37 protein-coding genes and 3 tRNA genes (1 of these 40 cut by a window edge) are annotated in these 40859 nt (G+C 57.5%); 22 read left to right on the top strand and 18 right to left on the bottom strand.

The window, feature by feature from the left end; translation table 11 throughout:
• On the bottom strand, positions 1–1046 hold a 1046-nt coding region (locus tag AC2FND_RS00760; RefSeq protein WP_496767330.1), incomplete at its 3' end, for a divergent polysaccharide deacetylase family protein.
• Between the two features lie 199 nt (positions 1047–1245).
• Between AC2FND_RS00760 and AC2FND_RS00755 the strand changes: the two genes are divergently transcribed.
• From AC2FND_RS00755 to lexA, 6 genes are all read left to right on the top strand, one after another.
• Positions 1246–1827: an anthranilate synthase component II gene (locus tag AC2FND_RS00755; RefSeq protein WP_480472961.1), complete on the top strand. Its 582-nt coding sequence runs from the start codon at positions 1246–1248 to the stop codon at positions 1825–1827.
• Positions 1824–2843, top strand: a complete 1020-nt coding sequence (trpD, locus tag AC2FND_RS00750; RefSeq protein WP_496767327.1) for an anthranilate phosphoribosyltransferase — start codon at positions 1824–1826, stop codon at positions 2841–2843. Before AC2FND_RS00755 ends, trpD begins: the two co-directional genes overlap by 4 nt.
• Positions 2840–3652 (top strand): indole-3-glycerol phosphate synthase TrpC, encoded by an 813-nt coding sequence (gene trpC, locus AC2FND_RS00745; protein WP_209503816.1) that lies wholly within the window; start codon positions 2840–2842, stop codon positions 3650–3652. Before trpD ends, trpC begins: the two co-directional genes overlap by 4 nt.
• Entirely contained in the window at positions 3652–4125 is a 474-nt protein-coding gene (moaC, locus tag AC2FND_RS00740; protein WP_209503815.1) for a cyclic pyranopterin monophosphate synthase MoaC, read from the top strand. The genes trpC and moaC overlap by 1 nt, the downstream gene beginning before the upstream one ends.
• Positions 4122–5294: a molybdopterin molybdotransferase MoeA gene (locus tag AC2FND_RS00735; protein ID WP_496767325.1), complete on the top strand. Its 1173-nt coding sequence runs from the start codon at positions 4122–4124 to the stop codon at positions 5292–5294. The genes moaC and AC2FND_RS00735 overlap by 4 nt, the downstream gene beginning before the upstream one ends.
• Before the next feature lie 78 nt (positions 5295–5372).
• Entirely contained in the window at positions 5373–6071 is a 699-nt protein-coding gene (gene lexA / locus AC2FND_RS00730; RefSeq protein WP_496767323.1) for a transcriptional repressor LexA, read from the top strand.
• On the opposite strand, the gene AC2FND_RS00725 is transcribed toward lexA, so the two are convergent.
• Complete coding sequence (locus AC2FND_RS00725; RefSeq protein ID WP_496767321.1) at positions 6065–8113, bottom strand: ComEC/Rec2 family competence protein; 2049 nt, start codon at positions 8111–8113, stop codon at positions 6065–6067. The two genes, lexA and AC2FND_RS00725, sit on opposite strands and share 7 nt — an antisense overlap.
• Before the next feature lie 78 nt (positions 8114–8191).
• Between AC2FND_RS00725 and gltX the strand changes: the two genes are divergently transcribed.
• Positions 8192–9592 (top strand): glutamate--tRNA ligase, encoded by a 1401-nt coding sequence (gene gltX, locus AC2FND_RS00720; protein WP_496767336.1) that lies wholly within the window; start codon positions 8192–8194, stop codon positions 9590–9592.
• Positions 9593–9713: 121 nt separating this feature from the next.
• The gene (gltA, locus tag AC2FND_RS00715) at positions 9714–11009 is read left to right on the top strand and encodes a citrate synthase (protein WP_209503811.1); all 1296 of its coding nucleotides are present in this window, start codon (positions 9714–9716) and stop codon (positions 11007–11009) included.
• Positions 11010–11102: 93 nt separating this feature from the next.
• Here the strand turns inward: gltA and AC2FND_RS00710 are convergent, their stop codons facing one another.
• Positions 11103–12170: a PA0069 family radical SAM protein gene (locus AC2FND_RS00710; RefSeq protein ID WP_496767319.1), complete on the bottom strand. Its 1068-nt coding sequence runs from the start codon at positions 12168–12170 to the stop codon at positions 11103–11105.
• A 270-nt stretch (positions 12171–12440) separates the two neighbouring features.
• Between AC2FND_RS00710 and AC2FND_RS00705 the strand changes: the two genes are divergently transcribed.
• From AC2FND_RS00705 to AC2FND_RS00695, 3 genes are all read left to right on the top strand, one after another.
• Positions 12441–13139: a corrinoid protein gene (locus AC2FND_RS00705; RefSeq protein ID WP_209503809.1), complete on the top strand. Its 699-nt coding sequence runs from the start codon at positions 12441–12443 to the stop codon at positions 13137–13139.
• A gap of 145 nt (positions 13140–13284) precedes the next feature.
• The gene (locus AC2FND_RS00700) at positions 13285–14322 is read left to right on the top strand and encodes a Hint domain-containing protein (RefSeq protein WP_496767318.1); all 1038 of its coding nucleotides are present in this window, start codon (positions 13285–13287) and stop codon (positions 14320–14322) included.
• Between the two features lie 77 nt (positions 14323–14399).
• Entirely contained in the window at positions 14400–15059 is a 660-nt protein-coding gene (locus AC2FND_RS00695) for a DUF1638 domain-containing protein (RefSeq protein ID WP_209503807.1), read from the top strand.
• Positions 15060–15061: 2 nt separating this feature from the next.
• Here the strand turns inward: AC2FND_RS00695 and AC2FND_RS00690 are convergent, their stop codons facing one another.
• The gene (locus tag AC2FND_RS00690; protein WP_209503806.1) at positions 15062–15472 is read right to left on the bottom strand and encodes a SufE family protein; all 411 of its coding nucleotides are present in this window, start codon (positions 15470–15472) and stop codon (positions 15062–15064) included.
• Positions 15473–15610: 138 nt separating this feature from the next.
• Here AC2FND_RS00690 and AC2FND_RS00685 point away from each other — a divergent pair, with 138 nt between their 5' ends.
• Positions 15611–16141, top strand: coding sequence for a hypothetical protein (locus AC2FND_RS00685; protein ID WP_496767317.1), 531 nt, complete (start codon positions 15611–15613; stop codon positions 16139–16141).
• Positions 16142–16147: 6 nt separating this feature from the next.
• Here AC2FND_RS00685 and rnd read toward each other — a convergent pair whose 3' ends face one another.
• The 3 genes from rnd to purM form a co-directional block, all read right to left on the bottom strand.
• Positions 16148–17305 (bottom strand): ribonuclease D, encoded by a 1158-nt coding sequence (rnd, locus tag AC2FND_RS00680; protein ID WP_496767316.1) that lies wholly within the window; start codon positions 17303–17305, stop codon positions 16148–16150.
• Between the two features lie 114 nt (positions 17306–17419).
• The gene (purN, locus tag AC2FND_RS00675; protein WP_496767315.1) at positions 17420–18016 is read right to left on the bottom strand and encodes a phosphoribosylglycinamide formyltransferase; all 597 of its coding nucleotides are present in this window, start codon (positions 18014–18016) and stop codon (positions 17420–17422) included.
• Positions 18013–19059 (bottom strand): phosphoribosylformylglycinamidine cyclo-ligase, encoded by a 1047-nt coding sequence (gene purM / locus AC2FND_RS00670; RefSeq protein WP_496767313.1) that lies wholly within the window; start codon positions 19057–19059, stop codon positions 18013–18015. Before purM ends, purN begins: the two co-directional genes overlap by 4 nt.
• 107 nt (positions 19060–19166) lie before the next feature.
• Between purM and AC2FND_RS00665 the strand changes: the two genes are divergently transcribed.
• Positions 19167–19243, top strand: a tRNA-Ile gene (locus AC2FND_RS00665).
• A gap of 273 nt (positions 19244–19516) precedes the next feature.
• Here AC2FND_RS00665 and AC2FND_RS00660 read toward each other — a convergent pair.
• Positions 19517–20836, bottom strand: a complete 1320-nt coding sequence (locus AC2FND_RS00660; protein WP_496767311.1) for an ATP-binding protein — start codon at positions 20834–20836, stop codon at positions 19517–19519.
• A gap of 44 nt (positions 20837–20880) precedes the next feature.
• Between AC2FND_RS00660 and AC2FND_RS00655 the strand changes: the two genes are divergently transcribed.
• The 3 genes from AC2FND_RS00655 (at position 20881) to AC2FND_RS00645 (ending at position 22149) form a co-directional block, all read left to right on the top strand.
• Entirely contained in the window at positions 20881–21795 is a 915-nt protein-coding gene (locus tag AC2FND_RS00655) for an MBL fold metallo-hydrolase (protein ID WP_496767309.1), read from the top strand.
• A 76-nt stretch (positions 21796–21871) separates the two neighbouring features.
• A tRNA-Asn gene (locus AC2FND_RS00650) sits at positions 21872–21946 on the top strand.
• Positions 21947–22074: 128 nt separating this feature from the next.
• A tRNA-Asn gene (locus tag AC2FND_RS00645) sits at positions 22075–22149 on the top strand.
• Between the two features lie 22 nt (positions 22150–22171).
• Here AC2FND_RS00645 and AC2FND_RS00640 read toward each other — a convergent pair.
• The 4 genes from AC2FND_RS00640 to zwf all read right to left on the bottom strand — a co-directional run bounded on the left by AC2FND_RS00640 (position 22172) and on the right by zwf (position 27714).
• Entirely contained in the window at positions 22172–23791 is a 1620-nt protein-coding gene (locus AC2FND_RS00640; RefSeq protein WP_496767307.1) for a long-chain-fatty-acid--CoA ligase, read from the bottom strand.
• Positions 23792–23976: 185 nt separating this feature from the next.
• Positions 23977–25587, bottom strand: coding sequence for a glucose-6-phosphate isomerase (gene pgi, locus AC2FND_RS00635; RefSeq protein ID WP_496767305.1), 1611 nt, complete (start codon positions 25585–25587; stop codon positions 23977–23979).
• A gap of 4 nt (positions 25588–25591) precedes the next feature.
• Positions 25592–26263, bottom strand: a complete 672-nt coding sequence (gene pgl, locus AC2FND_RS00630; RefSeq protein WP_496767303.1) for a 6-phosphogluconolactonase — start codon at positions 26261–26263, stop codon at positions 25592–25594.
• Positions 26260–27714: a glucose-6-phosphate dehydrogenase gene (gene zwf / locus AC2FND_RS00625; RefSeq protein WP_496767301.1), complete on the bottom strand. Its 1455-nt coding sequence runs from the start codon at positions 27712–27714 to the stop codon at positions 26260–26262. Before zwf ends, pgl begins: the two co-directional genes overlap by 4 nt.
• Positions 27715–27877: 163 nt before the next feature.
• Here zwf and AC2FND_RS00620 point away from each other — a divergent pair, with 163 nt between their 5' ends.
• Positions 27878–28831: a radical SAM protein gene (locus AC2FND_RS00620; protein ID WP_496767299.1), complete on the top strand. Its 954-nt coding sequence runs from the start codon at positions 27878–27880 to the stop codon at positions 28829–28831.
• A 112-nt stretch (positions 28832–28943) separates the two neighbouring features.
• Here the strand turns inward: AC2FND_RS00620 and AC2FND_RS00615 are convergent, their stop codons facing one another.
• Positions 28944–29213: an usg protein gene (locus AC2FND_RS00615; protein ID WP_209503794.1), complete on the bottom strand. Its 270-nt coding sequence runs from the start codon at positions 29211–29213 to the stop codon at positions 28944–28946.
• A gap of 192 nt (positions 29214–29405) precedes the next feature.
• Between AC2FND_RS00615 and gyrA the strand changes: the two genes are divergently transcribed.
• Complete coding sequence (gyrA, locus tag AC2FND_RS00610) at positions 29406–32126, top strand: DNA gyrase subunit A (protein ID WP_496767297.1); 2721 nt, start codon at positions 29406–29408, stop codon at positions 32124–32126.
• A gap of 42 nt (positions 32127–32168) precedes the next feature.
• Here gyrA and yghX read toward each other — a convergent pair whose 3' ends face one another.
• The 4 genes from yghX to AC2FND_RS00590 all read right to left on the bottom strand — a co-directional run bounded on the left by yghX (position 32169) and on the right by AC2FND_RS00590 (position 36552).
• On the bottom strand, positions 32169–33065 hold the full coding sequence (yghX, locus tag AC2FND_RS00605; protein ID WP_496767295.1) for a YghX family hydrolase: 897 nt from the start codon (positions 33063–33065) through the stop codon (positions 32169–32171).
• Positions 33066–33128: 63 nt separating this feature from the next.
• Positions 33129–34598 (bottom strand): carboxypeptidase M32, encoded by a 1470-nt coding sequence (locus tag AC2FND_RS00600; RefSeq protein WP_496767293.1) that lies wholly within the window; start codon positions 34596–34598, stop codon positions 33129–33131.
• A 5-nt stretch (positions 34599–34603) separates the two neighbouring features.
• Positions 34604–35749, bottom strand: coding sequence for a heme A synthase (ctaA, locus tag AC2FND_RS00595; protein ID WP_209503790.1), 1146 nt, complete (start codon positions 35747–35749; stop codon positions 34604–34606).
• Between the two features lie 59 nt (positions 35750–35808).
• Positions 35809–36552 carry an RNA methyltransferase gene (locus AC2FND_RS00590; protein ID WP_496767291.1) on the bottom strand — a complete coding sequence of 248 codons (744 nt, stop codon included), beginning with the start codon at positions 36550–36552 and terminating at the stop codon, positions 35809–35811.
• A gap of 154 nt (positions 36553–36706) precedes the next feature.
• Between AC2FND_RS00590 and AC2FND_RS00585 the strand changes: the two genes are divergently transcribed.
• Entirely contained in the window at positions 36707–37327 is a 621-nt protein-coding gene (locus AC2FND_RS00585) for a thiamine phosphate synthase (RefSeq protein WP_496767289.1), read from the top strand.
• Here AC2FND_RS00585 and AC2FND_RS00580 read toward each other — a convergent pair.
• A complete protein-coding gene (locus tag AC2FND_RS00580; protein ID WP_496767288.1) occupies positions 37324–38466 on the bottom strand; it encodes a HupE/UreJ family protein in 1143 nt (380 codons plus the stop codon). The genes AC2FND_RS00585 and AC2FND_RS00580 overlap by 4 nt on opposite strands.
• Before the next feature lie 170 nt (positions 38467–38636).
• Between AC2FND_RS00580 and AC2FND_RS00575 the strand changes: the two genes are divergently transcribed.
• The 3 genes from AC2FND_RS00575 to AC2FND_RS00565 form a co-directional block, all read left to right on the top strand.
• Positions 38637–39530, top strand: a complete 894-nt coding sequence (locus AC2FND_RS00575; protein ID WP_496767286.1) for a PfkB family carbohydrate kinase — start codon at positions 38637–38639, stop codon at positions 39528–39530.
• Positions 39527–40438, top strand: a complete 912-nt coding sequence (locus AC2FND_RS00570) for a pseudouridine-5'-phosphate glycosidase (protein ID WP_496767284.1) — start codon at positions 39527–39529, stop codon at positions 40436–40438. The genes AC2FND_RS00575 and AC2FND_RS00570 overlap by 4 nt, the downstream gene beginning before the upstream one ends.
• Positions 40439–40503: 65 nt before the next feature.
• On the top strand, positions 40504–40859 hold the 5' portion of the coding sequence (locus tag AC2FND_RS00565) for a DUF502 domain-containing protein (protein WP_480919630.1). Its footprint extends 325 nt past the window's final position; only the first 356 of its 681 coding nucleotides appear in the window; its start codon is at positions 40504–40506; its stop codon lies off the right edge, out of view.

Here is a 40859-nt window from a genome sequence, read left to right as displayed (position 1 = left end):
ACTGTTTCAGGCAATGTATCCAGCCACACAGACAGCGAAACTTCGGCATCCTGCGCGCTTGCTGCCTCGGGCAAGTCCGCAAGGGCCAGAACTTCGAACCCGGCCGCGCGGTGCCGTGCCATCTTTTCCGCCGCATCCGGATCAGACGGGTTCACGGCAAAGCTGATCGGGTAAGGGAAATCCTGCAACGCTTCAGCGCCGAATGCGCCTTCGTCATCAATCAGAATGATCGACATCAGCGGCTTAGATTCCGGGTTCTCGAACTTGGCGGCAAAACGTTCAATCGGTTTTTCCGCAGATGGCTGTTCGGAAATCGCCTGTTCTGCAACAGGCTCATCATCGCGTTCCGTCAACGGCAGGATACGTTTTCCGACAATCGAACTGGCACTTTCTTCCTGTTCTCCCCCGATCTGAGGCAGCGCAGCAATACGCGGTAGCTCACGGGGCAAGGTATCTTCATCCCCTTCCACCGCAATCGGACTGCTTTCAAATGAATTATCAGTCGTAGTGTCTTTTGTTTGTGGTTCAGCCTCGACCTGTGGCAACGGATTTGGTTCGGGCTCAAGAACTGCGACATCGGTTGTGTCAGACTCGGTCGGCGGCGTGGGGGTTTCATCAATTACAACCGGCACGGACTGTTCCTGCTGAACTGCGGGTACCTGGCTAGGCTCGGGCGGCGCAGCGGGGGCTTCGGTCATGACGGACACTTCGGTCGCCACCGTTGCAGCGGGCTCGTTCGGAGCCTCAGCCGCTTTGCCTACCTCGGGCTGCGGCTCGGATGACGCTTCCAACCCGGACAAATCGGCCAGATCTTCGCTGGCATTATCGGCGGCTTCTGGCGCACGCGGGGCCAGTTCCACCAGATCGGCATCAGAAACATCCTCGGCAAGTTCAGTAGGCGCCTCTGGTGTTTCTGAAATCGTCGGCGCTGGTGCTTCGGTCGCGACAACCGGTGTGTTGACCATCGGCGTGTTGAGCGACACGACCGCACCCAAGATCAAAACAACGATCGCCCCTGCGACCATTCCTCCGAAAAATCCGCCCATATTTCCTGCCTTTCGCCTCTTTTCCCTGCCTCGCCCTGCTCTGCGCCATCTGGTGTGGCGCTCGGTCAATTGGAGGCGTCAGAAACCGTATGTCCTCTTGACGCTGCCGCCCAAGCCTGAGCATGTATGTGCGGACATTATACCGTGGCCCGGGGTTGCATCGCCAGCCCGAAATGCCCAAGCGAAGATAAGTGCCCATATGCTGCTGCTGATCGACAACTACGACTCGTTTACCTACAATTTGGTACATTATTTGGGCGAACTTGGTGCCGAAATGGTCATTCGCCGCAATGATGCGCTGGATGTACAGGAAGCAATGGCCATGAACCCGGCTGGCATCTTGCTAAGCCCCGGCCCCTGCGACCCGGATCAGGCGGGCATCTGTCTAGCTCTGACCGAAGCCGCGGCCGAGACTAAAACGCCCCTTTTGGGGGTTTGTCTTGGGCATCAGACCATCGGACAGGCGTTCGGTGGCAAGGTTGTTAGATGCCACGAAATTGTGCATGGCAAGATGGGCATCATGCACCACACGGGAAAAGGCGTCTTTGCTGGCCTTCCATCGCCCTTTGAAGCCACACGCTACCATTCGCTGGTGGTCGAGCGCGAGACGCTGCCCGACTGTCTTGAGATCACAGCCGAGCTGGAAGACGGTACGATCATGGGGCTGCAACACAAGGAACTGCCTATTCACGGTGTTCAGTTCCACCCTGAATCGATTGCGTCCGAGCATGGTCACGCCCTTCTCAAGAATTTCCTTCAAGAACTGAAAGTCCCGGCATGAGCGACGCGCTGAAACCGCTGATTGGAGCAGCCGCCGATCGTCCGCTGACCCGTAAAGAGGCCGAGACTGCCTTTGGCATCCTGTTCAACGGCGAAGCCACGCCAAGCCAGATTGGCGGGCTGTTGATGGCCATGCGTACAAGGGGGGAAACGGTTGATGAATATGCCGCGGCCGCGGCTGTGATGCGCGCCAAGTGCAATGCCGTGCGGGCGCCCGAAGGAGCGATCGACATCGTTGGCACGGGCGGAGACGGGAAAGGCACCCTGAACATCTCGACCGCGACTGCATTTGTCGTCGCAGGCGCTGGCGTGACAGTCGCTAAACACGGCAACCGCAACCTAAGCTCCAAATCCGGTGCAGCGGACGCATTGGGGCAAATGGGTATCAACGTTATGGTTGGCCCGCAAGTTGTTGAAAGTGCTCTGAAAGATGTCGGCATCGGTTTCATGATGGCACCGATGCATCACCCGGCCATTGCGCATGTTATGCCTTCGCGGCAGGAACTGGGAACGCGCACGATTTTCAATATCCTGGGCCCGCTGACCAACCCTGCTGGCGTCAAACGGCAATTGACCGGCGCCTTTAGCCGCGAGCTGATCCGCCCCATGGCTGAAACACTAGGCCTGCTGGGGTCAGACCGCGCGTGGTTGGTACACGGATCGGACGGGACTGACGAGTTGACGATCACCGGTATCAGCTGGGTCGCCGCTTTGGAGGATGACGTGATCAAAGAGGTCGAGTTGCACCCCGAGGATGCTGGCCTGCCTGTGCACCCTTTCGAAGACATCCTCGGCGGAACCCCTGAAGAGAACGCCATCGCATTTCGTGCTCTGCTGGACGGTGCTCGGTCAGCGTATCGTGATGCCGTGTTGCTGAACTCTGCCGCCGCATTGGTTGTCGCTGATGCGGCAGGTGATCTGCGCGAAGGTGTGGCCATGGCCGCTGCGAGCATCGACAGCGGTGAAGCCAAAAACAAAATCACGGCCTTGGCCGCCAAGACTCAGGAGGCCGCATGACCGAAACCGTTCTGGACAAGATCAAAGCCTACAAACTGGAAGAAATCGCAGCAGACAAGGCTCAGAAGTCCTTGGAAACGCTGGAAAGTGAAGCACGTGCCGCTTCGGAAACCCGCGGGTTTGCCGCAGCGCTTCAAGCTGCGTCCCGGCAAGGTTACGGCCTGATCGCTGAGATCAAAAAAGCCAGCCCTTCCAAGGGTTTGATCAGGCCTGATTTTGATCCGCCTGCCTTGGCCAAGGCTTATGAAGAAGGCGGTGCTGCGTGTTTGTCCGTGCTCACCGACACGCCCAGCTTTCAGGGTGCAAAGGAATATCTGACACAAGCGCGTAACGCGACATCTCTGCCCGCTTTGCGCAAGGATTTCATGTATGACCCTTATCAGGTGGTCGAGGCACGTGCTTTGGAAGCCGACTGTATTCTGATCATCATGGCATCCGTCAGCGATGATCAGGCAGCCGAGTTGGAACAAACCGCTTTCGATTGGGAGATGGATGTTCTGATTGAGGTTCACGACCAAGCCGAGCTTGAACGCGCAGCCCAATTGAAAAGTCCATTGATCGGTATAAATAATCGCAATCTCAAGACCTTCGAGACCACTCTTGACACAACACGCCGCCTGTCCAAACTGGTGCCAGCGGACCGTACTATCGTGTGTGAAAGTGGGTTGGGCACGCCAGAAGACTTGCGGGATATTGCGCGCTATGGCGCCCGGTGTTTTTTGATCGGCGAAAGCCTGATGCGCCAGGACGATGTCGAAGCGGCCACGCGCCACATCCTGTCCAATCCGCTTATCCCCGGAGTGATGTGATGCCGCTGACCCATTTCGATGCTCAAGGTCAGGCGCATATGGTCGACGTCTCGGGCAAAGAGGTCACAGATCGCATAGCCGTGGCTGTGGGTTACGTGAAGATGGCACCGGAAACCTATGAAATCATTTCAGAACAACGCGCGGCAAAGGGCGATGTTTTGGGCGTTGCCCGCTTGGCCGGCATCATGGGTGCAAAGAAGACGCCGGATCTGATCCCGCTCTGCCATCCTTTGCCGGTGACCAAGGTTGCCGTTGAACTGACCCTCGACCCGGATCTGCCGGGTGTTCAGATCGAAGCGACAGTCAAGACGTCAGGTCAAACCGGAGTTGAGATGGAGGCCCTGACCGCCGTTTCCACCGCAGCCTTGACTGTGTACGATATGACCAAAGCCGTCGACAAAGCGATGGAAATTGGCGGCATTCATGTAAGCCTCAAAGACGGCGGAAAATCAGGACGTTACGAGGCGAAATGATTACCGTCGAAGAAGCGCGCGCCCTGCTGTTCGATCTTGTCGGCCCTCTACCTTCGGAACAGGTTCCACTGGCCCAGTCCGCGGGACGTGTTCTGTCGAACGCGGTTGTGGCAACGCGCGACCAACCTCCTTTCGCCGCATCTTCGATGGATGGCTATGCCGTCAAAGCCGACGAAGTCGAGCTTCATGCCATGTTCAAAGTGGTGGGCGAATCCGCTGCGGGTCGTCGTTTCGACGGCTCGGTGGGCCCCGGTCAGGCCGTGCGTATATTTACCGGCGCTCCGGTTCCCGATGGCGCGGATTTCGTTGTGATTCAGGAAGATACCGACCGGCGTGGCGATCTGATCACGATCACAGACCACCCCGGCCCCAAAACGAACATCCGCCCTGCCGGTGTGGATTTTATGGCAGGCACGCCCATCACGGCACCGCGTTTGATCCGCGCCGAAGACGTTGCCCTGATGGCTGCGATGAATATCGCGTGGGTCCCGGTCTCTCGAAAACCCGACATTGCTCTGATCTCGACCGGCGACGAACTTGTCATGCCCGGCGAAGAACCGGGACCGGACCAGATTATCGCGTCTAACACGTTTGGATTGCGGGCATTACTCGAAGGGCTCGGTGCTGTGGTTCGTGTCCTTCCGATTGCACGGGACACGGTTTCATCGCTTGAGACTGCGTTTGATCTGGCGCGAGGGGCCGATCTCATCGTGACGATTGGCGGCGCGTCGGTTGGTGACTACGACCTCGTGTCTGACGTTTCGCAGGGCTTGGGGATGGATCGGTCGTTCTACAAGATCCGAATGCGCCCCGGAAAACCCCTGATGGCTGGTCGCATGGGTGACACCGCGATGGTCGGACTTCCGGGAAACCCGGTCAGCGCGATGGTCTGTGGCTATCTGTTCCTTGCCCCGATGGTGCGCCGGATGCTGGGGCTGGAAATGGTTCTGCCGCCGTTTCGCTCTGCCCGGTTGACCGAACCATTGACAGAAAACGGTCCGCGCGAGCATTACATGCGCGCGGTTCTGGGCGAAACAGGCATCCAGGCCTGTGCAGATCAGGACAGCTCTCTCCTTAGCGTTCTGGCGCAGGCAAACGCCCTTTTGGTCCGTCCCCCAAACGATCCCGCCCGCAAGACCGGGGAAACGGTTCAGTACCTGCCTATCTGAACTTCGCCCAAATTCATTGACACAAAACGTGAACATGCGTAGAACAAAAGAAAACGCATGAGCGACGAGGTGTGAGCAATGCTGACCAAGAAGCAATTGGATTTGTTGAAATTCATCCAAAAACGCGTGCAGGCGGACGGTGTTCCGCCCAGTTTCGATGAAATGAAGGCCGCGCTTGATCTTCGGTCGAAATCCGGCATCCACAGGCTGATCACTGCGCTGGAAGAACGCGGCTTTATCCGTCGCCTCGCGCATCGTGCCCGCGCGATTGAAATCGTAAAGCTTCCCGAAAGCCTAGGCGGTGAACCAACTGCTGGATTTTCACCCCGCGTGATCGAAGGCGACCGACCCAAAGGCCCCCGCCCGGCCAATATTGAGCCGGTTGCTGTGGATGCGCAGGAATTGCCGGTGATGGGTCGGATCGCGGCGGGTGTCCCCATTGAGGCGATCAGCCACGTGTCGCATCACGTGGCAGTCCCCGGCCCCATGGTGTCCGGGAAGGGCCAGCACTATGCGCTTGAGGTTCGCGGCGACTCGATGATTGACGCGGGCATCAATGACGGGGATGTGGTTGTCATCCGCGAAACCGCGACTGCTGATAACGGTGATATCGTGGTTGCACTGGTAGAAGATCAGGAAGCAACGCTGAAACGTTTTTTCCGCCGCGGCAAAGCTATCGCGCTCGAAGCGGCCAACCCGGCTTATGAGACGCGCGTTCTACCCGAAGAAAAGGTCAAAGTTCAAGGTCGCCTAGTCGGTCTGATCCGCACCTATTGACCCAGCTTCAAACGACGGTCCCCGACGGGATTCGGGGACCAGAGACGGTGACCTGTCAGTTCTGCGCTTGACGTCAGCTTTCCATCCGACAATGACAGGCTGCCGGTTTTGGACAGGTGATCCGCATCGAAGATGGCGCACGCGCCCTCAAGTGGCAGCGCAACTGTCGAAATAATGATCTGGTTGCCTTCGCATTCGTCGAACTTGCGCGCAGCCCTTTTGCCCGGGATATGGATGATTTCCTTGTCCTGATAAGGGTACCGCTGAACGGTGCTGCTATCAGGCCATCTGCCTGCTGCCGCGATCTGATCGGCACCGTCGCCGTCATTCTCAAGCCAGACGCTGGCAACAAACCCACTGCCTTTGCTTTTACTCAGGGCCCGGCCCTGAGAGGTCATCACGCCAACTAACCCCCCGTTTTCCGCGATCAAAACATCTGGCCTGTGGCCCGAGGTCCAAAGCATAAATGACAGAATGACAGGCCCGACGCCGTACCAACGCACGCGCCCTTGCCACAGGGCCAGCCACAAAGCTCCAACAGCAACAAGTGGCAATACATACCAGGGCGGACTGACGACGAAGCCCTGAGCACCGTCCAGGTGCGACACCCAGTTTGACACCCCAAGGATCCAATGCAGCGCCCAGCCCATAACGGTCAGCGGGACAGCCTCAAATCCAAATGGGGCGGCCAGTGCTGCGACAACCGCCGCAGGTACAACAACAAGGCCCATCACGGGCACGGACAGCAGATTCGCCAGCAATCCATAGTGAGACATAGTATTGAAATGCGCAGCGCCAATTGGGGCCGTGGCAAGCCCGGCAATCGCCGAGGACATCACCACGCCAGCAATCGGTTTCAACCAATTCGGGCCGGGTAACGGGCCCACCTTTTGCAATGCACCGAAGACGGCGACCAAGGCTGTCGTTGCGGCAAAGGACATCTGAAACCCCGGGCTCAGCAGCGACTCGGGCCAAAGAATCAGAACGATCAGCGCAGCGACAGAAACCGCGCGCAATGAAATCGCACGCCTGTCGATCAACACGGCCCCCAGCATCACACTGACCATGACATAGGCGCGTTCGGTTGCGATATTCCCACCGGACAACAGTAAATAAAGCGTTGCCGCGACCAGCGCGAACACAGCCGCAACTTTTCGAACAGGTAGCCGCAAAGCCACGAAGGGGATCAGTGACAAACCGATGCGACAGGCCACAAAAACAAAACCCGTCAATAGCCCCATGTGAAGCCCGGAAATTGCAAGCAAATGCGCCAGGTTCGACGCGCGCAGGGACAAGAGCGTCTCTTGCCCCATACCGCTGCGATCGCCTGTGGTGACGGCAGCGGCAAACCCACCGATTTCTCCGGGCAGGATTTGTTTCACTCGCTGTGATATCGCCATTCGGATTGCCGTAATCCGAACACCGCCAATACCGGCTTTGGCTGGCGCAATCGTCAGAACAGGAACGCGGGTATACCCGACCGCGCCCAACCCCTGAAACCAGGCATGGCGGCGAAAATCGAACCCGCCGGGTTCAACAGGGCCCTGCGGCGGCGAAAGATGCGCTGTGGTCATGATCCGTTGCCCAGGCGCAAAAGGTCCTGTTGGGCCATGAACAGAAAGACGGATGCGTTGCGGCCTGCGCTCCTGCGGCACGTCCCCTACGCGCACCTGATCGAGCGTCAACCGCAACGCATCCGAGGCAGACCGATCCATGGCGACGACCCTCCCCTCGACAGGGCCATAGTACCGCCAGGACAGAACCGGTTCTGCCACCATATGGGCGCGAGTGCCTGCCAGTATGAAACCGACCGCAATCAGCGCCCCACCGGTCGCTAACGTTCCCACCCCCGGTGGCAGTCGGCGGCTCAGGACGACAAGAGCCAGGAACAAGCAAGACAGACCTGCGTATACCGGCCAGCCGGGCTCGCTCCGGGCACCGAAATAGAGACCGATCCCCGTTGCCAGCATCACTGGTGTCCACGGAAACAGATACCCTGTCTGGTGCAGCAGCGCGGCCTCGACCCGTGCAAGAACACGCATGGTTGCCCCCGTCCTTCGGGCTCGTTAGACAGGCGTCAAACTATGCCAGATACGGTTACCAAAAGGTTAATCCTCAACATGTCCGAACAGGTCGTCACACGTTTTGCCCCCTCGCCCACAGGTTTTCTGCACATCGGCGGCGCGCGCACCGCATTGTTCAACTGGCTTTATGCCCGCGGACGTGGCGGAAAGTTCCTGCTGCGGATCGAAGACACCGACCGGGAACGATCGACCCCCGAGGCAACCGACGCGATCCTCCAGGGCATGGAATGGTTGGGACTGGATCACGATGGTGATGTAGTCAGCCAGTTCGAAGGAGCTGCTAGGCATGCCGAAGTCGCGTACCAGCTTCTGGCCGAGGGAAAGGCATATAAATGCTTCTCGACGCAGGACGAGATTGCCGCCTTTCGGGAACAGGCGCGGGCCGAGGGCAAGTCGACCCTGTTCCGCAGCCCTTGGCGTGACGCTGATCCTTCCGCACATCCCGACCTGCCATTTGTCATTCGCATCAAGGCTCCGCAGGACGGCACAACCGTAATCCGCGATCAGGTTCAGGGTAACGTGACCATTCGCAACGACCAACTGGATGACATGGTTTTGCTGCGTTCCGACGAGACACCGGTCTACATGCTGGCCGTGGTGGTCGACGATCATGATATGGGTGTTACCCATGTCATTCGCGGCGATGACCACCTCAATAACGCGGCGCGCCAAATGATGATCTATGAGGCAATGGGATGGGATGTTCCGGTCTGGGCCCATATTCCGCTGATCCACGGGCCAGACGGTAAGAAACTGTCCAAACGCCATGGTGCGCTTGGCGCGCAGGAATATCAGGCCATGGGCTATCCTGCCGCCGGGATGCGCAACTATCTGGCCCGTCTGGGCTGGAGTCATGGTGACGATGAGTTCTTTACCGATGCGCAGGCAAAGGAATGGTTTGATCTGAACGGAATCGGCAAAAGTCCGGCCCGTTTTGATCTGAAAAAACTTGAAAACCTTTGTGGTCAACACATCGCCATCTCCGATGATGCTGCGCTGCGGCATGAAATCGAAGCGTACTTGGCCGCAGCCGCTTTACCCCCCCTGACAGATACACAATCGAGTGATTTGGAACGTGCGATGTATTGCCTCAAGGATCGGGCGCGAACCTTTCCTGAACTCCTTGAAAAGGCTCACTTTGTCATAACGGAACGCCCAATTTCTCCCGACGAGAAAGCTGCAAAGGTGCTGGCATCTGTATCCGACGGTATACTGGAAGAATTGACGCCGCAGCTGCAAAATGCTAGCTGGTCCCGGAACGAACTGGAGGAGACCCTGAATTCCTTTGCTGAGTCAAAGGAGCTCACGTTCGGCAAGCTGGCTGGCCCGCTCAGGGCTGCCTTGGCTGGTCGCGCCGTCACACCTTCAGTTTTTGACATGATGCTTGTGCTGGGACGGGATGAAACCCTGGCGCGGCTTTCAGAAGCAGCGAAATAACCCGAGCTTCATAAACGGGTAACGCTGCTCCGCTAACACCCGGACTGCGCGAGAGCGCGCAGTCGTTGCCCGCACTGCCTGAGGTTCCTTTGGCATGCGCATGAATGAAGAAGGGATAACCATGACTGACAGCAACAAAACAGCCACTCTGACCGTTCACGGCAAAGAGTATGAGTTGCCGGTTCATTCCCCGACCGCCGGTCCGGATGTCATTGATATTCGAAAACTTTACGGTCAGGCCGGCGTCTTCACCTACGATCCTGGATTCACTTCGACCGCCAGTTGCGACAGCACGATCACCTATATCGACGGCGAAAAAGGCGAACTGCTGCACCGGGGCTATCCGATCGACCAACTGGCCGAGAAATCGCATTTCCTTGAAGTCTGTTATCTTCTGCTGTACGGAGAACTACCGGCGGCAAAGGATCTTGAGAAGTTCGAGACCACGATCACACGCCACACCATGCTGCACGAGCAGATGCAGTATTTCTATCGTGGTTTCCGCCGTGACGCGCACCCGATGGCCATCATGGTCGGCGTTGTTGGCGCGATGTCGGCCTTCTATCACGATTCAACGGATATCTCGGACCCGCAGCAGCGTGAAATCGCATCGCATCGTCTGATCGCCAAGATGCCGACAATTGCTGCGTGGGCCTATAAGTACCACACCGGTCAGCCTTTCGTTTATCCACGCAACGATCTGGACTATGCGTCGAACTTTCTGCGCATGTGTTTCAGCGTTCCTGCCGAGGAATATGAGGTCAACCCGATCCTCAGCCGGGCCATGGACCGCATCTTTACACTGCATGCAGACCACGAACAGAATGCCTCGACATCGACCGTGCGTCTGGCGTCGTCCTCGGGCGCAAACCCGTTTGCCTGTATCGCCGCTGGCATCGCTTGCCTTTGGGGTCCGGCACATGGCGGCGCAAATCAGGCCTGCTTGGAAATGCTGGAAGAGATCGGCACCGTTGATCGCATTCCCGAATTCATCGCCCGCGCCAAGGATAAGAATGACCCGTTCCGCCTGATGGGCTTTGGCCACCGTGTGTACAAGAACTTCGATCCGCGCGCCAAAGTAATGAAGCAATCGGCAGACGAAGTTCTTGACCTGCTGGGCGTTGAAGACAACCCGAAATTGCAGGTTGCCAAGGAACTGGAACGCGAAGCGCTGGAAGACCCGTATTTCGCCGAGAAAAAGCTGTTCCCAAATGTCGACTTCTATTCGGGTATCATCCTCGAGGCGATGGGTTTCCCAACCTCGATGTTCACGCCGATCTTCGCCCTGTCACGTACTGTTGGCTGGGTCAGCCAGTGGAAAGAGATGATCGCCGATCCACAAAACAAAATCGGCCGCCCGCGTCAGCTGTATCTGGGTGAGACGCTGCGCGACTACGTGGACATCGAAAACCGCTAATCCATTAGGGTTCGCAACCAATCCAGAAGGCCCCGGTAAAACCGGGGTCTTTTGCTTTCGATACAGAAACAACGAAAGGTTCGGCATTTGGTTTCAGAACAAGCTCATTTGATCCCCGGGCTGCGGCGGAACTGCAAACCGATCGCATCGTAATGGGGCGGATTTGATCGAAAGCCCCAGTCTTTTGCAGGTTTTAGCAAACCTCAGGGCGATGAGCTCGGCATAGTCCCCCTCACCCCGCATCCTGTGCCCCCAGCGCGGGTCATAATCCCGCCCGCCATGCATTTCGCGCAGCTTGGACATGACCTTCTCTGCACGGGCGGGTTCGTACTCTGCCAGCCAGTCCTGCCAAAGCTGAGAGACTTCGCGCGGCAATCGCAACATGATCCAGCTTGCCGCATCTGCGCCCGCCTCTTTTCCGGCACCCAACAGGTTCTCCAACTCATGATCTGTCAGCCCGGGCACAATAGGCGAAGTCATTACGCGAACCGGAACACCCGCATCGGTCAACGCTCTGATCGTCTGCAACCGACGCACCGGAGACGGTGCGCGGGGCTCCATCCGCCGGGACAGACCTGCATCCAGCGTGGTGAGCGATATACCGACCCGCACCAATCCCCGGCTGGCCATGTCAGCCAGAATATCCAGATCCCGCTCGATCAGTGTTCCTTTGGTCACGATTGCGACGGGGTGGTTGAACTCTTGCAAGACCTCAAGGCACGACCTTGTAATCAGGCGGTTTTTTTCAATGGGCTGGTATGGGTCAGTGTTTGTCCCGAACGCGAGCGTGGCGACCTTGTAGGACTTTGCCGACAGTTCCTTGCGCAGAACAATGCTCATGTTGGGGCGCGCAATAAGGCGGGTTTCGAAATCCAGCCCTGCGGACAAGCCCAGATAGGCGTGGCTTGGTCTGGCAAAACAATAGACACAGCCATGCTCGCACCCCCGATACGGGTTGATCGAACGGTCAAAAGGCAAATCGGGTGAGCGGTTATAGGTGATGGCACTGCGCGCCACCTCATCCTGCGTCTCGGTTCGCAGGGGCGGCAAGTCTTCATCGATGTCCCACCCATCGTCAACGGCCTGCGTTGCAAACCGTTCAAACCGCCCGGCTGTATTGGACGCCACCCCCCTTGCCTTGACGACATACCCGATGCTCACGGCACATTTGTTCCCTATTTGTTCTTTTTGCACGATAGGCCTGAACCAAAACCAGTGCAAGCCAACCCAACGAAGAAAAAGGAACGCATAGATGAAAAATAAACAGGATTATATTGCAGACTTTTCAATCGAGCCGGTGCCATTTTTGGCATATAGGTCGGTCCCGAAACGACCAACGTCGCAATCGTCACAGTCAGAATGCGACGTTTTGGCCAAAACGGAAAAAATGCCACCACGGGCCGATGGCCCGCCCAGCACAGGGAATACCCCATGTCCGACGAAGAAGATATCGTCCTGTCCGAACTGAATGATGACGAACTGGTCGATCAGATGTTCGACGATCTCTATGACGGATTGAAAGAAGAGATCGAAGAAGGCACCAATATCCTGCTGGAACGCGGATGGACGCCGTATGACATCCTGACCAAAGCCCTGGTTGGCGGCATGACCATTGTGGGCCATGACTTCCGCGACGGCATTCTGTTTGTTCCCGAGGTTCTGCTGGCGGCCAACGCAATGAAAGGCGGCATGTCGATCCTCAAGCCGCTGCTGGCCGAAACCGGTGCTCCGCGTGTTGGCAAGATGGTCATCGGCACCGTGAAGGGTGACATCCACGATATCGGCAAGAACCTTGTGTCGATGATGATGGAAGGTGCAGGATTCGAAGTTGTCGATCTGGGAATCAACAACCCGGTCGAGAATTACCTGGAAGCACTGGAGACGGAACAGCCCGACATTCTGGGTATGTCCGCACTGCTGACCACCACGATGCCCTACATGAAAGTCGTTATCGACACTCTGGTCGAACAGGGCGTGCGCGACGATTACATTGTTCTGGTCGGTGGCGCGCCGCTGAACGAAGAGTTCGGCAAAGCCATCGGTGCAGACGCCTACTGCCGTGACGCTGCGGTTGCAGTGGAAACCGCCAAGGATTTCGTGGGCCGCAAGCACAACCAACTGGCTGGCTAAGACCTTTAAGGTTTTTCTTAAAAGGCCGCCCGTTTCGGGCGGTCTTTTTCGTTTTAGCGCTCCGCCCCTTCATGAGGTGTATCGTTTATCCGTTTGTAAACGAAAGTGCGGTTAAAAACCGAAACGTCCAAGTTTCGGGGGTTCCGTGCCGCAGTCTTTCACAGCCATTTCGTTGGGCAAACTTGCCGATATCGATATCGCCGAGGGCAATAATATCGCCGAAAACGCCTCTGCCCTGGTTGGGCAAACCTTCGGTCACGCGGACGCGCCGTTGGCGCATAACAGCGTGACATGGAACGTGGTTGGAAACTCCGGCTCTGCCTATGACATGAACAACATGTCTGCCAATGATCGGTTTTCGATCGACGGCGGCGCGCCGCAAACCTTTGATGGCACATCAGTGTACCACGCCACCGTCACTTATTTCGACGGCACAAGTGCAAACATTACTGCCGTTGTCGCGCAGGATGTGGATGGCAACACATATTTGGTGCCTGAGTTCTCAGCCAATGCAGATCAGGCCGCTCTGGAAGCGGGGCCTATACATTCGATCACCTTCAACAGCCTTGCTGGCAATCGATATTCAGGCATGGTGTCCAGCCGAGAGGACTGGACTCTGGTCCCCTGTTTCACGCCCGGAACACTGATCAGAACCCGCAAGGGTGAACGCCCGGTGGAAACGCTGCGCCCCGGCGACTGGGTGGAAACCCTTGATCACGGGTTTCAAAAGGTACGCTGGGCCGGGCAGCGGCGGGTTCAGGCGATTGGCGCGTTCGCGCCGGTCCTGTTCAAGGCAGGTGCGCTTGGGAACACCCGCGATCTGCTAGTGTCGCAGCAACACCGGATACTGATCCAGAACTGGCGCCTGGAACTGCATACCGGCCAAATCGAAGCACTGGCCCCGGCCAAGCATCTGATTAACGGACATGACATCATCCTCAATCCCGGCGGGGTCGTAACCTACATTCATCTGCTGTTTGATCAGCATGAGCTGCTCTGGGCTGAAGGCTGCCTGAGCGAGAGCTTTCATCCCGGCGCCCAAATCTGGAACGCCCTTGAACAGTCAGCCAGACAGGAGATTCTGTCCTTATTTCCCGAGTTATCGAAGCAAGGTATCGCCGCCTACGGCCCGCCCGTTCGGCCTCTGTTATCGGCATTCGAAACACGAACGTCGGCAGCCTGACACGAGATGTCGGAAGAAGGCTTGCCTGCAAGCTGTTTTCATTCTCTTGTGCCATGAGCCCATAAGGATGCCGATCCATGCCAAGCGATACGCTACCAGATGATGCAAGCCTGACGACCAAAGGCTATGACGGCGTGGAAAACGCAAGCATCCTGCTGATCGCCTGTGGGGCACTTGCGCGCGAAATTTTGGATATCAAAACGCGCAACGGCTGGGATCACATGGCGCTGACCTGCCTGCCTGCAATCCTGCATGTTCATCCGGAACGGATCACACAGGCAGTTGAAGACACCGTGGCCAAACACCGCGACAGGTTCGAAAAAATCTATGTGGTTTATGCCGATTGCGGAACCGGAGGCCTGCTGCAATCCGCCTGCAAAAAACTGGGTGTCGAGATGGTAGAAGGCCCTCACTGCTATTCGTTCTTCGAAGGCAATCAGGCCTTTCAAGAACGCGGCGAGGACGAAACAACTGCCTTCTACCTGACTGACTTTCTTGCCCGCCAATTCGACGCGTTTGTCTGGAAACCACTGGGCCTGGATCGCCACCCGGAACTGCGGGACATGTATTTCGGCAATTACACCAAATTGATTTATCAGGCCCAGATCGACGATCCGAAACTGACTGAACGCGCACGGGAATGCGCGGTCCGCATGGGATTGGCGTTCGAACGGCGTTTCACCGGCTACGGTGATCTGGAAACCACTTTGTCAGACTGGGCAAACCGCCCCGAGTGACCTTAGGCGTTTTCCTGCGCGACCTGGCGGATACGTTCGATCATGGCTCGCAATCCATTGGACCGCTGCGCTGACAGATGATCGTTTAGGCCCAATCGGGCCAGTTCCGCCGCCGCATCGACCTGCGGCACCTCGGACACCGGCAGCCCGTTGTAAAGGGACCGAAGCACGGCGATCAGCCCGCGAACGATCAGCGCGTCACTGTCGCCATCAAATTTGAACACGCCAGCTTCGATTATCGGGTGCAGCCAGACCTGACTGGCGCAACCATGAACCTTTGTCGCCGGAACTTTCAACGCGTCATCCAAAGGCTCCATCGCCTTGCCCTGTTCGATGACATGGCGATACCGGTCTTCCCAGTCTTCGAGAAACTCGAAATCCTCGACAATGTCTTCAAAGGCAGGCGTGGCCATGGCGCAGTGATCCTTTCGTTGAAATCACAATGTGACCTAAGCCGACGAACACCTGCTGTCCAGCCCCAGCTGTGGCTTTTCAACGCGAAGAAATTGCGCTAACCCATTGTCTGAATTCGTGTGAAAAGCAGTGGGTCCATGCCAAAGTCTCTGTCCGTTCTTATCATCGCCATGCTGACCCTGACTGCCTGCGGCAGCTGGCGCGACTCGCGGGTGAATCCGTCAAACTGGTTTGGCTCCAGCCGGTCTGTGAAGTCTGAAACGCCGCCGGACCCAAATGCCGCCGATGCGTTAGTTCCCAAGACAAGTGAGGGAAGCGGCCTGTTTTCGCGCCCAGATGCCGAAGACACCAGTGTTCCAATCGCCAAGATCGACGAACTGCGGATCGAACCAATACCATCAGGCGCGATCATCTACTCCTCTGGCACCGCGCTTCGGCAGGGTGCCTATAACGCACGCTTGGTTTCGGTTAATTCAGAAGAAAACAAAGAAAAGGGAGTTCTGGAGTTTGTTTTCCGAGTGAATTACCCCAGCTCACAGACCCCGCAAGGATCTGAACGCACACGAATGGTGTCGGATGCAATAAATGTCTCGACCCAGGATCTTGAAGGCATTCGCCTGATCCGTGTCGTCGGGCAACAGAACACTTTGGAATCGCGGCGGCGGTAATCGCCGTTAAAGCGAGACGACCTTGACCGCCTGCCCTTTGGCCGCCAGCGCGATTTTCCCCTCGCACAGTTTCAGCGCGTCTTCACCAAAGACCTCGTAACGCCACCCCGACATTGCGGGCAATTCTCGCTCGCCAGCGGCAATCTGGTCCAGTTCGGAACTAGTTGCGATCAGTTTGGCCGCAACGCCCGAACTTTCGGTTTTGGATTTCAGCAGAACCCGAAGCAAGTCAGCCAAAGCCGGGTTGACCTTCAGGTTGTCACGGGAGTTGTCGATCTTCGGCAGATTTTCCTGCGGACAATTCACGCCCTTCGTCACCGCAGCAAGAATACCTTCGGCAATCGGACCTTTGCGCGCCTCTCGCAGCAAAAGCCTAGACGCACCGAGATCGGCGATTGTTTTAGGCTTGGTCGACGCCAGTTCGACTAGGGCGTCATCCTTAAAGACCCGGTTGCGCGGCACGTTATGCTCCTGCGCATACCCTTCGCGAAACTGCGCCAACTCGCGTACGACGGCTAGGAACTTGACCGAGTTCGTTCGCGTTTTGACCCGCTTCCACGCCTCTTCGGGACGGATATCATACGTGGCAGGCTGCGTCAGCGTACGCAACTCTTCAGCCACCCAGTGGTTACGCATCGTTTTATTGAGTTCCGCAGCGAGGTGTTCATAGATTCTGCGCAGATGCGTCACATCTGCCAATGCATACGTTTTCTGGGCTTCCGTCAAAGGACGACGGGACCAATCGGTGAACCGCGACGTCTTGTCCACGCCCTGCTTGCAGATTTTCCGTACCAGCGTCTCATAGCCGACCTGCTCACCAAACCCGCAGACCATTGCGGCGACCTGTGTGTCGAACAACGGGTTGGGGAACACACCCGCCTCGACCCAGAATATCTCAAGATCCTGACGCGCGGCGTGGAACACCTTGACCACGTTCTCGTTTCGGAAAAGCTCATACAGAGGTTCGAGGGACAGGCCATCCACTAACGGATCGACCAGAACCGCGCTGTCTTCATCATCAGAGGGAACCGCCAGTTGCACGAGGCACAGTTTCGAATAATAGGTCCGCTCGCGCAGAAACTCGGTATCGACTGTGATATATGGATAGCTTGCGGCCGCCTTGCAGAAATCGGCCAGTTCTTGCGTCGTCGTCAGAGTTTTCATGCGCCGTACTAGTTTTGCTCTTGCTCTTGTGAGTGCCCGTAATATCCCTCGCCCCCAAGCGATACCGACGACCATAGGACGATTTTCAGGCGAGTGTAAATCACCCTCGGAACCTCAGGGCATGAGAACAGGTGACCTGTTGCCTTCAGCAAAGCGGCGCAGCACCGCCGGATAAAGTTCATGTTCCCAGATCAGAACTTTTGCGGCCAAAGTGTCCGGGGTATCTGCTGGTTCGATATCCACCCGTGCCTGACCCAGAATTGGGCCATCATCCAGGGCCGCCGTCACCTCATGAACCGAACATCCATGTTCCGCATCTCCCGCTTCAATTGCGCGCGCGTGGGTATGTAACCCCTTGTATTTGGGCAGCAATGACGGATGGATGTTCAACATTCGCCCCTGAAAGCGGGTAACGAAATCCGCGGTCAGGACCCGCATGAACCCGGACAGGCAGACAATATCCGGCCGCGCTTCTTCCAAAGGCTTCAGCAACTCAGCCTCAAAGGCTGCGCGATTGCCCTTGAATGGCCGGTGATCAACCACTGCGGTCGGAATGCCACGGTCCGCAGCTTTTTTCAGCCCGCCCGCCTGCGCATTGTTGGACAGAACCAAACAGGGCCGCGCCGGATGATCACCGGTCATGCTGTCGACAAGCGACACCATGTTGGACCCGCCCCCCGAAATCAGGATCGCGACGCGCTTGGGGCTCACAACAGTTTGCCCGAATAGGCAACTCCGGGCGTTTCGGTGACAGCGCCGATCCGCGCCACCGTCTCGCCGGCCTCGGCCAGCAATGTCGAAAGCTGATCGGCCCTATCCGGGTCGCACACAATGATCAGACCGATGCCACAGTTGAAGGTCTTGAGCATCTCGGCTTCCGCAATACCGCCAATCTGCGCCATCCAGCTGAATACAGACGGCAATTGCCAGCTGTCCAGATCAATCTGGGCCCCCAGCCCTTCCGGCAATACGCGCGGCAGGTTCTCGGTCAGACCGCCACCGGTGATATGGGCCAGTGCGTGAACGCCACCTTCGCGGATCGCGGACAGGGCCGGTTTGACATAAAGGCGCGTCGGCGTAAGCAGTGACTCGCCCAACGAACCTTCACCAAAGGGGCACGGTGCATCCCAGCCCAGCCCAGACAGTTCGACGAGTTTACGTACCAGTGAGTACCCGTTGGAATGCACTCCGTTCGAGGCCAGACCAAGCAGCACATCCCCCGCCTGCACCCCCGAAGGCAGATCGGCACCGCGTTCCATTGCCCCGACCGAGAATCCGGCCAGATCGAAATCGCCATCAGGGTACATACCGGGCATCTCGGCAGTTTCGCCACCAATCAGAGCACAACCGGATTGTGCACAGCCTTCGGCAATTCCTTCAATGATCCGCGCGGCTGTATCTGTGTCCAACTTGCCTGTCGCGAAATAGTCGAGAAAAAACAGGGGCTCGGCCCCCTGACAGATCAGGTCATTGACACACATGGCCACCAGATCGATGCCAACCCCATCCACGACGCCGGTATCGATCGCAATTCGCAGTTTTGTACCAACCCCGTCCGTGGCACCAACCAGAATGGGATCCTGATACCCAGCAGCTTTCAGGTCGAACAGTGCGCCGAAACCGCCCAGACCGCTCATCACGCCGGGGCGGTTGGTTCGCTTTGCTGCGGGCTTGATCCGGTCAACCAGAGCATTGCCCGCGTCAATATCTACGCCTGCATCGGCATAGGTGATTCCGTTCTTGCCCGCTGTCATGGCCAGTTCCTTTTGAATGCTTTGCGGGCGGGTTATTCGATTGTGGCGTTTGTTGCAACGGTCAGGCTTGACGCGGCTGTTCACCGTGATACGCAATGCGCCTAGGCGGGCCTGTAGCTCAATTGGTTAGAGCAGAGCGCTCATAACGCTTTGGTTGGGGGTTCGAGTCCCTCCGGGCCTACCAAATCACCGCCACTTGCCTTGAACACACCGCCCATCCTGCTGGTTTTGTTTGTATTTATGACCTCAGGCGTTCGTCACGTCTTGCGTACCCTGTCTACATACGCTTGGAAATCAGACGCATTTATTCTGTTCACTGATTTTCGGTTTCGGTTTAATCGCCGTGGGATGACAGGTCTTGCTAAAAACTCCGAAATCATTTCGCGAGAAATCCAGCGCCTCGGCTCAGAATATCGTCATATTGGCGCAGGTTTGGAGCGGCAAAGGTGCCAGGCGTTTACCGGCCAATAATTATATCCGCGCACAAACCGCCCAGGCGTTCACTTTTGGCCAGTCTCAGAGTTCCACCATGGGCGCGCGCAACGTCCGCCACGATCGCCAACCCCAAACCCACGCCACTGCCCTGATTCTGGTTGCGCGCTGGGTCGAGCCGCGTAAAGGGTTTGACCGCCTCTGTGCGCTGCTCTGCGGGAATTCCAGGGCCATCATCTTCGACACGGATGCGCATTGACTTGGCGTTCAGCGACAGGCTGACCTCAGCACGGCTGCCGTAGCGCACGGCGTTGCCGATCAGGTTTTCAACGGCCCGACGAACAGCCATAGGGCGCAGCATTGCCGTTCCCTCACCCTCGACAGTGACCAACTCGGCCCGATGCCCTGCCCGATTGGCGTCATCCACAATCTGTCGAACAAATTCCGCCGGGCTGATTTCCTCGGGCGATCCTTCGGACGCCCCGCGCGAAAATTCGAGGAATGCATCAACCAAGGATTGCATTTCCTTTACATCCTGTAGCAAAGGTCGTGCCTCATCCTCGGGCAGCATGGCCAGTCCTAGCTTCAGGCGCGTCAAAGGCGTGCGCAGATCATGGCTTACGCCTGATAACATCAGCGTCCGTTGTTCGATCTGACGTTCGATCCGTGACCGCATATCCAAAAACGCATTCCCCGCCGCGCGTACTTCGATGGCACCGCCCGGTGAATATGGTACGCTCCGCCCTCGTCCAAACGCCTGCGCCGCATTGGCCAGCCGTGTGATAGGGCGCAACTGGTTTCGCATGTACAGAAATGAAATCGAGGTCATTATGATCGCGAAAAACAGCATCGTCACGATCAACTGATGCGGCGCCGCTGGCGACAATCTGCGCCGGTCAAAGGTCAGTTCCAGCACCCCCAGATGTGTATCCAGGTACAGACGCGCTTCGCGGCTGCTTGGCAACGCTACAGCACTCAGCTCTGGCAACCTTGCACGAAGTTCGGCCTCGACCTGCGGTGCTATGAAGTCGTACCACCGTGGACGGTCAATTTTGGGAGTTTCGTTGGCGGGCAGAAATCTGGCCTGCATTTCCAGCGCCAGAAGATCCGGGCGCACTTCGGCCAATGCCTGGTGCTGCGTCTCGGCCCCCTCCATCATGGTGGTGATCAGCATCACTTCCCTTGAGGCTGCGCGCGTCATCTGGTCAGTGACATCTTCCAGATGCTTTTGAAGAAAAGCAACTCCAACGACCAGAAGCAGCACGATCACAGGAAGAACCAGAATCAATGCTGCCCGGGCGTAAAGGCTGCGTGGCATATAGGGTTTGAGCCAGTGCGTGGACATGCGCTAAACCTAGCGGGCTGCCCGTACAAGAGGAAGAGCACAGAATGCAGGCACCTGACGAATTCAATCCGCCTTCGGGTGTTGCGACAGAATTGCAACCGGGTCTTCGGCGCATTCTGGCCCCCAACCCGTCACCGATGACCTATCGCGGAACCAACACCTATCTGCTGGGCGATCGCGACATTGCCGTCATTGATCCCGGCCCCGCAAGCGTAGAGCATTTGAACGCGATCCTGAATGAACTGCGACCTGGTCAGAGAATCAGCCACATAGTCGTCACGCACACACATCTGGATCACTCACCCTTGGCAGCACCCCTTGCCGCGCGAACGGGAGCTGCGATCTATGCGTTTGGTGGCCCCGAAGCCGGTCGCAGCGCTGTTATGACAACCCTTGCAGCGCGTGGGTTGGCCGGAGGTGGCGAAGGCATCGACACCGCGTTTCGACCGGATGTCGAGGTTGCGGATGGTGAGGTCATCTTGGGCGATGACTGGCAGCTTGAGGTTATTCACACCCCGGGGCATCTGGGAAACCACATTGCGCTGGCATGGAAGGATACCTGTTTCACCGCTGACCATGTGATGGGATGGGCCAGTTCGCTGGTGTCACCACCGGACGGAGACCTGACTGATTTCATGACGGCCTGCCACCGCCTGCGCGCGCGCGACTGGTCAGTTTTTCACGCGGGCCACGGTGCACCGATCACAGACCCCGCAGCGCGATTGGACTGGCTGATACGACACAGGCAAAACCGAGAAGCCCAGATTCTGACTGCATTGGGGGATGCAGACGGAACGGCGCGGCAATTGGCCGAGCGTATCTACACCGACACACCCGCGACCCTGCTGCCAGCCGCAGAGCGAAACGTTTTTGCCCACCTCGTTGATCTGACAGGAAAAAAGCAGGTGTCACCGCACAGCGAATTATCTGCCACTGCGGTTTTTCGCAGAGTTTTTTGACGCCACACAAATTTTTTTAAGTTCGCGTGCTTAACCTCTGGACGTCGGAAATCCGGATTGTTATACGCCCCTCAGTTCCGGCGTAGCTCAGCGGTAGAGCAGTTGACTGTTAATCAATTGGTCGTAGGTTCGATCCCTACCGCCGGAGCCAAAATTTCCCAATATTCAATCTTTTGTCAGAGTCAGAAACCACATCGGTTTTCTGGGGCTTTTTCGTTGAAAAAATGATGACCGCCCTCTGGACGCCGGATACTCCGGTTGCTATACGGCGCGGACCGTTCCGGCGTAGCTCAGCGGTAGAGCAGTTGACTGTTAATCAATTGGTCGTAGGTTCGATCCCTACCGCCGGAGCCAATTCACCCCGCAAGATCACATCTCACCCCGCAAGGGCATCCTTGAAATCCGCACGAAGGTTGCGTTTCAGCACCTTTCCGGTTGCGTTCAGCGGCAGCGCGTCAACAAAGACGACTTTATCAGGAATCTGCCATTTGGCGATTTTCCCTTCGAAGAAGGCCAGAACCTCTTCTTCGCTTGGATCCTCACCCTCGGCCCTTACAGCGACCAGCAAGGGCCGTTCGTCCCATTTCGGATGCGGAACACCGACAACGGCGGCAGTTGCCAGTTTCGGGTGCGCAACAGCGATGTTTTCAAGTTCGACCGAGCTGATCCACTCCCCTCCGGACTTGATGATGTCCTTGGATCGATCCCGGATGGTCATGTAACCATCGGCGTCCAGCGTTGCGACGTCGCCTGTGGCGAACCACCCGTCTTGCAACAAATCCTGATCCTGCAGCAGGAAATAGCTGTCCAGCACCCAATGCCCCCGCACCATCAGATCGCCCTGCGTTTCACCGTCATGCGGCAGATCGTTGCCGTCATCATCTACGATTTTCAGTTCAACCCCAAACGGTGGCCGGCCCTGACTCAGACGGATAAGGTGTTGTTCGTCCAGAGGCAGCACCAGATGTTTGGCCAATGGGTGGTTGGCCGTGCCTAGCGGGCTCATCTCGCTCATGCCCCACGCATGGACCGTATCGACGCCATATTTATTCCGGAAGATATCCATCATCGAGGGTGGGCAAGCGGCACCCCCAATCACGGTCCGTTCGAGGCTTTTCAAACTCGTCCCGCATTTGGTGGCATGTGCCAACAGTCCCTGCCAGATTGTTGGCACCCCCATGGCCAGCGTCACACCATAGGTGTCGATCAGGTTGACCAGCGCCTCGCCATGCAAATCCGGGCCGGGCAGCACAAGACGCGAGCCTGACATGGCGCAGGCATAAGGCGACCCCCATGCATTAACGTGGAACATAGGAACGACGGGCATCACGACATCCATCGCCGAAAAGCCGATCACATCGCGCGTATTCGACGCGAAGCTGTGCAGGACCGTCGATCTGTGGGAATAAAGAACCCCCTTGGGATGGCCGGTTGTACCCGACGTGTAACACAGCCCTGACGCGGTGTTTTCATCCAGTTCAGGCCAATCAAAGGCCGCATCACCGTTTTCGATCAGCTCATCATAAAATTTCAGGTCGGGTATCTTTGCTGCAGCGTCATCATTGCGGGGGCCCATCAGAACAAAATGGCGAACATCCGTCAGCGCACCGTGCAAGGTGGCAACCAGCGGGACGAAGGTTGCATCAAAGAACAACACCCGATCCTGAGCATGGTTGATGATATACGTCAGTTGTTCAGGAAAAAGCCTCGGATTGACAGTGTGACAGACATATCCCGCACCCGAGGCGGCATAATAGATCTCCAGATGGCGACGATTGTTCCAGGCCAGCGTACCGACCCTGTCCTGCGGCTCCAGACCCAGCCGCGTCAGGGCCGACGCCAAACGCCGGGCGTTCACAGCTATCTCGGACCAATTGGTTTCGGTCACCGTTCCATCCGTTTCGACCGAGATGATCTCGGTCTGACCGTGGTAACGCTGTGCGTGATCAATCAGCGACGAAATCAGCAAAGGCTGCGTCATCATCTGTCCCAGCATGGACATCCTCCCGTCATGGGCGGGGCCTTGCCTGGCCCCTGCCTGTTCTGTCTGGCACTGACAAGCAGGGGTGTCTCCCGTACCGTCAGTCCAGCCGTTTCCTAAGACGGAACCCTGCCAATCATTTAATTGTCTGACAATAAAAGAATGCAGCCCACACCGATAGCGGACTACATTTCCACCGCTTAATCCCGGTGTTTCAGCGCGTAGGCGACCAATGCTGCGGTCGACCCATCCTTGCCCTCGGCGCTTTCTTCACCGTCCACGATGGGACCAAGCGAGTTGGCCAGTTCCTTGCCCAGCTCAACCCCCCATTGGTCGAATGAGTTGATGCCCAGCAACACGCCTTCGACAAACACCCGGTGTTCGTAAAGCGCAATAATCTGACCCAACACAAACGGTGTGAGTTTGGGGTAAATCAATGTTGTCGAGGGACGATTGCCGGGGAAAACCCGGTGCCGGGCCTGTCGATCCAGTTCATCCCCCAGATACCCCTGCTGCGCCATACGCTGACGCGCTTCTTCGAACGAGCGGCCACGCATCAGGGCCTCGGACTGCGCCAGACAATTGGCCAAAAGCAGACGGTGGTGATGGGTCAATTCGGGTTCATGCCCCTCGGCCGCAACCATGAATTCGCAGGGAATGACACCCGTACCCTGATGGATCAGCTGGTAAAACGCGTGTTGTCCATTGGTGCCAGGCTCACCCCAGACGACAGGACCTGAAGGCATTGCGAGGGTTGAGCCATCCATCGCCACGGATTTGCCATTCGATTCCATTTCCAACTGCTGGAAATATGCGGGCAGGCGCAAAAGCCGCTGGTCATAAGGCAGCACCGCACGACTGGTATGCCCCAGAACCTGACGATGCCAGATGCCAACCAATGCCAGCATCACAGGCATGTTTTCATCCCAGTCAGCCGAGCGGAAGTGCAGGTCCATCGCCTGCCCGCCGCGTAAAAACGCGTCAAATGCGTTTGAACCAACAGCAATCATGACCGGCAAGCCGACCGGCCCCCAAACCGAATAACGCCCACCGACCCAATCGGCGAAACCAAATACATGCGCCTCGGGAATACCGAAGGCTTTCGTCTTGTCCAAAGCGCTGGAAACGGCGGCGAATTGGCGCGACGGATCGCCGCCGCCTTCTGACATCCACGCGCGGGCGGTGCGCGCATTGGTCATTGTTTCGATTGTGGTGAAGGTTTTTGAGGCGACAATGACCAGCGTGCGCGTCGGGTCGAGCTGCCGCAACGTATCCGCGATATGCGCCCCATCCACGTTCGAGACGTAATGCACCCGTGGTCCATCGTGATAAGGTGCCAGCGCCAATGTGGCCATGACAGGGCCGAGGTCTGACCCGCCGATGCCGATATTGACCACATCGGTAAAGTTGCCCCCCGCTCCAGCGATAGCACCGCCACGCACCTCCTCAGCGAACACGCGCATCCGTTGCAGCGTATCCAGAACCTCGGGCATGACATCCTGACCGTCCACTTCAACCGGCCCGCCATCAAGGTTGCGCAAGGCCGTGTGCAACACCGCACGCCCTTCGGTCTCGTTGATCTTCTCGCCCGCGAACATCGCATCACGCCGAAACGCAAGACCAGCCTCTGCACACAATTGAATGAGCGCGGATCGCACCGCATCATCGATCTGTGTTTTTGAATAGTCGAATACCATATCCCCGGTTGAGGCCGAAAATCCTTCGGCCCGGTTTGCATCTGCCGCAAACAGGTCAAGGATACGACGGTCACTTGTCGTCTGAGCCAGTGTTCTCAAAGCATCCAGATGCATTGCCTTACTCCGCCCAGTGTACGGTCATGCCACCAAGAACTGCGGCGATCGGTGCCTCTTCCGGTGGTAGCGACATGGCTTTTTCAAGAACGGCGCGTTTTGCCTGTCCATAGATGATCAGATGTTTCGACAGCGCCCCGTCCAGGACCGGAGCGGTCAGGGAAATTCGCGCCTCTGGCTGCGTTTCGGTCCGGGCGACGATCAACGTAGGTGCATCACTGCGCAATGCCTCGTCCAGCCCTTCCATTCCCGGAAACAATGAGGCCGTGTGCATGTCTTCGCCCATTCCCAGTACCAGCACCGACAATGGCAATACCGGCGCAATCAGCGACTCGATTTCGGGCAACGCTGCCTCAGGTTCTGAATCAGGGACATAAAGCGGAATGTATTGTGCCACAGAGGCCCGGCTGGTCAGCAACCTTTCGCGGATCAAACGTTCGTTCGAGCGGTCATGATCTGCTGGCACACAGCGTTCATCCGTCGGCAACACACGCACACGATCCCATTCAAGATCAGCGGCACACAGGCTATCAAAAACAGGGCCCGGAGTTGTTCCCCCAGGAACGGCCATTGCAATGGTATCATGGTGCAGCAATGCGGCCTCAAGGTCGCCCGCCAGCACGTTGGCCACGTCGATGGCAAGCATTTCGCGATCAGCATATTCCTGAATTTTCATGGCTTTATCCCTTGCCAGTGACGTCCGTCACGTTTCATCAGAAGTTCGGCGTCGCCCGGCCCCGTGCTGCCGCTGTCATAAGGCTTGGGCACATCCCCACGTGCCAACCATCCGGCGATGATCGGATCGGTCCAGGCCCAGGCGGCCTCGACCTCATCCCCGCGCATGAACAGGGTCTGGTTTCCGCGGATCACGTCCATCACCAGGCGTTCATACGCATCTGGCGGGTCCTGATTTTCGGGGCCCAGGGCTTCGGCAAAGCTCATGTCCAAGGGAACGTCGATCAGTCGCATCCCCCCCTGCCCGGGTTCCTTGATCGTCACCTTCAGCGTGATCCCCTCGTTCGGCTGCAACCGGATCGACAACGTATTTGCATGGCGCCCCGCCTCTTCCCCGAATATCGAATGCGGCGCGTCCTTGAACATCACGTTGATCACCGACGAGCGCGCCACCAGACGCTTACCGGTGCGCAGGTAGAACGGCGTACCTGCCCAACGCCAATTGCTGATATGGGCCTTCAACGCCACATAGCTTTCGGTGGTTGATCGCGGATTGCCAACGCAGTCCCGGTACCCCGGCCCGTCTGGACCGACCGCAAACTGCCCCCGCACGATGTGGTGCGGTTCAACCGAATCAAGCGCCCGGATCACCTTGAGCTTTTCATCCCGAACTGCGTCAGGATCAAACTTGGCCGGAGGTTCCATCGCAATCAGGCAGAGCAGCTGCATCAAGTGGTTCTGCACCATGTCCCGCATCGCGCCCGCGCGCTCATAATAATCTTCGCGCCCTGCGACACCAACAGTTTCCGCAACCGTTATCTGGATATGGTCGACATACTGGCTGTTCCACAGCGGTTCGAACAGCATATTGCCAAACCGGACCGCCATCAGATTCTGGACGGTTTCCTTGCCCAGATAATGGTCGATACGGTAAATCTGATTTTCATCAAAATGCGCGGCCAATGTGGCATTCAAATCCCTTGCGCTTGCCAAATCATGTCCAAACGGCTTTTCGACCACGATACGGGTTTCTTCTGTCACCAGATCATACGCCCTAACCCGCTGGGCCAATGGCCCGAACAGGCTGGGACCGACCGAGAAATAGAAAGCGCGAACCCGGTCGGGCGAGAGTTTTTCGCCCAGTACATCCCAACCATCCGTCGTCAGGGCATCCAGCGATACATAGTCGACCCGTTGCAGGAAACGGTTCAGGGCTTGCGAATCCTGCGCCCGTTCCGAAGCGTGCCGATGCAGCGACGCAGCAACCATGTTACGAAAATCATCCGCCGAATGACCGGCACGCGCGGCTGCTATTATCCGGGCATCCTCGTGCCACTGACCCGCACAATACCGACGGTAAAGCGCAGGCAGGATTTTGCGCTGCGCCAGATCACCGGTGCCGCCGAAAATGATCAGATCAAATGGATCAACAGGGATGACACGTGAAACCATGAGTTGTCCTTACCCTGACACTTCCAGCATGTCCAATGTTAGCGCAATCAAAATTTAATAAATCTCGCTGTTCAAAACTCTGTCAGAACCTCTGCGCCAGACTTACCAAATCCGCGACAAAGGGCTAGATCAGTTTGACAACTTCAACGAACCGGATGTGGGAATGAAAGACAACGCCCCTCAGCTTGCCAATGTCGGCAAGTTTCAGCGTAAACTGGTAACGGCCGACGGCCAGACCCGCGCAAAGGTTTCCCTTTCCAACCCTCAGACGCTGTGGTTCAATACCGGCACGCTGTGCAATATTGAATGCGCCAACTGCTATATCGCCAGCAGCCCGACCAATGATGCGCTGGTTTATATCACTGCGGACGAGGTTCGTGACTATCTTGATCAGATCAAAGCCCGCAATTGGCCGGTGCGTGAAATTGGTTTTACGGGCGGCGAGCCCTTCATGAACCCCGAGATGATCGACATGACACGCGCCGCGCTGGAGCGTGGGTACGAAGTTCTGATCCTGACCAACGCGATGGCCCCGATGATGCGCCGCAAGATGCGCGACGGGCTGCTGGCATTGCAAAAGACATTCAATGACAAGCTGACCCTGCGTGTTTCCGTAGATCATTACCGGGCAGGACTGCACGACCTTGAACGCGGCAAAGGAAGCTTTGAAAAAACCCTGACGGGTATGAAGTGGCTGCACGATCACGGCTTTAACATGGCTGTCGCCGGACGCACCGTTTGGGATGAGTCTGACACGGAAAGTCGTGCGGGTTACGCCGCATTCTTTTCAGAACACGGCTTTGGCATAGACCCGTATGATCCGACACAGACCGTCCTGTTCCCAGAAATGGACGAAACTGTCGAAGTGCCCGAGATTACAACGGCTTGCTGGGATATACTGAACAAGTCACCCGATGCGTTGATGTGCGCCAGCGCCCGCATGGTGGTGAAACGGAAAGGCGCTGATCACCCGGCGGTGCTGGCCTGTACCCTTTTGCCCTACGAGCCTGAGTTCGAGTTGGGTCATTCTCTGGCCGAATCCGAAGCAGACGTTCACCTGAACCATCCCCATTGCGCCAAGTTCTGTGTGCTGGGCGGAGCCAGTTGTTCTGGCTGATCAGTTCAGGAATTACCGGACTTCGTTCCAGTTGTAATAGTGTGTACGCGCCGGTCCCTTGGCTTTTTTACCTTGAGAGAATGTAGCATCAGAACCTGCACTTGCCCCTCGCTCAATTCACACGAAACTCGCCCACCATGTTGCGCCACTCTCCGGGTGCGATCATTTTGCGGTGGGTGAACTTGACAGAATGCAGCGGACCTTCGATTTCGCGCTGCCAGAAGTCGATGAATTTGAACAGTTTCGGATGATCCGGCGCAAGGTCGTAATCCTGCCAGATGAACGTGTTCAACACGTGGATGTAATCGGGCAGATGATAGAAAAACTCCGCCGTCGTCAGCCCATACCCCTTGAGCATCAGTTCGGTTTCGCTTGGCTTCATGCAGACCTCCTGTTTGATACAAGGTCCATTCAAGATACCACGAAAACCTTCTAATACTTATATAACAATATGTTACTTGAGTATTACCGGGGAAATTCCCCGTAAAGGCGCTGCTTGCTTGCACCTTATGTGCCGGGTCTGATAAGATACACCCACAAGATATAGACCCAGAACAAGACACGGGCAGTTTACGTGAGCGATACGCCAGAAATCCCCGAAAACATGGATGAAATCCCGCCCGAGCGCCCAGTCTATGACGGCCCGACGGTTTCCATCGAATCCGAAATGCGCACGTCCTATCTGGACTATGCCATGTCGGTCATCGTCAGCCGCGCGATCCCTGATTTGCGCGACGGGCTGAAACCGGTGCACCGGCGTATCCTTTATGCAATGCACGAAACGGGGAATACGCACGATAAGGCGTACCGCAAATCGGCCCGTCCGGTGGGCGACGTGATGGGTAAGTACCACCCGCATGGTGACAGTGCGATTTACGACGCGCTGGTGCGGATGGCGCAGGATTTTTCGATGTCACTGCCGCTGCTGGATGGTCAGGGCAACTTTGGCTCGATGGACGGCGATAACCCGGCGGCGATGCGGTATACCGAAGTGCGGATGGACAAGCCCGCTGCTTCCCTGTTGGCTGATATCGAAAAAGAAACGGTCGATTTTCAGGACAACTATGACGGCAAGGATCGGGAGCCGACGGTTCTACCGGCCCGTTTCCCGAACATGCTGGTCAATGGTGCCGGAGGTATCGCCGTGGGGATGGCGACGAACATTCCGCCGCACAACCTTGGCGAAGTAGTCGATGCGACTCTGGCGCTGATCGACGATCCCGACCTTACATCAGAACAGTTGATCGAATACGTCCCCGGCCCCGACTTTCCAACCGGTGGCGTGATGCTTGGGCGCTCCGGTGCGCGTAAGGCCTATCTGGAGGGCCGTGGCAGCGTCATCATCCGCGCCAAGACCCGAGTGGAAGAAATCCGCAAGGACCGCTATGCCATCGTTGTCGACGAGATCCCTTATCAGGTGAACAAAGCCTCGATGATCGAAAAGATCGCCGAGGCGGTGCGCGAGAAGCGGATCGAAGGCGTGGCCCATGTACAGGACGAATCCGACCGCAACGGCGTACGCGTTGTGGTCGAGCTCAAGCGCGATGCGACGCCCGAGGTGGTGCTGAACCAGCTCTACCGCTTTTCGCCGATGCAGACCTCCTTTGGATGCAATATGCTGGCGCTGAATGGTGGCCGCCCCGAACAACTGACCCTGCGCCGGTTCCTGACCTCGTTCATCGACTTCCGTGAAGATGTCGTTGCCCGCCGTACCGCCTATGACCTGCGCAAGGCGCGCGAACGCAGCCACATCCTGTGTGGCCTGGCTGTGGCGGTGTCCAATGTCGATGAAGTGGTTGCAACGATCCGGTCGTCTGCGGACGCGGCGCAAGCGCGCGAAAAACTGATGACCCGCCGCTGGCCTGCCTCCGACATCGCTGGCTATCTGCGCCTGATCGATGATCCTTTGTCCAAGATGAATGACGATGGCACCTATAACCTTACCGAGGTGCAGGCCCGTGCCATTCTGGAGTTGCGCTTGCAACGACTGACTCAACTGGGCGTCAAAGAAGTTACGGACGAGCTGGAAGAACTGGCTGCCAAGATCAAGGAATACCTTGATATTCTTTCCTCGCGCGAACGGATCATGAGCATCATCGCTGATGAGTTGCGCAGCGTGCGTGAACAGTTCGCGGTCGACCGCCGTACTGAGATCGTCGACTGGTCCGGTGACATGGAAGACGAAGACCTGATCGAGCGTGAAGACATGGTCGTGACCGTCACTTCGGGCGGCTATATCAAACGCACGCCGCTGGCAGATTTCCGCGCCCAGAAACGCGGTGGCAAGGGCCTTTCGGGGATGCAGACCAAGGAAGAGGATGTTGTTACCAACCTCTTTGTTGCGAACACCCATACACAATTGCTGTTCTTCACAACAGACGGGATGGTCTACAAGCTCAAGACCTGGCGCTTGCCCCAATCCGGGCGCACCGGCAAAGGTAAAGCCATCGTCAACATCCTTCCGATCCCAACCGGCGTTTCCATCGCCGCGATCATGCCCGTGGATGTACCGGACGAGGAATGGGAAAACCTCCAGATCGTCTTTGCCACCAGCGCAGGTGACGTGCGTCGCAACCGCTTGTCGGACTTCACCAATGTCCGGCGCAACGGCAAGATTGCCATGAAACTGCCTGACGGCGTTGAACTGGTGAATGCGCGCATCTGTTCGGAAGACGAAGACGTGATGCTGGTCACCAATTCCGGCCGCGCGATCCGCTTCCGGACAACTGACGTGCGTGTCTTCAACTCGCGCGAATCCACAGGTGTCCGGGGGATCAGGCTGACCAACGGTGACCGCGTCGTTTCGATGTCCGTGATCCGCCATTTCGAGGCGACCCCCGAAGATCGTGTGGCCTATCTCAAAATGCGGCGTGCGGTTGCGGGGCTTACCGAAGAAGATGCCGGTGACGACGAGGAAGCCGCAGCAAGCAGCGATTTCAGCCAGGAAAAATATGCCGAGATGTCGGCGGCCGAAAACCTGATCCTGACCATAACCGCCGGAGGTGCAGGCAAGTTGAGTTCAAGCCACGACTACCCTGTGCGCGGACGTGGCGGCATGGGTGTGGCGGCGATGGACAAGGCGATGCGCGGTGGCGATCTGGTTGCATCCTTCCCGGTCGAGATCGATGATCAGATCATGCTGGCCACGTCAAAAGGCCAATCTATCCGGGTGCCGGTCGATGGCATCTCCTTCCGCTCACGCTCCGCGGGCGGCGTGAAGGTCTTCAATACCGGCAAGGGCGAAGAAGTCGTCAGCGTCGCGTGGATCGCCGATCAGGGCGACGAGGAAGAATGACAGTAACTCCGGGCACCGGTTCGACGGTTCCCGGGGTCTGGTTCATGTCAGGTAGGCATTGAAAAATGCAATGGTCCGGCTCCAAGCCAGATTTGCCGCAGCTTCGTCATACCTGGGCGTCGTATCATTGTGAAAACCGTGATTGACATCCGGATAGAAGTGCACGCTGAACTTCTTTTGATTGGCTTTCAACGCCTCTGAATATGCAGGCCATCCAGCGTTGATACGCTCGTCCAGACCGGCATAGTGAATCATAAGGGGTGCTACGATGGACGGAACATCTTCGGCTGGTGGTTGCCGACCGTAGAATGGCACCGAGGCCGCAAGGTCCGGATAGGCCACGGCCAACGCGTTGCAAACACCTCCGCCATAGCAGAAGCCGACAGCGCCAACTTTGCCGGTTGAAAGATCATGATCACGAAGGAATTCAAAGGCGGCGAAGAAATCCGCCATCAGTTTTTCCCGGTCCATCGAGCGCTGCATCTCGCGCCCTTCTTCATCAGTACCGGGATAGCCGCCAAGGGGGGACAACCCATCAGGTCCAAAAGCAAGGAAACCGGCCTTGGCCGCGCGGCGCACAACGTCCTCGATATAAGGGTTCAGACCCCGGTTCTCGTGCACGACCAGTACCGCTGGCAGTTTACCCGCGGCATTTGCCGGCATCGCCATCAGGCCGCTGGTTTCGCTATGCCCATCCGGGCTGTCATATGCGACCACCATAGTTTGGATCGCGGGATCGTCCGGGGCCACCTGTTGCGACCAGGCGTAATTGGGTTGCAACTGGTCCAGAATCATTGCGCCTGTCATTCCGGCAGCCGTGTATTTACCGGCTTTTGAGATGAACTCTCGCTTGGACATCGTGCCGTGCACATATCCGTCGAATATCTCGAGGATACGCGGGTCAAAATCACTGGCTTTCTTGCGGGCTTTTCCGGTCATCATTGCCTCCCAGGCGATGGTATCGGTGCACCGATTCTAACGCTTGGGAGGCAATTCGGAAACTCACAAATCGTAGAGCGCGCCGAACTTGGCCTCGAGATAGCTTAGTAATGGGGCCGGTCCGGGTTCGATGCCGCTGGCACGGGCAATCACCTCGCGCGGAGCATACAGGCCGCCATGCTGCTGTACATGCTCACGCAGCCAGCTGGTTGCGCCGGTGGTATCGCCGCAGGCCAGTTGCGCGTCAAGATCGGGCTCAGAGCCGCGCAAGGCCTGGTAGAGGCACCCAGCATAGACATTGCCCAGCGAGTATGTCGGGAAGTAACCGAACAGGCCAACCGACCAGTGCACATCCTGCAAACAACCGTTCGAGGGCTTGTCGACCGCATAACCGAAATCCGCCTTGAACCGATCATTCCAGGTGGCTTCCAGATCGCCGACCTGCAAGTCTCCGGCCATCAGCGCGCGTTCCAGATCAAACCGCAGCATGATGTGCAGATTGTATTGGACCTCATCCGCTTCGGTGCGGATATAGCCGTTATGGACGCGGTTGACCGTCGCATAAAACGCATCCGGGTCGGCAATGCCGAAATCGCCGAACGCCACTTTCATTTGTTCGAACAACCAACCGGTAAAGGCCCGCGACCGACCCAACTGGTTTTCGTAGATCCGGCTTTGACTTTCATGCACGCCCATCGACACACCAGAGCCGAGCGGTGTCAGCAGGTATTTCCTGTCGATCCCCTGTTCATAGGCGGCGTGGCCCACCTCGTGAATGGTGGAATAGAAACAGTTGAACGGGTCGGTTTCGCTGGTTCGCGTGGTGATGCGGACGTCAAGACCGCTGCCGGAACTGAACGGGTGAACCGCCTTGTCCACGCGGCCATTGTTCAGGTCATAGCCAAAAGCGATCGCCAGTTTTTGTGTCAGACGCATCTGGGTCTGCTCATCAAAACTGCGGTTCAGGGCAGCGGGTTCGGGTCGCTCCAGCACAGCGGCGCGCAGGGCCACCAGTCGTGGGCGCATCTGGTCGAAGATATCCGCAATCTGTGCGCTGGTCGTGTAAGGCTCGTAATCTTCGACCATGGCGTCGTATACGTCGCCCCCTTGTGCCAGCGCCTCGCCTTCCTGTCGTTTCAGCGATACGACCTCTTCCAGAACCGGAAGAAAGGCCGAGACATCTTCGTCCGCGCGCGCCTGCGCCCATTTTCCCTGCGCGGCGGATGTCACACGGGCAATCGCCGTCGCCAGATCGGCAGGTACCTTTACCGCGCGATCATACGCGCGCCGGATTTCTCGCATCTGCGCCTTGCCGACCTCATCCTGAGGTGCGGCCTGATCCAGCCATTCGGCAACACGAGGATCAGAACGGCGTGCGTGCAGGACAGATTCGATAGCTGCCATTTCTTCGGCGCGCTGTGGCGCTGCGCCGCGCGGCATGACGGTTTCCTGATCCCAGCCAAGCCGACCGGCGATCTGGCCCAAAGCCGAAGTTTCCCGCTGAAAGGTCATCAGTTCATTGAAAGCGGTCATAATTTTTAAACTCCGCGCACAGATGTTGCGATTGGATAAGCCGTGAGGAACCGCGCGCGCAGGATCAGCGTCCAAACGATGACGGCCATAAACTGGTGGAAGATAGCGACCTGCCATGGCGCGCCGTAAACCACGGTCACGATGCCGACGACGACCTGTAACGAAAGCGCGGCGAAAGCAGCGTTGAAGGCAAAACGCGTCTGCGGATGCGCGCTGCCGCTGCCACGTCGCCAGACGACAACGGCGAAGATGAACAGCAGATACCCTGCACACCGGTGGATGAACTGTACCAGACCGGGGCTTTCAAAGAAGTTTCGCCACATCGGCTCCAACATAGTCGCATCCGGTGGAAGCAACTGCCCTCCCATCAGCGGCCAGTCGGTGTAAGACCGCCCGGCGTCGATCCCGGCGACAAGCGCGCCAATGAGTATTTGTAAAAAGGCGAAATGCATCAGCCCTGTGGACAATGAAAACAGCCTGACCTCTTTGGCCCGGCGCGCCTGCATCAGGTCACGTTCTTCCCGGCCGAGTTCAAAGATGTACCAGGCCAGCGCTCCCAGGATCACAAAAGCCAGCCCCAAATGCGTTGCCAGACGGTAACTTGCAACAGCCGTCATGCCTTCACCCTGGGTGACGCCCGAGGCCACCATCCACCAACCAACAGCGCCCTGCAGACCGCCAAGAAGACCCGGAACGATCAGCTTTCCCGTCCACCCTGTCGGGATCTTGCGGGTGAGAAGAAAAGTCAGAAATCCAGCGGCCCAGACCAGACCGATCATGCGACCCAACTGACGATGGCCCCATTCCCACCAATAGATGGATTTGAAATCACCCAGTTCCATCCACTGGTTTTGGATGCGCCATTGGTCAATCTGCTTGTACTTGTCGAACTCTGCCTGCCAGTCCGCTTCGGTCATCGGCGGCAAAGCTCCGGTGATCGGGCGCCATTCGGTGATCGAGAGGCCGCTGTCAGTCAGGCGCGTCAAGCCGCCAACCGCGATCATCACAACGACCAGAGCAAACAGGATCATCAGCCAGACGCGGATCGCATTGCGCGCGCCGCCGCGCCCCCGGTCGATCATACCGGGTTGAACCGCCTGTTGTTTTTTGGTGTCCGTGACCTCTTCGAAGATGCTGCGCTTACCGCTCATGCTGTCCTCATGTCCTGATTTCGTCGCAAGCTAGGGCTTGGGCAAAGATAGGTCCAGCCTCAGCCTTTATCCTTCCAGCGGACCATCTGACGCATGATCCCGTGCAACATCTGCACATCGGCCCGCGTCATCCGCATCCGCGACCACAGGTTGCGCAGGTTTACCTTCATCCCTTCGGCCTTTTCGGGAGGGTAGAAGAACCCCGCCTCCTCCAGCCTGTCCTCGTAATGCTCGACAAGTTTTTCGACCTCGACCCCAGTGGCCCAGTCACCTTTGCCCAGGTCAGTCGATTCATGCACCACTTCGCCGGTCTGGCGCATCCACTCATAGGCGGTCAGCAATACGCATTGACCAAGGTTCAGCGAAGCATATTCCGGGTTTACCGGCACCGAGATGATCGCGTTGGCCTTGGCGATGTCTTCATTCTCTAGCCCTGCGCGTTCAGGGCCGAACAGAACGGTAACCTTCTCGCCCGCAGCGATCTTTTCGGCGGCAACCTTCATTGCGTGTTCGGGGCTGTAGACAGGTTTGGTCAAGCCCCGCTGACGGGCTGTCGTGGCGAAGACAAACGTGCTGTCGGCCAGCGACCCGGCCAAGTCGTCAAACAGCTGCGCCTCATCCAGCAAGCGCCCTGCTCCGCTGGACATTGCCACCGCTTTGGGGTTCGGCCAGCCGTCACGCGGGGCTACGATACGCATCCGGTCCAGCCCAAAGTTCCACATCGCCCGCGCAGCAGCACCGATGTTTTCACCCATTTGCGGGCGCACAAGCACGAAGGTAGGCTGGGGTTTGACGCTGGGCATGGCTCACCTTAAGAAAACTTGGCCTGCTGTAATTGGCAGGCTCTTGCAGGGCAAGGCGCAGGGGCGTTATTTGCAGGCTCTGGACCATAAAAGTTTGCTTCCCAGCCGCAATCCGCTAAACCGCGCCAAAGACTGAAAGCCGAAGGACGCGCCCATGGACACCCCCGAGCAGCCGCAGATTTACCTGATCACGCCTCCGACCATCGAGTTGAGCACGTTCACGAACAAGCTGGCATCGGTTCTGGACGGGGTCGAGATTGCCTGTATCCGCCTCGCTTTGGCCGGAAGCGACGAAGATACCATCGCCCGTGCAGCGGACGCTTGTCGCGAAGTCTCCCATTCGCGCGACGTGGCCATCGTGATATCGAACCATGTATTGCTGGCGCAGCGCCTGGGGCTGGACGGGGTGCATCTGGATGATGCTGCACGCTCGGTCCGCACCGCGCGCAAGGAACTGGGTGCCGATGCAATCGTCGGAAGCTTTTGCGGCGCGTCCAGCCACGATGGTATGACTGCTGGCGAAAACGGAGCGGATTATGTGGCCTTCGGTCCCGTCGGCTCGGCCAAACTGAGAGATGGGACCCGCGCTGAAAAGGACTTGTTTCAATGGTGGTCCGAGATGATCGAGGTTCCGGTTGTGGCCGAAGGTGGGTTGACGCCCGAACTGATCCGCGACCTGGCCCCCTGCACCGATTTCTTTGGCATTGGCGATGAGATATGGGGCAGTGACGATCCTCTGGGCGCGCTGAAAACGCTGCTGGCCGCGTTGCCTTAACCCAGCACCCAAGGCTCGACAATCCAATAGACCCCGGCACCTGCAATCAGCATCGAGGCCAGAACCGATATCCGGCCTCGTTTACGGTGTGAGCCGCCAGAAAACAAAAGCGCCAGAGCAAGCCCCGCAAAGGCTACAACAACAAGCGGCAGAATATTCCCGGCGCCAAAGCCCAGGATGGCCGGAGGCAGATGATCTGGCGGCACCCCGATGCCGATCAGGGCCGACGCAATTACCAGACCTTGAAGACCGCCAATGGCGAGAACCGCCAGCAAACGCCAGACCTGCAATCGCCGGGCAACCAGGTTCCACAGCGCCAGAACGATGGTCGAAGCCACCAGAACCGGGGCCTCGTTCACCTTTCCCGCATCCAATACGCCATACAATCCCAGCCCAAGCCCGATCAGGGCGCCCGCTGACAGGAACACCAGTTGGGACACCACTGGGCGCAATTTCAAAGACAGAAACACTAGCGCCAAAACAAGAATGGATGGCTTAATTGGGTTTCGGAGAAACTGATCGACCCCTTTTGTGAAATATGTCTGCAATGTTTGTTGCGTTGTTAGAGATGCCCCGCCTTGCAAGGGGATCAGCGGGCTGGTTTCACCGGCAGCCAAATACCCGGTGTATGGGGCTGCAACATTTTGCTGTCGCAGAACTATTGGCCCGCTTTCTGACGGCCAGGTCAGACGCAGGTTTGACACCTGATCGGGTAAAGGTGCAGTCAGCAACAGTTTGGAAATGCGTACTTTTTCCGTATCCCCCACTACAGGAATACGCACACCTTCATAAGACAAACTCAATCGCTCTGGTGCCTCTACCACAAGATTTTGTTTCCATAGCTGAACGAACTCTTTGATCTGGGGCTCCAGTTCAGAGGAAACCAGTCGCCGCAAGGATTTGTAGTTTGGATCGTCGGAAAACGAACCGGGCTGCGCGGGATTGTTCCCGGTCAACATAGCCTCGGCATTCCATTTCAACTCAAGAAACAAAGTGTCGGACTTGACCCAGAAATCAACGACGGTCGGCGGGGCGGATTGCGCCCTGCCCGATCCGGGATGCAAAGTTACAAGAACAAGAAAACTCAGGGCACAGGTTTTGAGGGTTCGAAAGATGGCGCGGAAAGCAGGGCCATTCATACGAAAAGCTCCAACAGGAAAATCAAATCACCAATCATTGCCTTCGATTGTTCCCGCGAAGGCGGCAGATCGCAAGCCCAAAGGGCATATGGGACCTGTGCACCGCAAATCTCTGATTGCGGTAACGTTCTGACTTGCATGGGCATCACCGCTGCGGCATGACGTCCTTTATGACTCAGAACAGTAATATCCTGTGTATCGGCTCGGTCCTGTGGGACGTGATCGGACGATCGGCCAGTGCCATGCGGCAAGGCTCGGACGTGCCCGGCCGGATAACCCGCCTGCCGGGTGGTGTTGCGATGAACATAGCCATGACGCTGGTGCGTTTTGGTATGACGCCAACCCTGCTGACCGCCATTGGCCGCGATCCCGAGGGCGACGAGCTGATACATGCCTGTTCCCGCCTCGGAATGATCACGGATCACATCTATCGCTCGCAGGACCTGCCGACCGACCGGTATATGGCTGTCGAAGGTGCCAACGGGTTGATCGCGGCCATTGCCGATGCGCATTCGCTGGAAGCCGCTGGCGCTAAGATCCTGCGTCCGCTGATGCACGGCCCGCTTGGTTATGAAAACACGCCCTTTGAAGGGCCCATTGCGCTTGACGGCAACCTGACCCTGAACCTGCTGGAAGAAATCGCCCAAAGCCCTGCATTTGCCCGTGCCGATCTGCGTGTTGCCCCGGCCTCTCCCGGCAAGGCCGAGCGCCTATTGCCCTTCCTGAAGCATGCCCGCGCCACACTTTATGTGAACCTCGAAGAGGCAGGAATACTGTGCCAGCGCGAATTCACCGATTCTGAAACTGCTGCAAAAGGCCTTCTGGATCGTGGCGCGCTACGCGTTCTGGTGACTGACGGCGGAAACTCAGCCACGGTCGGCAGTTCAAACGAAATTCTGACCCAAACACCCCCATCCGTTCTGGTCACCCGTGTGACCGGTGCCGGGGATACCTTCATGGCGGCTCATATCGCCTCCGAATCCGGCGGCGCATCGAGTGATGAGGCTCTGACCCGCGCTCTGCATGCCGCAGCAACCTACGTTTCCGGAGAAACCCCACTGTGATCGACATTCAGTATTCAGCCGAGGTCCGCGCTGCCAAAGACGCAGACCAACCGATCGTTGCGCTGGAAAGCACCATCATCACCCATGGTATGCCCTACCCGCAAAACGTCGAAGTTGCGGCGCAGGTCGAACAGGACATCCGCGATGCCGGCGCAGTTCCGGCAACCATGGCGGTGATTGAAGGCAAACTACACGTGGGACTCGAGCCCGACCAGTTGCAATGGCTGGGTCAGGCTCAAGGCGTTGCCAAAATCTCGCGCGCGGATATGGCGGCCTGCATCTCGACCGGCGGCACCGGTGCCACAACCGTCGCCGCCACCATGATCGCCGCACATTACGCCGGGATCGAGGTATTTGCTACTGGCGGCATCGGCGGTGTGCATCAGGGGGCTGAGACGACGTTCGACATCTCGGCTGATCTGCACGAACTTGGCCATACACCGGTCACCGTTGTCGCAGCTGGGGCAAAGGCCATCCTCGATCTGGCCAAAACTCTTGAGGTTCTGGAAACACTGGGGGTGCCCGTCATCGCCCATGGTCAGGACGCGTTCCCTGCCTTCTGGTCTGCAAAATCACCCTATGCCGCCCCCCTGCGCATGGACACGCCAGAAGCTATCGCCAAGGCCCACGCAACCCGTCGCGCGTTGGGCCTGCCCGGCGGGCAGCTTGTGGCCAACCCGATCCCGATCGCGGATCAGATCCCTGCCGAAATACTGGCCCCCATCATCGCCGAGGCGCAGGCTGATGCAGTTGCGCATCGGATTACCGGAAAAGATGTGACGCCTTATCTGCTGCAACGTATCTTTGAAATGACCGAAGGCCGTTCGCTGACTGCCAACATTGCCCTTGTGCGCAACAATGCGCGCCTCGCTGCGGCGATTGCACGGGCACTGGTAGAACAGGGATAACGCAAGCCTATTGTGCCAAAGCCACCGATTGACTACCTAAATCCCGACAACCACTCGGAACCAAGATGAATACACCGTTCGACGAAGAACCGCATCATCGCCGCCCAGGCATGCTGGCACGGCTGCGCGCGTCGTTCCTGACGGGGCTGGTTGTCATTGCACCGGTCTGGCTGACGATCTGGCTGATCTGGTCTGTTGTCGGTTGGATCGACAGCGCGGTCCTGCCGCTGGTGCCTCATCAGTTCCAACCGGAACAATACGTTGGTATCAACCTGCGCGGTGTGGGTGTGGTGATCTTCCTGATCTTTACCGTGATCGTAGGGTGGATCGCCAAAGGAATTCTGGGGCGGTCCCTGATCCTGTTCGCCGAAAGCGTGGTAGATCGGATGCCGGTCGTCCGCTCGATCTATTCCGGGATCAA

The sequence above is a fragment of the Ruegeria sp. BHSB056 genome, assembly GCF_059613305.1.
Note: the sequence above shows the minus strand (reverse complement) of the source record. Positions and strands in the feature narration are given on the sequence as shown.

Bases quoted from the DNA above. Each gene is read 5' to 3' on its own strand.
- pgi (WP_496767305.1), bottom strand. From the start codon at position 25,587: ATGCATCTGGATGCTTTGAGAACACTGGCTCAGACGACAAGTGACCGT.
- AC2FND_RS00725 (WP_496767321.1), bottom strand. From the start codon at position 8,113: ATGCGTGTTCTTGCACGGGTCGAGGCCGCGCTGCTGCACCAGACAGGG.
- AC2FND_RS00690 (WP_209503806.1), bottom strand. From the start codon at position 15,472: ATGGCCACGCCTGCCTTTGAAGACATTGTCGAGGATTTCGAGTTTCTC.
- gltX (WP_496767336.1), top strand. From the start codon at position 8,192: ATGTCCGAACAGGTCGTCACACGTTTTGCCCCCTCGCCCACAGGTTTT.
- AC2FND_RS00685 (WP_496767317.1), top strand. From the start codon at position 15,611: ATGCCAAAGTCTCTGTCCGTTCTTATCATCGCCATGCTGACCCTGACT.
- zwf (WP_496767301.1), bottom strand. From the start codon at position 27,714: ATGGTTTCACGTGTCATCCCTGTTGATCCATTTGATCTGATCATTTTC.
- trpC (WP_209503816.1), top strand. From the start codon at position 2,840: ATGACCGAAACCGTTCTGGACAAGATCAAAGCCTACAAACTGGAAGAA.
- ctaA (WP_209503790.1), bottom strand. From the start codon at position 35,749: ATGAGCGGTAAGCGCAGCATCTTCGAAGAGGTCACGGACACCAAAAAA.
- AC2FND_RS00620 (WP_496767299.1), top strand. From the start codon at position 27,878: ATGAAAGACAACGCCCCTCAGCTTGCCAATGTCGGCAAGTTTCAGCGT.
- AC2FND_RS00655 (WP_496767309.1), top strand. From the start codon at position 20,881: ATGCAGGCACCTGACGAATTCAATCCGCCTTCGGGTGTTGCGACAGAA.
- AC2FND_RS00705 (WP_209503809.1), top strand. From the start codon at position 12,441: ATGTCCGACGAAGAAGATATCGTCCTGTCCGAACTGAATGATGACGAA.
- AC2FND_RS00600 (WP_496767293.1), bottom strand. From the start codon at position 34,598: ATGACCGCTTTCAATGAACTGATGACCTTTCAGCGGGAAACTTCGGCT.
- gltA (WP_209503811.1), top strand. From the start codon at position 9,714: ATGACTGACAGCAACAAAACAGCCACTCTGACCGTTCACGGCAAAGAG.
- pgl (WP_496767303.1), bottom strand. From the start codon at position 26,263: ATGAAAATTCAGGAATATGCTGATCGCGAAATGCTTGCCATCGACGTG.
- AC2FND_RS00640 (WP_496767307.1), bottom strand. From the start codon at position 23,791: ATGCTGGGACAGATGATGACGCAGCCTTTGCTGATTTCGTCGCTGATT.
- AC2FND_RS00735 (WP_496767325.1), top strand. From the start codon at position 4,122: ATGATTACCGTCGAAGAAGCGCGCGCCCTGCTGTTCGATCTTGTCGGC.
- AC2FND_RS00660 (WP_496767311.1), bottom strand. From the start codon at position 20,836: ATGTCCACGCACTGGCTCAAACCCTATATGCCACGCAGCCTTTACGCC.
- AC2FND_RS00585 (WP_496767289.1), top strand. From the start codon at position 36,707: ATGGACACCCCCGAGCAGCCGCAGATTTACCTGATCACGCCTCCGACC.
- AC2FND_RS00575 (WP_496767286.1), top strand. From the start codon at position 38,637: ATGACTCAGAACAGTAATATCCTGTGTATCGGCTCGGTCCTGTGGGAC.
- AC2FND_RS00695 (WP_209503807.1), top strand. From the start codon at position 14,400: ATGCCAAGCGATACGCTACCAGATGATGCAAGCCTGACGACCAAAGGC.
- yghX (WP_496767295.1), bottom strand. From the start codon at position 33,065: ATGACCGGAAAAGCCCGCAAGAAAGCCAGTGATTTTGACCCGCGTATC.
- AC2FND_RS00755 (WP_480472961.1), top strand. From the start codon at position 1,246: ATGCTGCTGCTGATCGACAACTACGACTCGTTTACCTACAATTTGGTA.
- trpD (WP_496767327.1), top strand. From the start codon at position 1,824: ATGAGCGACGCGCTGAAACCGCTGATTGGAGCAGCCGCCGATCGTCCG.
- AC2FND_RS00615 (WP_209503794.1), bottom strand. From the start codon at position 29,213: ATGAAGCCAAGCGAAACCGAACTGATGCTCAAGGGGTATGGGCTGACG.
- purM (WP_496767313.1), bottom strand. From the start codon at position 19,059: ATGACAGCGGGCAAGAACGGAATCACCTATGCCGATGCAGGCGTAGAT.
- moaC (WP_209503815.1), top strand. From the start codon at position 3,652: ATGCCGCTGACCCATTTCGATGCTCAAGGTCAGGCGCATATGGTCGAC.
- rnd (WP_496767316.1), bottom strand. From the start codon at position 17,305: ATGAAAACTCTGACGACGACGCAAGAACTGGCCGATTTCTGCAAGGCG.
- AC2FND_RS00590 (WP_496767291.1), bottom strand. From the start codon at position 36,552: ATGCCCAGCGTCAAACCCCAGCCTACCTTCGTGCTTGTGCGCCCGCAA.
- AC2FND_RS00580 (WP_496767288.1), bottom strand. From the start codon at position 38,466: ATGAATGGCCCTGCTTTCCGCGCCATCTTTCGAACCCTCAAAACCTGT.
- lexA (WP_496767323.1), top strand. From the start codon at position 5,373: ATGCTGACCAAGAAGCAATTGGATTTGTTGAAATTCATCCAAAAACGC.